The organism is Martelella sp. FLE1502 (genome assembly GCF_053484255.1).
Genome location: NZ_JBAKFQ010000009.1, coordinates 1 through 55,864, shown reverse-complemented (window position 1 = coordinate 55,864; position 55,864 = coordinate 1). Strand labels below are relative to the sequence as shown.

Sequence of the window (55,864 nt, the reverse complement as noted above, 5' to 3'; positions counted from 1 at the left end):
GTCGAAGGTGAAGAAGGGGTCGAGCGGCGAGCCGAAGACGGTCTGGCCGGACGCGCTGGCGCCGCGCGCCTGCGGCGTTTCCGGATCGGGCATCAGCGGCTGGCCAGCGGGCGCGCGGTTCAGCGGACGCACGACCGGCGCCGGGTTGGCCGCGACCGGTTTCGGCTGCTCGCTCGCAAGTGCTGGACGCGGCGCGCGGGTCGCGGAACGGACCAGAACCTCGATCTTCAGAACCTGTGGGCGCTCGACGCGGGCAATCTCGGTCATGAGATCGAGATAGTGGTTGTTGATCCAGGATTTCAGAAAGGCAGTGGGCACCGAGAAACGGACCACGCTCTTGTCTGAGGAATGCAGCTTCAGCCGGCCGAACCAGCTGGCATAGACGTCGCCGCCGACATGGGCCTTCAGCGCGGTGCAGAAGCGTTCGAAGAAGATATCGTCCCCGTTGGAATTCATGGCAGCCGTCGCCGGTTTCGCATCATTTTCACCGGCCTCGGTTTCGCCCGCATTATCCTCGGTGCGAGAGGCTACCATTCTCATTCTCATCGTTGCCGCCTTTCAAACGTCATCACCCTGGCGCGCGCTTGTTTTTTATGTCGCCCGCTGCCTGTTTTGCCCTGCTGCCGGTGTCTTCCCGGCATGCGTCGAAGTCCGGCTCTCAGCCGGAATTGGGACTTTCCGCCGCTTGCCCGCGCCCCGATCCTCGTATCGGAAAATGCAGGCTGCAAAATGTCCGGAGTTTCTATGCTGTGAAGTTCTGAGCGCCCTCCCTGCCTCGTGGGTCGTCTACAAAAGACACACAGGAACGAACCCGGACTTCTGGCGAAAACCGGATAACAACCTGCGATTGTTGGAAAAACGGCGCCAAAAAATAGTCGCCGCTCCCAGCTTCGGGAAGACAACGCATCCTTTGTCGAACGCGCCCCTCCCGAAATAACCGGGAGCTCATTCCGTCTGCTGTCGGAGGTCATTTAGGCAAGAACGACCGACAATTTCAACAAGGATTTTTTGCCGATTCGGCGCTTCCAGCATTGACTCTCATGCGTGAGTTTGGGTGCCGGCGGAGGGGCTCAGAAGAATCGCTTTTGAATCAATTAGATTCACATTTCTCTGAATTTGGATGGACGAGAATGCCGGAAAAAATAAATTTTTCGGATGTCATCATTACGTGGCGCGCAGCGGCCCAAAATTGGTAAAAATGTGGCAATCCTCGTGTAAGCCATTGAGAAGGTTCAAAATTCTTGGTCATTTTTGTGACATCTGTTCGTAATGTTCGCGTCACAATAGCCAAGTGTATGAACTCAAAACGAAAAACCCGGCGCGAGGCCGGGTTGTTCAAAAAGTCTGCAATTCTTGTTCGGCTCAGGCCGAAATTGCCTTCACGCGCTGCGCCAGACGCGAGACCTTGCGCGAGGCGGTGTTGCGGTGAAGAACACCCTTGCTGGCGGCGCGCGCCAGTTCCGGCTCGGCTACGGCCAGAGCGGCTTTCGCCTGCTCCAGATCACCGGCGAGGATCGCTTCTTCAACCTTGCGAACGTAACCGCGTACGCGGGTGCGGCGGGACTTGTTGACGGCTGTACGGCGGGCCATCTTGCGCGTCGCCTTTTTCGCCGAAGTTGTATTGGCCATATAAGTCTCTCTTCGAATTCTGACGCTAGCTCCGACACATGCGGTTGCCGTGTCCGGCTGGAAGCGCTTTTGTGACGGGAGCAATTGATGAAGCTCATTGAGCTTTCAAATACTGTGGGCGGGCATATAAAGCCAATCCGGCTGCCCGTCAATGCTTAAATCCCGCAAAATCGGGGCGAAAGCCGGCCAACGGGTTGATTCACGCGCGCCGCCGGCCATTGCCATTGCCGCAAAGGCCCTTACACTTGTTGAGGCCGGGAGCAAGCCATAGGAGCCGCCAATGCGCGTCACCGTCTTTTCTGCCAAACCCTATGACGAGGAATTTCTGAAAGCGGCCAATGAGGGCCGGCACGAGCTGATCTTCACCGAGGCCGGGCTTCACGCCCCGACCGCTAAGCTTGCCGCCGGCTCGAAGGCGATCTGCGCCTTCGTCAACGACGATCTCGGCGCATCGGCGCTTTCGGTCCTGAAGGATGTGGGCGTTGAGCTGGTGGCGCTCCGGTGCGCCGGCTTCAACCGGCTCGATCTCGCCGCGGCCGACCGGCTCGGCATCGCCGCCGCCCGGGTGCCGTCCTATTCGCCCTACGCGATCGCCGAACACACGCTGGCGCTGGTGCTGACGCTGAACCGCAAGATCCACCGCGCCTATAACCGGGTGCGCGAGGGCAATTTCGCGCTCAACGGCCTGCTCGGCTTCGACCTTCACGGCAAGACGATCGGCGTGGTCGGCACGGGCGGCATCGGCCGCAATGTCATCCGCGCCTTTTCAGGCTTCGGCTGCGAAATCCTGGCCTTCGATCCGTTTCCCAATGACGAGGCGGTGGCGCTCGGCGCGCGCTATGTCGGCAAGGACGAGCTTCTCGAAAAGTCCGAAATCCTGACGCTGCATTGCCCGCTGACGCCGGAAACCCGCCATTTCATCGATGAGGATGCGATCGCGGCGATGAAGCGCTGCCGCATGCTGGTCAACACCAGCCGCGGCGGGGTGGTGGATACGCTTGCCGTCATCGAGGGACTGAAATCGGGGCGGATCGGCGCGCTCGCCCTCGATGTCTATGAAGAGGAAGACGACCTGTTCTTCCGCGACCTGTCCTCCACGGTCATCCGCGACGATATCTTTGCCCGCCTTCTGACCTTTCCCAACGTGCTGATCACCGGCCATCAGGGCTTCTTCACCCAGGAGGCGCTTTTCAACATCGCCCACACCACGATCGGCAATATCACCGCCTTCGAGGAGAGTGGCGCGGCGCTCCACCCGATCGGCAAACGGTAAGGGGGCGATAAAACACGCGCCTGCGGCTTTTTCCGGGCTCATTTTCGCCGGCGGCGCGTTTACCCATTAACGCCGACTGACGGCGTTTGCGCAGAAAATCGGGAGAAAACCGCGAAAGGAGCGCTCACATGTCCAAAACCGTTGCAGAGATCGTCGTCGACACGCTGAAGAAGGCGGGCGCGAAGCGCATTTACGGCATACCCGGCGATACCATCAACCATTTCACGGACGCCGTCGCCCGTTCCGATCTTCGATGGGTCCACGTCCGGCATGAGGAGGCGGGCGCCTTTGCCGCCGGCGGCGAGGCTTATATGACGGGCGAACTCGCGGTCTGCGCCGGCACTTGCGGCCCCGGCTCGCTGCATTTCGTCAACGGTATCTATGAAAGCCATCGCAACGGCGCGCCGCTGGTGCTGATCGCCTCGGAGGTCGATCGCCCGCAAAAGGGCTTCGATTTCCCGCAGGACGTCGATCAGAAGAAGATCTACGAGCAGCATTCGGTGTTCTGTGAGCATATTTCGCATCCCGCCCAGGCGCGGCGGATCGTCGCGATGGCGGCGCAGGCGGCGCTCACCAAGGGCGGCGTCGCTGTGGTGATCGTCAGCGGCGACATGTTTCAGGAAAGCGATGACGATGCGGCTGACTGGCGGGTGCACCGGCCCCGGCCCATGGCGCGCCCGAATGATGAGGAACTGGCAGAGCTTGCCGAACTGGTCGATCAGGCGAAACGGGTGACGATCTATGCCGGCATCGGCGCGCGCGATGCCCGCGAGGCGGTGGTGGCGCTCTGCCGCAAGGTCAAGGCGCCGATGGTCCACACCACCCGCGCCAAGGAATGGCTGGAGCCGGGCAACCCCTTCAATGTCGGCGTCAACGGCATTCTCGGCAACCGCGCCGGGTTGAACGCGCTTGAAAAGGCCGATCTGGTGATCTCGGTCGGCTGCGACTTTGCCTATACCCAGTTCTATCCCGACCGGAAGATCGTGCAGATCGATATCGATCCCACGCATCTTGGCCGGCGCGCGCCGATCCATCTCGGCCTCGTCGGCGATGCCCGCACGACGCTGGAGGCGCTGTTGCCCAAGGTGGAGGAAAAATCCGACGAGAAGCATCTCAACCGACACCTCAAGGAATGGCAGGAGGATCTCGGCGACTATGATGAGGCGGGCGACGAGCCAGACCCGAGCCTGATCCATCCGCAGTTTGTTGCCAATCTTCTGGATGCCAAGGCCGCCGGCGATGCGATCTTCATCTCCGATGTGGGTACGCCGATGGTGTGGATGCTGCGGCATCTGAAGGCCAATGGCAGCCGCCGGTTTCTCAACAGCCTGCTGCACGGCACGATGGCCAGCGCGATGCCGCAGGCGATCGGCGCCAAGCTCGCCTATCCCGACCGGCAGGTGATTGCCATGTGCGGCGATGGCGGATTGTCGATGCTGATGGGCGATCTCCTGACGCTGGTTCAGGAAGACGTGCCGATAAAACTCCTGGTGTTCAACAATTCCTCGCTCGGCTTTGTCGAGATGGAGCAGCGGGTCGAGGGCCTTGTCGACCATTTCACCACGCTGGAAAACCCGGATTTCTCAAAGGTTGCCGAGGCCTGCGGCATTGCGGGCTTCCGCGCGGACAATGCGGAGCAGCTCGGATCGGCGATGGACGCCTGGCTTGCCGCCCCCGGCCCGGCGCTGCTCGACGTCAAGGTCAACCGCATGGAACTGGTCATGCCGCCCAAGGTTGAGGTCTCCCAGGTTGCCTCCACCGCAATGTTCGGCGTCAAGGCGGTGTTCGACGGCCGGATGAAGGAAGTGGTGTCCCTGCTCAGAAGCAATTTCCTGAAGTAGGCGGGACGGCTAACCCTTCTGGCAGGCCGGGCAATAGAAGGTGGAGCGGCCGGTCTGGACGGCGCGGGCGATGGTGCCGTCGCAATCTTCGTGCCGGCAGGGCGTGCCGGTGCGATCATAAACGGAGAAGGAATGCTGAAAATAGCCGAGCGTGCCGTCGGTCTTGCGATGGTCCCGAAGCGTGGAGCCGCCGGCCTCGATCGCTTCCGCGATCACGTCGCGGATTGCCGGAACGAGCCGTTTCAGCCCGTCGCGCGGTCTGCCCGCCGGGGTGACCAAGTGGCCGGCGGCGCGGAACGGCGAAAGCCGCGTTCTCCACAGCGCCTCGCAGACATAGATATTGCCGAGGCCGGCGATGTTGCGCTGGTCGAGCAGGGCGGCCTTCAGGCTCTGGCTCTTGCCGGCAAAGCGGGTCGCCAGGTAATCGGCGTCGAGGCTGTTGCCGGTCGGCTCCGGGCCGAGGCCCTTGAAGCTTGCATCCGCCTCAAGCCCTGCGCGCGGAACGAGCTTCATGAAGCCGAAGCGACGCGGGTCGTTATAGATCACGCGGGCCCGGCCGTCGCTCAGATGAAAGACGACATGGTCGTGGATGGCGGCGGCGTTGCGGGGCAGGTGAAAGTCGCCGGGCGTTTCGACTGCGCTTTCCTCCTCCACGCGGTAGGAACCGGACATGCCGAGATGGGCGACGATGGTCATGCCGTCATCAAGGTCGATCAGCAGGTATTTCGCCCGCCGCCCGAGTGCGACAATGCGTCTGCCCCTCACGGCTTCGGCGAAATCCGGCGGGAACGGGAAGCGGAGATCGGCGCGGCGCAGTTCCAGCTTCTCGATGATGCGGCCTTCCATGGCGGGTGCCAGCCCGCGGCGCACGGTTTCGACTTCCGGCAGTTCCGGCATGATGTTTTTAAGCCTTTGGCGTTTCGCTTTTGCGGGTTTCGGTTTATAGCCGCAACGGTGTCTGTTGTTTATCGCTGCAGCAGAGCCAATATTGGGCCCGATATAGCGATTCAGCGCGTGCTGACAAAGCCGAAACGGGCAGACGGAAGATTTTCAAGCGTGAGGTGCGTAAAATGACGGACAGCCGGACCACTGCCAATGGCGGCATGGAAACCTCTTTCGGCTTCAAGAATGTCGCCGATGGCGACAAGCAGCCTCTGGTCAACGATGTCTTCCACAAGGTCGCCAAGCGCTACGACATCATGAACGACGTGATGTCGGCGGGTCTGCACCGGGCCTGGAAGGCCGGCATGGTCGGCGCGCTGAACCCGCCCGCCGATCCCGACTATCACGTGCTCGACGTCGCCGGCGGCACGGGCGACATCGCCTTCCGCATCGTCGATGCCTCGAAGGGGCTGGCGCGCGCCACCGTGCTCGATATCAACGGCTCCATGCTGGCGGTCGGCGAGGAGCGGGCGCAAAAGAAGGGCATTGCCGAAAACCTCACTTTCGTCGAGGCCAATGCCGAGGACCTGCCGTTTGAGGACAAGAGCTTCGACGCCTACACGATCGCCTTCGGCATTCGCAACGTGCCGCATATCGACAAGGCGCTTTCGGAGGCCTACCGGGTGCTGAAACGCGGCGGCCGGCTGCTGGTGCTGGAATTTTCCGAGGTCGAGGCGCCGATCCTCGACAAGGTCTATGATCTCTGGTCGTTCCACGCCATTCCGCGCGTCGGCAAGGCGATCGCCGGCGATGGCGAGCCCTACCGCTATCTGGTCGAATCGATCCGCAAATTCCCGAACCAGAAGGATTTTGCAAAGATGATCGAGCGCGCCGGTTTCTCACGCGTCAAGTTCACCAATTATTCCGGCGGTATTGCTGCCCTTCATTCCGGCTGGAAACTTTAGGCATTCATCATGGGCGCGCTTCGATCCTACTTCAACCTTCTCGGCGTCGGCTGGGTGCTGGCCCGCGAAGGCGTGATTAACGCGCTGCCTTCGGAAGGCCTGCCGCCCTATGCCCGGCTGGTGAAGGCCATGCTGGTGCCCTTCGCCCGGCCCGGCGCGCGCAGACAAGCGCGCTCCGACAGGCTCGGCAAGGCGATCTCGCGGCTCGGTCCCTCCTATGTGAAGATGGGCCAGTTCCTGGCGACCCGGCCGGATGTCGTCGGCGCGGGCTTTGCCGAGGATCTGGCGCAGCTGCAGGACCGGATGCCGTTCTTCCCGGTCGAGGCGTCGAAGGCGACCATTCGCGGCTCGCTCGGCCGTTCCGTCGACGAACTCTTTACCGAATTCGGCGATCCGATTGCCGCCGCCTCGATCGCGCAGGTGCATCCGGCGACGGTCGCGACGCCCGAGGGCGAGAAAAAGGTCGCCGTCAAGGTGATCCGCCCCGGCATCCGCCACCGGTTCAACGAGGATCTCGGCGCGATGTATCTGGTCGCGCGCATGCAGGAGCGTTTCATCCGCTCCAGCCGGCGGCTCAGGCCCGTGGACGTCACCCGCACGCTGGAACAGACCACCAAGATCGAGATGGATCTGCGACTGGAAGCAGCCGCGATCTCGGAGATGACGGAAAATACCGCTCATGACGAGGGCTTCCGCCTGCCCGCCGTCGACTGGGAGCGCACCGGCCGCGATGTCGTCACCATGGAATGGATCGACGGCGTCAAGATGTCGGATGTTGAGGGGTTGAAGGCGGCGGGCCATGACCTGGAAAAGCTGGCGGTGACGCTGATCCAGTCCTTCCTGCGCCATACCCTCAGGGATGGCTTCTTCCATGCCGATATGCATCCCGGCAATCTGTTCGTCGACAAGGACGGCATGATCGTCGCCGTCGACATGGGCATTGTCGGAAGGCTTGGTAAGAAGGAACGGCGGGTGCTCGCCGAAATCCTCTACGGCTTCATCACCCGCGACTATATGCGCGTGGCCGAAGCCCATTTCGAGGCCGGCTATGTGCCCGCGCACCACAACAAGGCCTCGTTCGCCCAGGCGATCCGCGCCATCGGCGAGCCGATCCACGGCCAGTCGGCCGAGACGATCTCGATGGGAAAGCTCTTGACGCTGCTGTTCGAGATCACCGAAATCTTCGACATGACCACGCAGACGCAGCTCATCAATTTGCAGAAGACCATGGTCGTGGTCGAGGGCGTGTCGCGCATGCTCGATCCGCATTTCAACATGTGGAAGGCGTCCGAGCCGGTCGTGTCGAAATGGATCGAGCACAATCTCGGCCCCCGCCGGGTGCTGACCGATATGCGCGAGGGCATGCAGGCGGTGCTGAAGATCGCCGAGGCGATCCCGGAGATCGCCGACAAGACCGAGAAGTTCCACAACGAAGTCATCGCCATGAGCGAGAACGGCCTGCGCTTCGACGAACGCACCTCCGAAGCCATCGGCCGCGCCGAGGCCCGCCACACCCGCTCCGGCCGCGTGGCGCTGTGGCTGATCGCGGCGGTGCTGGTGTATCTGGCCGTGGTGGCGTCTGTGGCGGTGTTTTGATGGGTTTGTCTGGTGTCAATCGCGGGATACCGACGGCTTCCCGCTATCCGCATAGCCCCTTCCAATCTCAGTCTGGCGGGGTTTCTTCAGCCTCTCCTTCCTACGAGGCGTCATCCTCGGGCTTGACCCGAGGATCCAATCACCTCTCACTGCGAGCGGCGTGCCGGGCTCCCCGCCATATTGCGCGGCCGAGTTCGAACAAACCCGCGCTGCCGGCGTGGCTTGCGGGGTTGGATCCTCGGGTCAAGCCCGAGGATGACGCCGAGGGCGGGGAGGGGCAAAGCATTCCATCAGCGCTGCGGCAAAGCGCGGCTGAGCGTAGGAACGCGCCGCATAGCGTCCCAACAACTCCGGAGTATCAATGATGCGCATTGGCGGACGTCTTCAGGGCGCGATCGAGGTTCTTTCCGAGGTGGAGGAGCGCAAGCGTCCCATCGCGAACGCGCTGAAGGATTGGGGCACGGCGCATCGGTTCGCCGGCTCCGGCGACCGGGCGGCGATCGGCAATATCGTTTATGATGCGCTTCGGATGAAGCTGTCGCACGCCTTTCTGATGGATGATGACAGCCCTGCGGCGCTCGCCCATGCGGTGCTGTTCCGCCAATGGGGTTTTACCCCGGAAAGCCTCGCCGAAAAGCTCGATGGTGACAAGTTCGCGCCCGAACCTCTTTCCGAGCGCGCGCTCGCCGCTTTCGTCAGCCGCAACCTTGCGGATGCCCCGGACCATGTCCGCGCCGACCTGCCGGAATGGATACTCCCGGCCTTCAAGGAAAATTTCGGCGATGACTGGCTGGCCGAGGCCGAGGCGCTGAACCGCCGCCCCTCGCTCGATCTGCGCGTCAACACGCTGAAGGCCGAGCGCGAGAAGGTGAAGAAGGCGCTTTCGCGGGCGGGGGCGGACCTGACTGCGATCGCGCCCTGCGGTTTGCGCATTCCGCCCGGCAGCGGCGGCGACCGGCTGCCCAATGTCACCGCCGAGCTCGCCTTCCAGAAGGGCTGGTTCGAGGTGCAGGACGAGGGGTCGCAGATCGTGGCGCGGCTGGTCGACGCCCATGCCGGACAGCAGGTGCTGGATTATTGCGCCGGCGGCGGCGGCAAGACGCTGGCGCTTGCAGCCGACATGGACAATGCCGGCCAGGTGCACGCCTATGACGCCGATCGCACGCGGCTCGCGCCGATCATCGAGCGCCTGCGCCGCGCCGGCACCCGCAATGTGCAGGTCCATGATGATGCCGCCGCGCTGGAGGGGCTGACCTTCGATCGCGTGCTGATCGACGCGCCCTGCACGGGCACCGGCACATGGCGGCGCCGGCCCGATATCAAGTGGCGGCTTTCGGAAAAGAACCTCGAGGAGCGCATGGCCCAGCAGGACGAGGTGCTGGCCACGGCATGCCGTTTCGTCAAGCCCGGCGGGTTGCTGATCTATGTCACCTGCTCGCTGCTTCCGGCCGAAAACCAGGCCCGGATCGCGGCCTTCCTCGAAGGGCGCTCCGACTTCGAAGCCCTCGATATCGCGACGCTCTGGCAAGCGCGCTTCCCGGCATCGCCAAAGCAACCGCATTTCACCGAGGGACGGTTCGCGACGTTGACGCCGGCGGCAACCGAGACCGACGGTTTCTTTTGCGCGGTGCTGCGCAAACAGGGCTGAACGGCTCGAGAATTGACGATGCGCAAGCCAGCGTACAGCGCACGGGCGACGCGCGATTTTCCATAACTGGATTATTTGACACAAGTTTCTTTTTCCTTCATGTAGGCAGCACTAACAGTGTCATTGAAGGAGAGGGACCCCATGATGCACACGATCCGAACGCGCGCCCTTCTGGCGGGCTTTGCCGCCTCGACCATGCTCGCAGCCCCGGCTTTTGCCGATGACGTTACCCCCGAGGCCGTGGTCAAGCACTATGCCGATGTCGCGCTTGCGAAATATCAGGATTCGCTGACCACGGCGAAGGCGCTGGACGAGGCCATTCAGGCCTTTGTCGAAAACCCGAGCGAAGAGACCCAGAACGCCGCCAAGGAAGCCTGGATCGCAGCCCGCATTCCCTACCAGCTCACTGAAGTCTATCGTTTCGGCAACCCGACCGTTGATGACTGGGAAGGCAAGGTCAATGCATGGCCGCTGGACGAAGGCCTGATCGACTATGTCGACGCCTCCTACGGCATGGAAAGCGACGAGAACTCGCTCTACACCGCCAATGTCATCGCCAATCCCGAGATCAAGATCAACGGCGAGACGGTCGACGCCACCGAGATCACGCCCGATCTGCTCGCCAACACGCTGCATGAAGCCGGCGAGATCGAGGCCAATGTCGCCACCGGCTATCACGCCATCGAATTCCTGCTTTGGGGCCAGGACCTGAACGGCACGGATGCCGGCGCGGGCGATCGCTCCTACACCGATTACCTTTCCGGCGGTGATTGCACCAATGGCAATTGCGACCGCCGCGCGGCCTATCTCACGGCAGCCTCCGAGCTGCTGATTTCCGACCTTGAAGACATTGTCGCGGCCTGGGAACAGGGCGGCGAGGCCTATGCCTATGTCACCGAAGACCCGACCACCGGCATTGCCGCGATCCTGACGGGCATGGGCTCGCTTTCCTATGGCGAGCTTGCCGGCGAGCGTATGAAGCTCGGCCTGCTGCTGCATGATCCGGAGGAAGAGCATGATTGCTTCTCCGACAACACTCATGCCTCGCACCTGAACGACGCGATCGGCATCCTGCAGGCCTATACCGGCGATTACACCCGCGTCGACGGCACGGAAATGACCGGCGCTTCGGTTTCCGACCTGGTGGCCGCCAAGGACCCGGCGCTGGACGAGGAACTGACGGCGAAGCTGCTTGCGACCGTCGCCGCGATGGAGGCGATGGCCACCCGCGCTGAAACCGTCGAGGCCTATGACCAGATGATCGGCGAAGGCAATGACGAGGGCAATGCCGTGGTTCAGGCCGCCATCGACGGCCTGATCGACCAGACGCCGTCCATCGAACGCGCGATTGCCGCGCTCGATCTTGGCCAGATCGAACTGGAAGGCTCCGACAGCCTTGACGCGCCGGAAGCGGTGTTCCAGTAGGAGCGATCGTTGGGGCGTGGCAGCCATACCGCTTGGCGGTAGCCGCCGCGCCCGCGACCCATGCTGCGTCATCCTCGGGCTTGACCCGAGGATCTAACCACGTCGGACGCGAGCAGCGTTTCGGGTCGCAGAATAGGGACGCCACACGAATTTCCGTTCGCGCCAGTCGCGCGGATGGGTGCTTGGATCCTCGGGTGAAGCCCGAGGATGACGCCGAGAGAAAAGGCGAGACAGGTGCATTAAGCGAGAGCTTCGGTTAGAAGACGGCGAAAATGTCCGCCTCGCAATACATAAAGGACGGCCGGAACGACCGTGATGGCATGATGAAACGGCATATTCCTGCAATGACGACAGCGGCTCTGGCCGCTTCTTTGTGTTTTACGACGACCTTCGCCGCCGACTGGACCCCGCCCGCCGAACGCGCCGATCTTGACGCAAAGGACAAGGCCCGGGTCGAGAAGGTCACGCAGCCGACAGACGACTTTTCAAAGCCGGAAGCCTTTGAGATTATGCAGGGCGGCGCCGCCACCAGCACGGCGAGCGTCAACCGCGACAGTTTCTCGCACTCTTCCGCCAACATCACCTTCGCCGAGGAAGAAACCTTCAAGCTCGGCAATGCGCTGTTTCGCAAGTTCTGGGTGTCGTCGCCATCCTCGACCCAGGCGTCCGACGGGCTCGGGCCGCTGTTCAACGCCCGCTCCTGCCAGAGCTGTCACCTGAAGGATGGCCGCGGCCATCCGCCGGAAGGCGACAGCGACGCGACCTCGATGTTCCTGCGCCTGGCGCGGCCCGCCCGCACGCCGGAAGAGCAGGCGCGCATCGACAATTACGAGACCGTCAATTTTCCCGATGAAGTCTATGGCGGGCAGCTTCAGGATTTCGCCGTGCCCGGCCTTTCCGCCGAAGGGCGGATGACGATCGATTACCGGGAGGAAGAGGTTACGCTCGGCGATGGCACGGTGGTGTCGCTCCGCCATCCGACCTATGGCGTGGCGGACCTCGCCTATGGGCCGCTGGGCGAAGACACCACGCTCTCGCCGCGCATTGCCAACCCGATGATCGGTCTCGGTCTGGTGCAGGCGATCGAGCCCGCCGACATTCTCGACCTTGCCGATCCCGATGATGCTGATGGCGACGGGGTTTCGGGCCGCCCCAATATCGTCAGCGATACCGTGACCGGCGAGGTCAAGCTTGGCCGTTTCGGCTGGAAGGCGCAGAACGCGACGATCCACGATCAGTCCGTCGGCGCGATGAGCGGCGATATCGGCGTTTCCTCACCGGATGCGCCGAACCCCTACGGTGATTGTTCCGAGGCGGAAGCCGCATGCCTTGCCATGCCCACCGGCGTTCAGCCGCGGCTCGGCGATACCGAAGCGCCCGATCCGGTGATGGAACTGATCACCTTCTATGCCGAAAACCTCGCCGTTCCCGCGCGCCGCGATTTCGACGATCCTGAAGTTCTGCGCGGCAAGCAGGTGTTCTACGAGGCCGGCTGCACCGCCTGCCACAATCCCAAATTCGTCACCAGCCGCAACGCGGAAAATCCGGCGCACCGCTTTCAGCTGATCTGGCCCTATTCCGATTTCCTGCTGCACGATATGGGCGAGGGCCTGGCCGACGGCCAGCAGGTGGCGATGGCGAACGGCCGCGAATGGCGCACCGCCCCGCTCTGGGGCACGGGGCTTACCGAGACGGTCAACGACCACTCCTTCTTCCTGCATGACGGTCGCGCCCGCAACCGCACCGAGGCGATCCTGTGGCACGGCGGTGAAGCGCAGAGCGCGCGCGACAATTTCGCCAATGCCGCGAAAGAGGATCGCGACGCGCTGATCAAATTCCTGGAGTCGCTGTGAAACAGTTTATCGCCGCAACGCTTGTCATTCTTTCAGCCGGCAGCGCCGCCGCCATGAACCGGGACGCCGTGTCCGGCGTGCTGGAAAAGGCGGTGGATGGCTTCATCCGCCCCGGCTACCAGAATTTCGCAACCGCCACCGGGACATTGTCGGAAGCCGTCGAGGCCTTTTGCGCAGCGCCGGACGAGACCAGCTATCAGGCCGCAACGGCGGCCTTTGACGAAACGGTCGCGGCATGGTCCGCAATCGAGATCGTCCGCACCGGACCGGTGCTGGAGGATCACCGTTTCGAGCGGATTCTCTATTATCCGGACCGCAAGAGCATCGGCCTGAAACAGGTACAGGCGGCAATCATCGAAGAGGATGAAACCGCGCTCGATCCCGACTATCTGCCGCAGAAGAGCGTGGCGATGCAGGGCCTGCTCGCGCTGGAATTCGTGCTGTTCGGCACGCAATACGAAACCATGTTCGAGGCCCCCGATACTTACCGTTGCCGCTATGGCGAGGCGATCGCGACGAACATGGATCGCGTCGCCGGTGAACTGACGGCCGCCTGGGAGGCCGAGGATGGCGTCGCCGATGCCTGGAAGCATCCCGGACCGGACAATCCGCTGTTTCGCACCGATGACGAGGCGCTGACGGCGCTGCTCGGCATTCTGGTCCACGGCGCGGAAACGGTGCGAGACCAGCGCATCGAATATTTCTACCGCGGCGAGGACGGGCCGAATTTCGCCACCCGCGCGATCTACTGGCGCTCCGAGAACACATGGCCCTCGGTGCTTGCCAATCTCGACGCGCTGCAGGCGCTGATGAACGATGCCGGCATGGCGAACCTGCTGGACGAAGACGTCCGCTCGATCGTGTCCTCGATCAACTTCCTGTTTTCCTCGCTTGATGGCGTGGTGGAAAGCATGAACCCTGATATCGAGGTTGTCCTCAACGACCCGGAACAGCGCGCCAAGCTCGATTACATCATCCTGAACCTCAAGGATGTGATCCTGCGGCTGAACGACAATTACGGCGGGGCGATCGGTCTCGGCGCCGGTTTCTCCTTCTCCGACGGAGACTGACATGCCCGCCCGTTCGGCCCTGATCGACCGCCGCAGTTTCGTGAAGGCCGCGGGCAGCTTGTTCCTGGCCGCGCTTTCCGCCCCCGCCGCCTTCGCGCTCGACCGCGCCGATGCGGTTTACGCCACTGGCATCAGGACGCCGGACGGCCGGTTCGCGCTGGCGCTGATGGGCGAGGATGGCGCGTTCATATCCGAGATCGCGCTGCCGGACCGCATCCACGGCCTCACCGTTTCGCCGGCCACGGGCGCGGTGGCGGCCTTTGCCCGCAGGCCCGGCACCTTCATTCTGGTGTTGTCGCCATCGGGCGGCGAGACGATCATCAACGCCATCCCCGACCGGCACTTCTACGGCCACGGCGCGTTTTCGCCGGACGGCCGGTTTCTCTATGCCAGCGAGAACGATTTCGAAAACCGACGCGGCATGATCGGCATTTATGATGCCCGGCAGAGCTACATCCGGATTGGCGAATACCCGACCTATGGCATCGGCCCGCATGATCTCTCCATGACGCCGGATGGACGATATCTGATCGCCGCCAATGGCGGGATCGAAACCCATCCCGATTTCGGCCGCACCAAGCTCAACCTCGATCACATGGAGCCGTCGCTGGCGCTGATCGATGCGGCAAGCGGCGCGCTGGTGGAAAAGCACGCGCTCCCCGCAGCCCTCAGCCAGCTTTCGACCCGGCATCTGGCGCTGGGGGAAGAAGGCCGCATCTGGTTTGCCTGCCAGTTCGAGGGGCCGCGCAACGAGACGCCGCCGCTGGTCGGCCATATCGCGCCCGGCGAAGCCCTGTCCTTCACGCCGCTGCCGGAGGATGTCATGATCGGGCTCGGCAATTATGTCGGCGCGATCGCCGCCAACCCCCGCGACGGGCTGATCGGGCTGACCTCGCCCAGGGGGCTGGTGGTGACGCTGGAGGAGGCGACCGGCCGGCTGGTCTCGACCGGAAAGCTCGAAAACGCCGCCGGCATCGCCGATGCCGCGCATGGCTTTGCTGTTGGCACCTATGATGGCATTTTCGCAGGCGCGCATCACGAAGCCGCTTTCGATCAGCATGCGGTGCGCCTCACTGGCAATTCGGCTTGACGATCCTATCTATACCGCCATGAAAAACACCAGAGCCATCCACGCGATCTTCATCATCGGCGTTCTTGCCGCCGGTCTCCTGGCCGGCTTCCTCAATATGCCGGGCGAATGGTATGCCTCGCTTGCCAAGCCGCCCTTCAATCCGCCCGACTGGCTGTTCGGCCCGGTCTGGACGGTGCTCTACGTCTTCATCGGTTGGGCCGGCGCTCGCAGTTTTCTGCGACGGCGGGAAAATGGCCGGGCCTTCGGCCTCTGGGTCGTGCAGTTCGTGCTGAACATCGCCTGGATGCCTGTGTTCTTCGGCGCGCAAATGATGGTCCCGGCGCTGATCGTCATCATCGCCCTGCTGCTCGCCATCCTCGCCTTCATCGGCGTCACGCGCCATACCGATCGCCTTTCGGCCACCCTGTTCGCCCCCTACGCCCTCTGGGTCGCCTTCGCGACGCTGCTCAACGCCGCGCTGATCTACCTCAACTGAGCTTGTCGGAATCGCCGCGGCGTGGCAGGTTCACCCCATTGGCAAGGCGGTTTCCGGTAAGGGCAGGGCATTGGCAGATTTCGAACATGGCGATTTTCACGCGCGGATCGTGAACAGTTTCGCGAGCCAGGGCGCGATGGAGATGCTCGGCGCGGAGCTGACGCGGATCAGTCACGGCGTCGTCGAGATCGAACTGCCCTTCGATGCCAAGCTCACCCAGCAGCACGGCATCCTCCATGCCGGCGTGATCGCGACCGGGCTTGAGACCGCCTGCACCTATGCCGCCTATACCATGATCGATACCGATGCCGCGCTGCTCACCATCGAGTTCAAGGTCAATCTGATGTCGCCGGGCAGGGGCGGGCGGTTCCTGTTTCGCGGCGAGGTCACCAAGCCCGGCACCAATATCATCGTCACCGACGGACGGGGTTATGCGATCGGTGATGGCCCCGCCAAGCTGATTGCCTCCATGTCCGGCACCTGCATGGTGCTGCGCGACCGGGAAGGATTTCAGGGCTGATGCGGATTGAATTGATCGCGGGCAAGCGCGTGCTGTTCGTCATGGCCGCCGCCTTCGAATATGGCGACAGGCTGAAGAGCCAGATCGCGCCGCTGATGACCGGCGTCGGTCCGGTGGAAGCGGCGGTTCAGCTGACGAGAACGCTCGGCGCGCTGGAGGGCGGCGACGGTCTGCCCGACCTCGTGGTCTCGCTCGGCTCCGCCGGTTCCGCCACGCTGGAACAGACTGAAATCTATCAGGCCTCCTCTGTCTCCTATCGCGACATGGATGCATCGCCGCTTGGCTTCGAGAAAGGCCTAACGCCGTTTCTCGACCTGCCGGCTGAGGTGGCGTTGCCCTTCCTCATTCCCGGTCTGCCGCAGGCGCGGCTTTCCACCGGCGGCAACATCGTCTCCGGTTCGGCCTATGATGCCATCGACGCCGACATGGTGGATATGGAAACCTTCGCGCTGCTGCGCGCAGCCCAAGCCTTCGATCTGCCGCTGGTCGCGCTGCGCGGCATCTCCGATGGCAAGGCGGAACTGAAGCATGTCGATGACTGGACGCAATATCTGCACATAATCGATGAAAAACTGGCTGTCGCCATCGATCGGCTGGAAAGCGCCATTGAAACGGGCGCGATTCCCCTATAAGGCCGGTTTTTAGCTTTCACCGACAGGAAGGCCCCAGCCGTGACCCCAGAAACCTCCCATCCCGATTCCGTCCTGATCATCGATTTCGGCAGCCAGGTGACGCAGCTGATCGCGCGCCGCGTGCGCGAGACCGGCGTCTATTGCGAGATCGTTCCGTTCCAGAAGGCGGAAGAAGGGTTCGAACGGCTGCAGCCAAAGGGCGTCATCTTCTCCGGCGGTCCGGATTCTGTTACCCGCGACGGCTCGCCGCGCGCGCCGCAGGCCGTGTTCGATAGCGGCGTGCCGATCCTCGCGATCTGCTATGGCCAGCAGACCATGTGCGTGCAGCTTGGCGGCTCGGTCGAGGGCGGTCATGCGGCGGAATTCGGCCGGGCCGATGTCGAAATCCTGAAAGCCTCGCCGCTGTTCGAGGGCATCTGGGAAGTCGGTCATAAATATCCGGTGTGGATGAGCCATGGCGATCGCGTCACCCGCGCGCCGGAGGGCTTCGAGATTATCGGCGTTTCGCCGCACGCCCCGTTCGCGATCTGTGTGAACGAGGAAAAACGCTACTACACCACCATGTTCCATCCGGAAGTGGTGCATACGCCGGACGGCGGCAAGCTGCTTGCCAATTTCGTGCACAAGATCGTGGGCCTGAAGTCGGACTGGTCGATGGCGGCCTACCGCACCGAGATGGTCCAGAAGATCCGCGATCAGGTCGGCGACAGCAAGGTTATCTGCGCTCTTTCCGGCGGCGTCGATAGCTCCGTCGCGGCGCTGCTGATCCACGAGGCGGTCGGCGACCAGCTTACCTGCATCCTCGTCGACCATGGGCTGATGCGCAAGAACGAGGCCAATGAAGTGGTCGCGATGTTCCGCGAGCACTACAATCTGCATCTCATTCACGTCGATGCGGTCGACAGGTTCGTTGGTGAGCTCGAAGGCGTCGCCGATCCGGAGACCAAGCGCAAGATCATCGGGCGTCTTTTCATCGAGACCTTCGAGGACGAGGCGAAGAAGCTCGGCGGCGCCGATTTCCTGGGGCAGGGGACGCTCTATCCGGATGTCATCGAAAGCGTTTCCTTCTCCGGCGGCCCCTCGGTCACCATCAAGTCGCACCACAATGTCGGCGGCCTGCCTGAGCGGATGAATATGCAGCTGGTGGAGCCGCTGCGCGAACTGTTCAAGGACGAGGTCCGCGTGCTCGGCAAGGAACTCGGCCTGCCGGATAGCTTCATCGGCCGCCACCCGTTCCCGGGGCCGGGCCTTGCGATCCGCTGCCCCGGCGGCGTGACGAAGGAAAAGCTCGACATCCTGCGCGAGGCCGACGCGATCTATCTCGACGAAATCCGCAAAAACGGCCTCTACGACGTGATCTGGCAGGCCTTTGCCGTGCTGCTGCCGGTGCAGACCGTCGGCGTGATGGGCGATGGCCGCACCTATGAATATGTCTGCGCACTGCGCGCCGTCACTTCCGTCGATGGCATGACCGCCGATTTCTACCACTACGACATGAACTTCCTCGGCAAGGCCGCCACCCGCATCATCAACGAGGTCCGCGGCATCAACCGTGTCGTCTATGACGTAACCTCAAAGCCGCCGGGCACGATCGAGTGGGAATGATTCAGGCCCATTTGAGGGTATCGGGGGATTGCGATCTAACGCGCTTTATGCTGCCCAGATAATAAAGCGATTTGCGCTGATCCGCACGGTCTGGCGCGGCAGGACATGGATGGTAACGATCTCTTCGCATTGATCAGCGCCCTGGCCTGGCTTGCCGATCAGCCTCCGCTCGTCCCGCCCGCGGATCACCTGTTCGACATCATATCGGACGCCATTCTCTTGAGGCGGCCCGGCGGGGTCCCGGAAAACCAGAGCGTATAAGCTGCCTGAGAAGAGTTGCCCGGCGACTAGAGCCATTCCGCGTTTCACGGAAACGAGAAAAGGCTCTATCTCTTTGTTTTTACGCAATTCCGGGCGGTGAACCGGTGTCCACTTCACCTGGAATTGCTTTCGTCGGGCTCATGTGAGGGACCCGCAGCGCCTTGCGGACCGGCCGCGCGGTAACGCAGCCCGTCAACCAGAAGCGCGACCAGCCGGCGCGCGGCGGCTGGATTGCCGTCGCTTGACGGCATGCACAGGCTCGCCACCGCGCGCAAGAGATCATACGGATTTGCGTCGGGGCGTATTTCTCCGGCAGCGACGGCGGCATCGAGCAATTTTTGCAAAGCAGGCTCGAACCGGCTGTCGAAATAGGCCGGCAGGGCCTCGAACGCCGGGTCGCCCGAATGGAGCGCGGCGGCGAGCCCGCGCTTGGCAACGATGAAGTCGACAAAGCGCTGCAACCAGCGGTCGAGCGCCTCTGCGGGAGGATAGGCTTGCGTGAGAGAGGTCGCGGCGTCCGCGCAGGCGTCGACCTCACTGCGAAACACCGCCGCAATCAGGTCGGAGCGCTGCGGAAAGTTGCGGTAGATGGTCCCGACGCCGACGCCCGCCTTTTCCGCGATCTCGCGCATCGGCGCCTCGACCCCCGATGTGGCGAACACGTCCCGCGCGGTGCGCACCAGTGTCTCGATATTGCGCTGCGCATCCGCGCGCACGCTCCGTTCCGACGATCTGCCAGCCATGGATTCCTGAAATTCTCCGATACGCGCTTGTTAAACGGAACAATGTTCCGTATATAGGCGGAAGACTGTTCCGCTTAATACGCCGCCGGGCTTCAAAAAGCCAGCAGAGAAACCAGTGGACTTATTCGAGGGATATGAAATGCGCATTTTTCTGACCGGCGCGACCGGTTTCATCGGTTCGGCGCTCGCGCCTAACCTGCTCGACGACGGACACGAAGTCCTGGGACTTGCGCGGTCTGAACCGTCTGCCGAAGTCTTGCGGCAAGCCGGTTGCGATGTCCTGAAAGGCGATCTGCGTGACCTGGAGAGCCTGCGTCTTGGCGCGGAGCAGACTGATGCCGTTATCCATACGGCCTTCGATCATGATTTCTCCCGCATGGCGGAAAACTGCGAGATGGACCGCCTCGCGATCGAGGCGATGGGCAGCGCCCTTGCCGGATCGGGCAAAAGGTTCATCGTCACGTCGGGTCTGCCGCCTCTCATGGGTCAGGTTTCGACGGAGACCGATATCCTGCCGCCCGGCGCTCACGGCATGCCGCGCGTATCGGAGCAGGTCGCCATGGCTTTGACTGACAGCGGCGTTCGCGTATCGGTGATCAGGATGCCGCAGGTTCACGATCGGAACCGGCAGGGATTTGCCTCCTACCTGATGGACCATGCGCACACCCACGGCGTCTCGGCTTATGTCGGCGACGGACAGAACCGCTGGCCGGCGGTTCACCGGCTCGATGCCGCCCGGCTTTACAGCCTCGTCCTCAAAAATGGTGCGAGCGGCGAGCGCTACCATGCCGTGAGCGAAGAAGGCGTGACAGTCCGCGACGTCGCCGAAGCGATCGGCAAACGGCTGGATGTGCCGGTGAGGTCGCTTTCGGAAGAAGACTCGGCATCCCACTTCGGCTGGCTTGATCGGATTGCGCGGATGGACGTCCCGGCCTCCAGCGTCCTGACAAGACAAAAGCTGCAATGGCAACCCCTGCAGAAGGCCGGTCTCATCCAGGATATTCTGGATTCGGTCTGAACGAAGGTCTGTCACCCAAAACATCATTCCCGCGAATGGAGACCAAGACCATGCCCGAACCAACCGTAAAACCGGACAGGCCGCCGGTACCGATGGCGACGCCCATCCTTTCCTTCAGTCCCGTGACCTTCGAGGTCCCGGGCCGCCAGGCGCCGCTCGAAATGCGGGTCGTCGTCCCGGCGACGGGGGACAAGCTGCCGGTGATCCTGCTGTCTCACGGCCACGGCGCCTCGAATTTCATCGCCTCGATGCGAGGCTATGGCCCGCTGGTCGACTTTTATGCCTCCCATGGCTTCGTGGTGATCATTCCAACGCACCAGAACTCCAAGACCCTCGGTCTCGATACGAGCGGTCCCGAGGGGCCGTTGTTCTGGAAATCGCGCCCGAGGGACATGAGCTTCATCATCGATCATCTCGATGAGATCGAAACCGCCGTCCCCGGCCTTGCGGGACGTATCGACAGGAACCGTATCGCCGCGGTGGGGCATTCCCTGGGCGGGCACACCGTCGCCATGCTGGCCGGCATGCGCGTGAAAGATCCCGCAGACGGCAAAGACGTGGACCTCTCCGAGACACGAATAAAGGCGGCCGTCCTGTTCTCGCCGCCGGGTAGCGGAAGCGGTGCGTCCGCAACGATAGCCGAACGCTATCCGGCCCTGGTCAACAGCGACTTCAGCTTCATGACGACGCCTTGTCTGGTGGTGACGGGCGACAAGGACGTCAACCCGATGTTCTCGGAGCGCGCGGACTGGCGGGCTGATGCCTACCGGCTTGCACCGGGCCCCAAATCGCTCCTGACCGTGAGGGATGCCGGGCACATTTTCGGCGGCATATCGGGCTATGACGCTGCGGAAACATCGGACGAAAGCCCGGAACGCGTTGCCGCCATCCAGCGCATCACCTGGGCCTATCTCAGGACCGCGCTCTATCCGGACGATCCGGCCTGGAGCACGATAAAGAACGAGACCGAAACCGGTTCAGGGGGGCGGATCGAGAGCAAATAGATAGAAGCCTTAAAAGCCGATTTCCGGGGGTGGACGATTGCGCCGCCGGAATGATTTGTCCGCCATGAACCTGTCGTCCGGCACCAGCCTTCGGCAAAAGCGTCTTACCGGAGCGTGCAGCCCTTTTATCCCCGTAATGCTGCTGCAATCTCGGCAGGCAAGACTGCCGCTGCGCAGAACCCGGAGAAGCGATGAGACTCCTGCTGATTGAAGATGAACGGGAGTTGGCGAATGCGCTGGCGGCGGCGCTGGGCAAGCACGGCGTTGTCATCGACCATGCCGTGTATCTCGCGGATGCATTCGAGCTCACGCTTCAAAACACATACGACGCCATTCTTCTGGACAGGCGCTTGCCGGATGGCGAGGGCCTGACCTTCATTCCGAAACTGAGGCGGGCTGGGGTCGGTACGCCCGTCATCGTGCTGACGGCCAGAAACGAACCGATGGAGCGCGTCGAGGGGCTGGACCTCGGCGCGGACGATTACCTCGGAAAGCCGTTTCTCATCGAGGAACTGATGGCGCGGGTGCGCGCCCTGCTCAGGCGACCGCCAGCCCTCGAGGAACAGACTATCCGGGTGGGGCGATTGCACATCGATCCGCTGCATCTCGATGTCATGGCGGGTTCCGTCCCGCTCGATCTTCCCCGGCGTGAACTTCTGGTCCTTCAGGCGCTCGCCAGGCGGAAGGGAAAGACCGTTCTTCGCTCCACGCTCGAGGAGGCGGTCTACAATTACGAGGAGGAAATACAATCCAACGCTCTTGATGCCCATATTTCGAGGCTGCGAAAGCGTCTGGCGGACGCCGGTGCCGGGGTAACGATCCACAATATCCGGGGCGTCGGCTATCTTCTGAGGGAAGGATGATGCGCGCCGGACGCCAATCCAGTCCCTCGCTCAGATGGCGATTGAGCTGGCAGCTCAGCCTCGTGATCACGGCCGTCATTGCCGTCGTCATCGTCGGGCTTTCCATCTATGCCACGATGGTGCTTTCGCCGAATATCGCCATGGAGCAAGCGGTCAAATCCGCCGTGGCGGAGGCGATTGAGCGCGATCGTGAGGGCGATCTCGCGCTTGAAGATACGCCGGCCCTTCGTTCATTGATCGCGCGCAACGACGGGCTCTGGTTCGTGGTCGCCACAACCGACGGCGATTCCGTCTCCCATGGAACCGTCCCCGCCACCTATGCCGCCATCGCGCCGCTCGTGAGCCTGTTTCATTCGGCTGATATTCGCGGGGCAAGCGGTGTGCGTGAAATCGCTTCGATCGAGGACGTCGCGACGCCGATCGGCGACGTCAGGATCCTGTTTGGCGGTGCCGCCGGCAAAGGCTGGCCTGTTCTTGCAATCCTCGCGGAGGCCTATCCGATCTACCTCTCGCTTCTCGCAATCGCGCTGCCGGCCATCTTTCTTGCGGTTCCCCGCATCGTCGGGCGTGCGATCGCGCGCGTCAGCGACGTCGCTGACATGGCATCGCAGATCGAGCTGCAGCAGCGTGGGGACCGGCTGCCTGTAGCCGGCATTCCCAAGGAGGTTGCGCCTCTCGTCGTGGCATTCAACGGCGCGCTCGAGCGTATCGAAAACGAGTTCAGGAAACGCCAGCGTTTCCTGATCGACGCGGCGCATGAACTCAGGACGCCGATCGCCATCATGCAGACGCGCATCGAGGGCCTGTCCGAAGGGCCGGAGCGCAGGCGATTGCTGGATGATGTCGCGCGCCTGGCGGAGATGGCGGAGCAGCTTCTCGATTTCGAGCGCGGCGGCCAGACGATCGATCTTGCCGAAACGGTGGATCTCGTTGATATCGCGCGCATAGCGGTGGCGGATCTCGCACCGCTCGCCATCGCGGCGGGTTACGAGATTTCGTTTCATGGCGGCGACATGCCCGTCGAGCGCAAAGGCGACAGCGCCGCCCTGCGCCGCGCGATCGGCAATCTCATCCGCAACGCCATTGAGCACGGCGGCGGTCATGGGGCAATCACGGTTTCAGCATTGGCGGACGGCGAAATCAGCGTGAGCGATGAAGGCCCCGGCATAGCGGCGGATCATCAGGACCTGGTGTTCGAGCCTTTCTATCGCGTGGTTCCGAACAGCCGCGGCGCAGGCCTTGGATTGAGCCTGGTAAAGCAGATCGTCGAAAGACATGGCGGGCATGTCGGCATCGAAAGCAGCTCCAGCGGCACCAGGGTAACAATGCGGCTTTAGGCTTTAAGAGTGGTCCTAAGGCCCCGAAAAAAAATTGCGCTGACAGGGGAATCCGCCCGCATCCATGGCGCGGCCCGTAATGTCCCCGCAATTCTTCCGTTCCATCTTTGCGCGCGAACCATCGCCGCAAGCTGCGGCGGCATTGAAACGAGAGCAGATTTTATGAGAACCGACAATCGCACATCACGGGCAAGAGGCCGGTCGACTTCGCTGACGGCCGACATCCTCGCGCCCAACTCAATCGCAGCGTCCGCCACCCATTACTGGAGGCAGTGCTCATGACCTGGGATCCGAGCGCGGAATGGACGGGCTATGCCGCACCGACATCGTTCGATGACTATGCGAAGCGCTACGAGCGCTTCTTCAGGATGCGGCGCGAAGGCGGCATCATCGAGCTGTGCATGCACACCGACGACGGCCCCTACAGACATACCCACGCCGCCCACAACGCCTGGGCGCGCGTCTGGCAGGATGTCGGCAACGATCCCGAGAACCAGGTGCTGATCCTGACCGGCACGGGTGACAAATGGATGATGGGCGATCCGAAAGGGCTCAATCCGAAACCGGCGTCGGAGCTGGACCCGGACCACATCTACCAGCGGATGATGGACGGGTGGAAGCATATCGAAAACTTCATCTACGGCATCGACATGCCCACCATCGCGGCCGTCAATGGGCCCGGCGTCCACACGGAATTCGCGCTTTTGTCCGACGTCACCTTTTCAGCCCCGGACGCGGATTTCATGGACCCCCACTTCTGGTTGGGAAGCCCTCCGGGCGACGGGCAGGGCATGGCGCTGCAAGCCCTGATGGGGCCAAAGCGCGCGGCCTATTCTATCTACGCGTCGAAATCCATTCCGGCGCCAATGGCGCTCGAACTCGGTCTCGTCAACGAGATCTTTCCGCGGGACGCGCTTCTCGACAGGGCCTGGGACCTCGCCCGCTACATGATGAAACGGCCGCGCTACACGCGCTGGGCGACCCACAATATCCTGTCGCGACATTGGAAGAAGGCGATCTCCGAAGATTTCGGTTTCCACATGGCGCATCAGATGCTGGCAAATGTGGCGAGCAAATCGGTTGTCCCGGATCCGGCGCTGCTGGCCGATCCTCGCAACCCCTTTTGACCAGACATTGGGGTTGTCCTGCCGAGCAGCCGAAGCCGCCGGCTTTGATTGCCCGGCAGGGTACACCCTTTACCGGAGTGAGCATGACTGACGATCACGAAGATCCCATCGCCGTGCAAAGGCGCGGACAGTTCCCATTGACACGCCGCGCACTGCTCGCTGCCTCGTTAGCGACAATTGCCGCCGCCCCGGTCTCGAAAGCCTTTGGCGGCAGCGCGCAACCCGTGACGGGGCCGATCAACGCCGAATGCGCTTACGCCTATGCCTATGTCTACGTCCTGGGGTAGGCCGGCATGAGCACTCGCGTGGGCGCGCTTGCCCTTTGTCTGTTGGTTTCTACAATTCAGCGCAGCGCCGCCGCGATATTGCCGCCGTCGACGGTGGTGACATTGGCGGTTGTGCTTTCGGCGCATGCGAGATCGAAGAAGGCGCGGGCCACGTCCTCGGCGGTAACTTCGCGGTGCAGCAGGTTGCCGCCCATATATTCCTCTACCGAGAGACCGCGCGCGGCGGCCCGGCTTTCAATCATGGCGTCGTCGAGCAGGCCGGAGCGGATGCGGTCGGCATTGACGGCGTTGGAGCGGATGCCGTCCTTGCCGTGCTCCAGCGCATACTGGCGTGACAGGAACAGGGTTGCCGCCTTGGAAAGCCCGTAGGCGCCGAAATTCGCGCCGGGATTGACCGCCTGCTTGCTGGCGTTGAACAACAGCGCGCCGCCGGTGCCCTGCGCGCGCATGATGCGCACGGCCTCCTGCGCCACGCTCTGATGGGCGAAGAAGTTCAGCTCAAAGCTCTTGCGCAGCACCGCGTCGTCAAGCGTCGCGATCGGCCCCTGGAAGGCGGCGCCTGCGTTCGAGACCACGATGTCGACCCCGCCGAAGCGGGATACCGCGGCTGCAAATCCGGACTTCACCGAGGCCGGATCGGTGACATCCATCGCCACGCCGATCGCGCCATTGCCGGCCGCGCGCGCGACCTCTTCGGCCCGCGCGCCATCGAGATCGGCAACCACCACATGCGCGCCTTCCGCTGCGAACTTCCGGGCAACGGCCGCGCCGATCGCGCCGCCGCCGCCGGTGACGAGGGCCACCTGACCGGTCAGCGGTTTCGGCTTGTTGCCGGCAAGCTTGGCTTGCTCCAGTGACCAGTATTCTAGCTCGAAAAGCTCTGGACGGCTGACCGGCTCGAACCGGCCCACCATTTCAGCGTCGCGCGCCGCCTCGATCCACATTTCGCCGAGATCGGCGGCGATCTTTGCCTCCTTGGCGGTGCGGCCGTGGCCGAAAAGGCCGACGCCCGGCACCAGCGTCAGACGCGGCATGGCGTCGAGCATGGTCCGGTTGACGTCGTCGCGGTCGTTGTTTTCGTTGAAATATTTCGTGTAAGCCTCGGCATAGCGCTCCACCGCACCAGCCGTCGCGGCGGCAAAGCCCTCAAGATCGTCCGCTATCGGGGCCGGCAGAACACTCGGCCCGGTCTTGATGCGGATCGAGAGATCTGGCGTGGAGACGCCGCGCCCGGCCATATCGGAAAGCTCCTCGGCGTTCACCAATTCCATGATTGCGGGCGAGGTGCGGAAGTCGTTGACCATGCGCCCGAAGCGCTTGCCCTTCTCCCTGATGGCCACCGCGCCGCGCAGGATCGGTGCAATCATGTCCGCGTCGGCGAGCCCGTCCGGCAGGCTGACGGCGTGGAAGGCCGGCTTGCCCTCGCGCCGGACATAATCTTCGGCGCGCGAGACATAGTCGATCATCAGGTCGTAGGCCTCCTTCGCGGTCTCGGCGAAGGTGAAGATGCCGTGCTTGTCGAGGATCAGGGCGTCGGCATCCGGCTTTGCCTCGAACGCCTCGGCCGACGCCTTGGCGAGCGCGAAGCCGGGCATGATGTAGGGCACGAAGGCGAAACGGTCACCGAACGCGGCATCGGCAAGCCGGCGGCTTTCGGCCTGGTCAACGATCGCCAGCACCGCTGTGGAATGGGTGTGGTTGACGAATTTCTGCGGCAGGAAGGCGTGGAGCAGGGCTTCGACGGAAGGGTTGGGGGAGGCAGGGTCGATCAGGTTGGCGCGCTGGAGCGTGACCATGTCTTCGTCCGAAAGCCTGTCGAAGGCGCGCGCCTTCAGGAGCGGGTTGAGCTTGACCGCCGGCAGTCCTGCCGGCTCGATGATCCCCATGTCCCAGCCGCTGCCCTTGACGCAAAGCACGTCGAAACGCTCGCCGACGAGGTCGGTCGCGACCGTCTTCACCGAAGTATTGCCGCCGCCATGCAGCACCAGACGCGGCTCGCCGCCGAGAAGCCTCGTGGTGTAGGTGCAGAGCGCCAGGTCTTCGTTGACGCCGTTTGCGCCATAGCGTTCGACCGCCGCCTTCGCCTTGTCATCGCGCCACAGATTTTCCATCGATTATCCTCCCTGAAGCCACTGGCTTCGGTCTTTCTCTTAATCTTCGTTCAGTGGTCGGCGTTCAGGCTTTCCAGGCATCCATAAGCTGTTCGGCCATGGACCGCGTCACAACCAGGTGAGACACGAAGCCGCCCCGAAGCGCTGCCTTCAGCGCCTCGAATTTCTCGGCCTCCTGCACCACCATCAGCCGCTTGGGAATCTGGCGCACCGTGTCGAGATCGGCGGAGATGCAGCGGCGATTGTGCTCGCAATCCATGATCGCGCCATCGCGGTCGATCACCTGTCCGGCGATCACGCCGGCCGCGCCCTGTTCGCCAAGCGTCTCGATTTCGGCGGCGGAAAGCGCGCCGCATTTCACCAGATGGCTGTCGGGCGCAATGCCGCCGACCGAGTAAAGCACCAGATCGCATTTGCCGATCATCGCCATCTGCTGGTGAATGATCTCCTCATCGCGCAACTGGGCGCACAGCGCCTCGGTGCTCAGCACCAGCGGCGCGTAGAAATTGATGCCCTCGGCATTCAGCCGACGGGCAATTTCGGTGGTGCACTGGTCCGGGCGGTAGTTATACGGCGCGCCGAGATTGCCGCAGAGCTGGATCACGGTCACGCCCTGCAGATCGGCGAACGGCATGGCGTCGGCGATGTGATAGACGGTCCGCCCCCAGGCAACGCCAACCTTGTCGCCCTTGTTGATCAGCCCCTGGAACACCGCCGCGGCCACGACCGGCATTTCGGTCTCCGGGTCGAGCGCCTGACGGTCCTCGGGGACGATCCAGACCGCGTCCAGGCCCAACGCATCCTCCATCTCCCGCGCCAGAACGTCATCGGCGAAAAGCTCGGTCGAGGTGGAGATGGTGACGATGCCCATTTCGCGGGCGCGACGCAGATACATGGCGACCGAGGCGCGCGATATGTCGAGCTGTTTCGCCACCTCATCCTGGCGCAGGCCATGGGTGTAGTAGAGCCAGGCGGCTTTGTGGAGAATGCGGTCGCTCGGTCGGATCAGCATCAGTGTCTCATCGTGGTCTGGACATTATCCATGTCGGGTGAAAAAAGTGAATTTGCCCGCTTCGCTCCCGCGCCGCAAGAAGGGCCTCCTACCCCGCCCTGACCGTTTCGCCTAGGCGTCTGCAGGCATCCACCAGTGTTTCCCGTTCGCGGATCAGCGCGCCGCCGATCAGATAGATGACGTCCCGACCATAGGCCGTCTTCATTTCCGGCACGCGTTCGAATGTCATGCCGCCGCCGGGGGCGGGCAGGATCGGCTTCAGCGTCGAAAATTCCGCAGCGCAGCCATCGACAATCGACAGGCATTCCTCCCGCGAAAAGCCGAAGCGGCCGCCGAAATTGGGGTAGACCGCAGCATCCACGCCCATCAGCCGCTGCAGCGTTCCGTAATAGAAGCGGTGGGAAAAACCGCAGTCGCCGCCCACGACATTGGCGCCGGAAAAGGCCGGGTGCGAGATCACCGGCAGGCCGAAATCAGGGTCGGCCGCCAGTTGCAGCGCGACATCGTAGCCGGCAAGCGCCGGAGCCAGCATCACGCCGCCCGCGCCCTTTTCCTTCGCCTCGTAGGCCCGTTCGATTGTCTGGCCGCGTTGCGCGGTGATGTTGGGAATGAACCGGGTGTTGCAACCGGTTTTCGCATTGGCCTCGCCGATCGCCTCGACGCAGGCGGAAAGCCGTTCGGAGAAGGGTGAGGTCTTCTGGTCGACAAGGCCGTGATCGTCCTTGACGAAGTTCATACCACCGCGCGCGAAATCGCCCGCAAGCCGCGCCAGTTCCGCCGTCGAAAGCCCGACGGGCTTGATCGCCGACATCAGCAGCGGTCCGCCGGAAACGCCGGCGAGATCGTAAAGCCCCGCACGGCCGAAACGCGGGCCGGGTGTGATCGCCTCAAGCCCCGCGCAGGGTTTCATCCAGACAAGCCGGGTCTTCGAAAGGATCGAGGAATTGCCGAACAGCACGTTCAGAAGCTGCAGGAAATCGCCACCGGCATCGTCGAAACTGTAGGAAATCTCGGCAACATAGCCACCATCGGCCGCCTCGAGCCCCTCCAGCCGGCCGAGAATTTCATCCTCGACATAGCCGGCGGGCACGATATCGCGCGGAATCTCGACGGTCTGCTCGACCGTGATGTTGAGCGCGCGCTGTTTCGCCGTCTCGTAATCGGCGTCGGAGAGCAGGTAGCCTGCGGAAAAGCGCTCCGCCATCAAAGCGCCTCCGCCTTTTCAGCCGAATGCACCGCATCGAGGCGGACGGCCTCAAGCGCATCGTCGGTGATGTCGAGCTCGTGGTCGAGCACATCCTCGATTGCGCGCACCAGGGCGATGGCATCAAGCCCGTATTTCTTCATCAGATAAGGCTTGGAAGCGCCATGGGCAAAAGTGTCGTTGAGGCCGAGGCGGCGAAGCTTCACGCCAAGCCCTTCCTCGGCAATGATTTCCGCCGCAATCGTGCCAAGCCCACCGGTGATGATGTGGTTTTCGAGCGTCACCACACCCTTCTTGCCGCGCGCGGCCTCGATGAAGGTGTCGCGGTCGAACGGTTTAAGCGTCGAGGCATGGAGGTGATGGACGCCGACGCCTTTTTCCGAAAGCGCCGCCGTGGCCCGCAGCGCCTCCTCGGTGCACACGCCGGATGTCAGCACGAGCACATCGTCGCCCTTGCTGAGCGTACGCAGCTTGTTGAATGCGAACGGGGTCGAAAACAACCGCGGCACCTGGCCGCGCAGCACCCGCACATAAACCGGGCCGTCAATGCTGTCGGCAACCTCAAGCACGGTTTCCACCTCGGTCGCGTCGCCGGTTTCCAGCACCGTCATATTGGGGATCGCGCGCATCACGGCGATATCCTCGATCGCCTGATGGGTGATGCCGCCGGGCGTGGTGATGCCGGGCAGAAAGCCCATCATCCGCACCTTGCGATTGGAATAGGCGATCGAATTGATGAGCTGGTCATAGGGGCGGCGATAGAGGAACACCGCGAAGGTGTGGATGAAGGGCCGGTAGCCCTGCATGGCCAACCCGCCGGCGAAGGAAAGCATGTTCTGCTCGGCCATGCCCATGGACAGGAACTGGTCTGGATGTCGGTCGCGAAAGCCGTCGACCTCGCAGGACGAGGTGAGGTCGGCCGAAAGGCACATCACCTCGGGCCGCGCGGTGGCGAAGGTTTCGAACGCCGTGGCGTAGGGTCTGTTGACGATGTCCACCATGATCAGGCCTCTTCGATTTCATTGAGGTCGACGCCGAGCTCGACCGCCAGCGCATCGCGCATCTCGATGCGCTCGTCTGCGCCCTTGAAACGCACGTAATGCAGGCGCGGGAAGCGTTTCTTCAGGAAGTTCATACCCTGATAGGGTGATGTATTGGCGAGGATCACCAGCGGCTTGCCGGGCTCGGCGCTGACGGCGGCCTTGCGCATCGCCTCAAGATCATGGCCGTCGATCGAACGGCAGGTCGCGCCGAAGGCGGCGATCCGTTCCGGAAGGTCGTAGAGTTCCTGCACCGAGGACATCGCCCCGTCGCATTGCTGGCGGTTGACGTCGACGATGACGCGGATGTTGTCGATTGCGTGGTGGCGCATGGCGGAGATGCATTCCCAGGTCTGGCCTTCCTGGAATTCGCCGTCCGACATGTAGACCCAGACCTTGCCCTTCTCGCCCGCGCGCTTGCGGGCAAAGGCGACGCCGGAGGCCATGGAAAGCCCCTGTGCCAACGAGCCGGTGGTGACTTCCATGCCGGGGCTGTGCTCGGCCCCGATCATCTCCACCGAGCCGCCATCCTTGTTGAAGTGGTCGAGCGCGTTCTCGTCCATCCGGCCGACCTCGATCAGCGCCGAATAGATCACCAGCGCATAATGAGCGGGCGAGACGAAGAAGCGGTCATATTCGGGCGCGAACGGGCCGTGATAGCCCGCGCCCGTGAAGGCATCCGGGTTGTGGGCCGACGGCACGCCGGCGAAGGGCTTGGGAACCGGCGGCAGTGTCGGCGCGCCGAGATGCAGCGCCTCGTTATAGAGAAAGGCGAGGCTTTCGGCCGCCGAACAGGCCTGGCTCAGATAGCCGCCATTGTTGCGCATCGTGTGCAGGAACACCCGCTTGCGGATGCCGTGCGCGATATCCTCGGTGGATTTTTCGTTGGTCAGGGACATGGGATCAGTTCTCTTTTTCGAACAGGCGTGCAAGGCCTGCCGCCGATGCTTCCGCGACGCCGCGCTCTGTGATCAGGCCGGTGACAAGGCGGGCGGGGGTGACGTCGAAGGCGGGGTTTCGGGCGGGCGTGCCTTTCGGCGATACGCGCACCGAGATGATTTCGCCTGCCGCGCTTTCGCCCTGGACGAAGCTCACCTCGTCGCTGTTGCGCTCCTCGATCGGGATTTCGGCAACGCCGTCATTCACCGTCCAGTCGATCGTGGGCGAGGGCAAGGCGACATAGAACGGCACGCCGTTATCCTTCGCCGCCAGCGCCTTCAGATAGGTGCCGATCTTGTTGCAGACATCGCCCGAGGCTGTAGTGCGGTCGGTGCCGACAATCACCATGTCGATCTCGCCATGCTGCATCAGATGGCCGCCCGCATTGTCCACGATCAGGTCATGCGGCACGCCATGGCCCTCCATTTCCCAGGCGGTGAGATAGGCGCCCTGATTGCGCGGGCGGGTTTCATCGACGAAGACATGGACCGGAATGCCGGCCTCCATCGCCAGATAGATCGGCGCGGTCGCCGTGCCGTAATCGACGGTGGCAAGCCAGCCGGCATTGCAGTGGGTGAGGATGTTGACCGGCTCGCCCGGCTTCTTCTTCGCTGCGATCTCCTTGATGATTTCTAGCCCGTGGCGGCCGATCGCGCGGTTCAGCTCCACATCCTCATCGGCGATCTCGGCGGCACGGCGATAGGCTGCCTCCGCGCGCTCGTCGGTCGCGACGTTCGAGAGCGTGTGCCGCATCTTGTCGAGCGCCCATTTGAGATTGATGGCTGTCGGCCGCGTTGCGTGCAGCTTCTCGGAGGTCGCATTGAGATTTGCATCAGAGGGGTCATCCGCCATGGCGATGGCGATGCCATAGGCGGCCGTCACGCCGATCAGCGGCGCGCCACGCACCCACATGTCGGCAATCGCCGTGGCGATCTCGTCAACCGTAGACAGGGTGACGACACGGAAATCATGCGGCAGCCAGCGCTGATCGATGATTTCAACAGAGCGGCCATCCTCGTGCGGCCAGATCGTGCGGTAGTGTTTATCGCCAACCTTCATGGGGCGCTCTCCTCTTCCAGCCGGATGGCCAGTCTTTCCAGTGCGTCAAGGCTGCTGATATGGCGGCGGTTGACGGCGATGTGACGGCCGAATTCGAGGGCTGCGGTCTCGCACCGCGCCTTCTGCGCGCGATCCGCAATGGTCTCGAAATCGGCATTATGGGCGAGGCCCAGAATACGGCGATGGATTTCCAGCCCGGCAAAGCCCAGCATGTCCTCGAACAGCGCATGCAGGAACCGCTCTAGCGCCTGTTCCGCGCCAAGCGTGTCGCCCTGGACCTCATAGAGCGCGCGCTGGAACAGGATGCCGGTGCGCTCCTCGCGCCACAGCCGCGAAAACTCGTCGCGGAAGACGGTCCATGTCTCCGAAATCGTATTCAGCAGGTGGCGGCGCATATCCTCACGCGCGCCGTTTTGTTCGTGACCGCGTTGCGAGAAGAAGCTCATCCAGTAATTGGCGAGCAGCATGCCGACATCGAAGGCCATCGGGCCGTAATAGGCGAATTCGGGATCGATCACCCGGGTCTCGTCCTCGGTGACCATGATCGAGCCGGTATGGAGGTCGCCATGCAGCATGGTCTCGGCGCGGGTGACGAATGCGTGCTTCATTTCCTGCGCCGTCACCTTCAGGTCGCGATCGGCGCGCAGCCTTGCCACGATGCCGTCGAGCTCCGGCGTCGTGTGGCTGTTCATCTCGGCATCGTAATAGGGGTCGGTGAAGACCAGCGCCTCGGTGATGTCGCACAGCGCATCATTGCCGGCAAAAAGCGCCATGTCCTTCTTGCGCGCCGCCGCTTCCATGGAAAGGTCGGAGCCCCGGAAAAGCGTGCGCGCCATGAACAGGCCGAGATCTTCGGCAAGCCGGGGCAGTACCTGCCCTTCGATCAGCGCCTTACGGAGAATGATGTGCGGGCTCAGGAATTCCTGAACGATGATCGCCTGGCGCTCATCGAAATAAAAAACTTCCGGCACGCTGCCCGGCGCGCGTTCGGCCTGGCGGATGAGGGCGTTATACTCGAAGAAGGATCGGGTCAGCGGCAGCGGCCAGCCTTCGCCCACAAGCCGCACATAGGGCAGCGCCTGCTTGACGATCATGCTTTTCCCGCCGCCCTCGACGATGAAGACGAGGTTCAGATTGCCGTCGCCGACCTCCCGGACCTGCCAGCCCGAGGGTGGTCCAAGCTTGTCCGTCAGGATTTCGAGCGAGCCCAGCCGTGACGGCAGGGTTTCGGGCCCAAGTGCCGCAAAGGCCTCTTCCAGCGCCATAGACATCCTCCCAAATGCGCCCCGGCGGTTTGCGCTCGCGGGGCTTTTTCAGCACGGTAGCGCCGCGATCTGTCATTTGTCAACACTAATGACATTTGCTATTTTTATTTTCTGGCAAATGTCATTGCTGTTGACATTTGATGATCTCCGCTTCTAGGATGATGGCGGGAGGAAATGAATTTCATGACCGCAGTGTTCCGCATAGACGGGCTGCGCAAGGCGTTCGGGCCGATCCAGGTGCTGGATGGCGTCGACCTGCACTTGCGTTCCGGAGAAGTGACCGTGCTGATGGGAGCGAACGGCGCCGGCAAATCCACGCTGGTGCGCACCGTCACGGGTCTCTATCGCCCCGACAGCGGCACGATCACGCTGGCCGGCAAGCCGTTTACCCCCGCTACCCCCGCCGAAGCCATCCGCGCCGGCGTCGTCACCGTGCATCAGAACATCAATGACGGCGTTGCCGCCGATCTCGATGTCGCGACCAATCTCGTGCTCGACCGGCTGACAGGGCGCGGCGCTTCGGTGTTCTTCAATCCCTACAGGATCCGCAAACAGGCCCGCGTCGTCGCCGAGGCCATGGGGCTTTCGCTCGATCTTTCGGCCCAGGTTTCCGACCTGTCGCTCGCCGACCGCCAGATGGTGGCAATCGCCCGCGCCATGGCCCATAAGCCGCGCGTTCTCATTCTTGATGAGCCGACCTCGTCGCTCTCGAGCGCTGAAGCCGATCGCCTCTTTGCCCTGCTTGACAGATTGCGCGCCGATGGCGTTGCGATCCTCTATATCTCGCACCGCATGTCGGATATCAGGCGCTTGGCCGATACCATCGTCACGCTGCGCGATGGCCGGATTTCCGGTGTGTTCGAGGGGCCCGAGCTTGACTACAAGGGCGCCGTCGACGCCATGCTCGGCCGCACCATCAGCCATGGCCATGTGGACGTGCAAGATGGCGGGACCGAGGTTTTTTCCGCAACGGATCTCCAGATTGCCCCCGGCAAGAAGCCGTTCTCGATGACGCTGCGCGAGGGCGAAATCGTGGCTGTGACCGGTCTTGTCGGCGTCGGCAAGACCGTGCTGGCGGAAACGTTGTTCGGCGCGCGCCGGCCTCATAGTGGGCAGATGATGCTGGAGGGCAGAGCCTATGCGCCGAAAAATCCGGGCGCTGCGATTGGAAGCGGCGTGTTTCTGGTCGCCAAGGATCGCGCTGTGAGCGGGATCGTGCCCGATTTCAACATCTACGAAAACATCAGCCTGCCGTTCCTGAAGCGCCTGTCATCCTTCGGGATCATGAGCCGGTCGCGCGAAAAGGCGCAGGCGCGCGATCAGATTTCGGGCCTCAACGTTGTCTGCCGCACGGAGCGGGACGCCATGCAGACGCTGTCCGGCGGCAACCAGCAGAAGGTCATGGTCGGGCGCTGGCTGAGCCATGACGCGCGGTTGCTGATCCTCGACGAGCCGTTTCAGGGCGTCGACATCGCCGCCCGGCGCGATATCGCGTCGACCCTCAGGCAATCGGCCGGCGGCCGGGCAACGCTGGTCTTCCTGACCGAACTCGACGAGGCGTTCGAGATTGCCGACCGCATTCTGGTCATGTCCGAACACACGATTGTCGGCGAGCACAGAAACCTCGAAGTCGACCTTGATACACTTCTCGCCCAGATCGCCGGGCGTCTGGAAATGGTGAGCCAATGACCAACGAAGAGAACGCACTCGCCCATAATTCCGCCGTTGCGAAGCCGGAACACAAAGGCCGCCGCTCTGGCAATGTCCGCGCGTTGGCAATCCGTTATGGCTTTCTGGCGCTGCTGCTTGCGCTGGTGCTGATCTTCTCGATCGCCGCTCCGGGCTTTGCCTCGCCGCAGAGCGCGGTCTTCATCCTGCAATCGGTATCGATCACCGGCATTCTGGCGCTTGGCGTTACGGCAACGCTTGTAGTCGGCGGCTTCGATCTTTCGATCGGCTCAGTCGCGACCACGGCGTTGATGGCGTCTTCCTATGTCATGGTGGTGATGGGCGGCAACGCGTTCGAGGCCGTTGCCGTCTGCCTCGTGATCGGCGGATTGATCGGCCTTGTGAACGGTATTCTGATCGTTTATGGCCGCGTTCCCGATCTGCTCGCCACGCTCGGCATGATGTTCCTGCTGCTTGGCCTGCAGCGCATTCCGACCGAAGGGCGTTCGATTGCGACCGGCATGACGCTGCCGGATGGCTCGCAGGCTGAAGGCGCCTTTAGCGCCGCCTTTCTGGCGCTCGGCCGCCACCGCTTCGATTTCATCCTGCCCAATCTCGTGCCGGTCTCGGTCGTGGTGCTGATCGTTCTGGCGATCGCGATCTGGCTGTTTCTGGAGTTCACCCGGTATGGCCGGATGATGTATGCCGTCGGCTCCAATGAGCGCGCGGCAGCCCTCGCCGGCGCGCCGGTCAACGGCTACAAGATCCTCGCCTATGTGATTTCGGCAGAGTTCGCCTCGATCGGCGGCATTCTCCTGGCAGCCCGGCTCGGTCGCGGCGATATCGCCTCCGGCAACAATCTTCTGCTCGATGCCGTGGCCGCTGCGCTGATCGGCTTTGCCGTGCTGGGTGCAGCCAAGCCCAATGCCTTTGGCACGGCCATCGGCGCGCTCTTCGTTGGCATTCTGCTGCAGGGGCTCACGATGATGAACGCGCCCTATTACACCCAGGATTTCGTGAAGGGCGCGGTGCTGGTGATCGCGCTGGTCTTCACCTTCGCGCTCTCGACGCGGCACAAACATTGACCGGGCACTGAACATGAACGGGCGGTGTTCACCGCCCGTCGACAGGACCGATACTGGCGCCGGTATCGGGCACTGCGGGAGGAGGCGCAAGCGATCTCAAATCTGGATCTCAGACGTGGAGGAATGAGAAAATGAAAATCACACGCAGACTGTTCAACACCATGGCGGCGGGCGCAATGCTTTCCGCCGCCGCCATGCCGGCAATGGCCGCCGACATGCCGGCACCCTTCGACAAGCCGGAAGATGTCACCATCGCGCTGGTGCGCTACCTTTCCACCGGCGACTTCTTCCAGTCCTATCTGGCTGGCGTCGAAGCCCAGTCGAAGGCGCTCGGCCTCAATCTTCGCGTGCTTGACAGCCGCCAGGATGCAGCCCTTCAGGCCGACATGGTCGACCAGGCAATCGCGCTCGGCGTTGATGGCATCATCATCCAGCATGGTCTGACGGAAAGCATGCGCGAGGCCGCACAGCGCGCCGTCGATGCCGGCATTGATGTCGTTGCCTTCGACGTGAATGTCGAAAACGACGCGATCCCGCAGATCGAACAGTCGGACCATGATCTCGCCCGTCTGGCGCTGGAACAGGCGATCAAGGACAATGGCGACAGCTTTACCGCCGGCTATGTCTATGTTGCGGGCATCGCACCGCTCGACCGCCGCGACGAGGTCTGGCAGGAATTCAAGGAAAAATATCCGGGCATCGACGAAGTCGCCACTTTCGGCACGCTCGACAACCCGATCGCCAACTCCGTTGCCAACCAGGCCCGCTCGGTACTGTCGGCCAATCCGAACATCACCGTGATGTTCGCCCCCTATGACGAATTCGCCAAGGGCGTGAAGATCGCCGTGGACGAGGCCGGCATGTCGGATGCGGTCAAGATCTATTCGGCTGACGTCTCGACCTCCGATATCGCCGCCATGCGCGAGCCCGGCAGCGCATGGGTTGCGACGGCCGCCACCAATCCGGCTGTCGTCGGCGAGGTTTCGGTGCGCGCGCTGGCAATGATGCTCGCCGGCGAAGACCCCGGCCACAACGTCATCGTGCCGCCGACGCTGATCACCCAGCAGGCGCTTCTTGATGACGACATCAAGAACATGCAGGAGCTCAGCGAGAAACTGCCGGCCTTCGCCCACGCCGATGTCGCCACGCCCGACTGGATGCCGCTGCCCGACCGGCAGTAGGCCAACATTCTCCCCGGATCATCAGGCTGCCAAAGTCTGGTGATCCCCGCGATGCGGGTCCCGGCCATTGGCCGGGGCTTTTTTGTGTTGAACAAGACTTATCCGGCTTCCACCGTCACGCCGGCCTGCTCTTCGATCTCCGCAACGCGCTGCCCCACACGCTGCTGACGGTGGCGGCGGTGCGGCTGACAGACGGCCACACAACGGTGCAGGACCTGAAGGGCGCTAATCGACCACGGCGAATAGATCGCCGGTGCTCAGATTCTTGACCGTGGTGACATTCGCGCCGTCCCAGTAATAGGAAAAATGCTGGCCCTGGCTCGGAATGCCCGCGACATCCGGCCAGAACAAGGCGACCGCCGCGCCTTCAGGATACCGGACGCTGCCATAGAGTATGCCGTTCGCGTTTTCCGCATGGAGTTCCGCGCCCAGCGCCTGCGGCTTGCGATAGTCGTCCGGATCGTAGAGTTTGGCGAACCGCGCCCGGTCCCTGACATCGTGGAGATCGGCATCGAGCGTGCCGACGAGTTCGCGAAAATCGGAGGTCCAGCCCGCCGCCTGATCTGTGGCCGCCATGAAGATCGCATGGTGATGTATGGTCTCGAACAGCGCGACCTCGATCCGGTCGCCGGCATAATAGACGCCGAACGAACCGTCGCTGAACCGGCTCGGTCGGTCCGTCGAGGTATGAACGAAGGGCGCCATCGCCCAGGAGGCGCCTTCTCCGGCAACCCGGCGCTCGGGCGGCACCAGATCGAGCATGCCGACGCTTGTGCTTACGCGCGGGTTGGTCTTGGCCTCGGCTGACAGGATCGCGTCCCAGTCGGCCGGATCGGCGATATCCTCGAAGAGATCGATCGGCGGAAAGCGGGAACGGATGATCCGGTGGGTCTTCGCCCAAGTGACGCGCACGATATCGGGCATGGTCAAGCTCAGCCGCCCCGGACACTGTCGAGATAGCGCCGGACCCGCATGATATCGGTCAGTTCTCCGCCAAGCATGACGTCAAGCGCCGATGCGCCGCCGAAAGCCGCGTTGTCGCGTCGCACCCAGCCATAGACCCGGTCCGCATCCGTGAAGATGATCCGGAGCGCCTTGTGAATGCCCATCAGGTTGGAAAGCCGGGCTTTGAGATCGCGCGGAATGCGCCCGATATCGCCGCCCTTCCAGCGCGCCCATGTGCGCGGCGACAATCCGCCCAGCAGAATGCAGGCCTGGCTGTCACTCACCCGCCAACGTGCAAACAGATTGACCGCCGCCCGCGCCATGGCCTGCCCTTCCGCCTCGGTAATCTCGGGGGCTGTGTTCTGATAAGCGGTTTTTTCGATCACTTGCAGTTGGGGCATCGTTTATCCCGTTATTGCCTTTTGGCTGAATATAGTAATCTTTGTGCCATATGACAACCCGTCACGTTTGCTGGCAAACCACGTTGCAGACACTTTGAGCTTGCCTCCCCTCTGTCCGTCACCCCGGACGTGATCCGGGGTCCAGGGCGAGGGGACGCCTTACGTTCAAGGGGCTTTACTCGTGACCATTGTCGAAATTGCCCTGGATGCCGGCTCAAGGCCGGCATGACGGAGGAGCCGGAAAAGGGACTTTGTCAATAAACTGCCGTCCGGGCATTTGCGGGTTAGCCTCCTTTTATCCCCCGGAACACTTGACCTCGCGCGCGCACCTTCCAATCTTCGGAGGAGACGCAAGGAAAAGATCATGGCCCCCAGGAAACCGATATTGCCGGGCACAAGCAGCAGGCCGCTCGATCCCGATCTGGACGCCCTTCAATACGAGATCATGCAGGAGACGGCGCAGGCGCTGGGGCGGATCGGCGGGCGGCTGGAGGAGGCGCTAGCGGCGCTCAGACGCCACGACGAGACGCCGGGCTCCAATCAGGACCGCGATGAACTGGTGCAGGCAGCGGCCGACCGCGCTTTCGCGCTGTTCATCCAGCGCGATTATCTGGGGCTGCGCACCGATCACCATCTGAAGTCGACCTATGACATACCGCGCGAGGTGATGCTCAGGATCGGGGTGATGAAGAAGCGGGAGAAGGGCGGCGAGGCTTGAGCATTGCGGAGGCTTCGAGCCGGCGATCAGATACGCGTTGCGCAAACAAAAACGCCCCGGTTTTTTGCCGGGGCGTTTGAGGACAGGGGGGTGTCTTACGTAGCTGAGTGATGGAGGCGTTCAATCTCGTCTTTCAGGTGAAGTTTCCTGCGTTTGATCGATGCGATTTCCTGGTCGGGGCTGGACGGCGAAGCCATTACGTCGTGAAGCTTCTTCTCAAGTTCGGAATGCTTTTCCTCGAGAGCGGCAAGATGCGTCTGAACTGTCATTGCACACGTCCTTCCTTTGGTTTCGCGCCGCCGGATGCGGCGCCTCGTCATCAAAGTGCAATATCAGCATGCCATGATCGAAGACGTTTGTCGAAGGCGGAAATGTGATTTTGTGAGGGCATTTTGCCCCAGGCAGGCCTGAACTCTCCGGCGCCTTGCTTTTCACCGAAAACGATTGATGCTAGAGCGTGTTTCGCCCGAAACGACGCATGGTCGGCGCGTGCCACATTCGTCGAATTTGTTGAAACAATGGAATGCCGATGAGCCCGATCAAGAATCCGCCTGTCGCCATCGTCATGGGGTCCCAGTCCGACTGGGAAACGATGAAGAACGCCGCCGACATTCTCGATATTCTCGACATCGATTACGACGCGCGGATCGTCTCCGCCCACCGCACGCCGGATCGCATGTATGAGTTCGCCCGCAGCGCCCGCGCCGAGGGCTTTCAGATCATCATTGCCGGTGCCGGCGGCGCGGCGCATCTGCCGGGCATGATGGCGGCGCTGACGCCGCTGCCGGTCTTTGGCGTGCCGGTCCAGTCGCGCGCGCTCTCCGGCCAGGACAGCCTGTTGTCGATCGTGCAGATGCCGGCGGGCATTCCGGTCGGAACGCTCGCCATCGGCAAGGCCGGCGCGGTCAACGCGGCGCTTCTGGCGGCGGCCGTTCTGGCGCTTGCCGATCCCGAGCTTGCGGGCCGGCTGGATGAATATCGCGTGCGCCAGGCGGCAAGCGTTGCCGAATACCCCATCGACAAGGACGAATGAGTTTCATGAAGACCATCGGTATCATCGGCGGCGGCCAGCTTGGCCGCATGCTGGCCATGGCGGCCGCCCGGCTTTCGATCCGCACCGTCATTCTGGAGCCGCAGGAAGATTGCCCGGCCGCCCAGGTCGCAAACCGCCATATCGTGGCGGCTTATGATGACGAGGCGGCGCTTTTTGAACTCGCCGGCGCCTGTGACGTGATCACCTATGAATTCGAGAATGTGCCGGAGAAAAGCGCCGCGCTTCTCTCCGCCGAACGGCCGGTCTATCCGCCGGCCCGCGCGCTGTCCGTCTCGCAGGACCGCCTCACCGAAAAGACCTTCCTCAACGACAGCGGTATTGCCACCGCCGGTTTCCGCGCGGTTGATACCGCTGAGGACCTTGCGGACGCGCTCAAGGCGTTTGGCGGGCGCGGCGTGTTGAAGACCCGCCGCTTCGGCTATGACGGCAAGGGCCAGTGGGTGTTTGACGGCAGCGACAATGATCCGGAGGCCGCATTTGCAGCGCTCAATGGCGCGCCTGCGATCTTCGAGGAGTGGATCGATTTCGATCGCGAAATCTCGGTGATCGCCGCGCGCGGCATGGACGGCACGTTCGTCTGTTTCGATCCCGCCGAGAATGTGCATCGCGACGGCATTCTCAGGACCTCCACCGTTCCGGCCAGCGTTTCGCCGGACATTGCGGCGGCCGCCGTGAAGGCGACGGAGCGGCTGCTGATTGGGCTCGATTATGTGGGCCTGCTGGGGTTGGAACTGTTTGTCGCCCGCGACGGCAGGCTGATCGCCAATGAATTCGCCCCGCGCGTCCACAATTCCGGCCACTGGACCGAGGCGGCCTGCGTCCTCTCGCAGTTCGAGCAGCATATCCGCGCCGTTTGCGGCCTACCGTTGATCGACCCCGTTCGCCACAGCGATTGCGTGATGCACAATATCATCGGCGATGATATGGACCGGATCGGGGCGTGGATGACGACCGAAGGCGCGCTCGTGCATCTCTATGGCAAGGCGGAAAGCCGGGCAGGGCGGAAAATGGGCCATGTCACCGTGCTGGAAAAGCGTCGCGACGGTTGACTTGGCGGCGATCATTCGCTAGGTAGCGGCCACTGTCGGGCGCGCTTTTCAAGGCGCGCCTTTGAATATCAATACTGACCGCCTTTACTGATCAGTCGAGAGCGGCACAAACAGCGGATCGAAAACATGAAGATCAAGAATTCGCTCAAGGCGCTCAAGTCCCGTCACCGGGAAAACCGTCTGGTGCGCCGCAAGGGCCGAGTATACATCATCAACAAGCAGAACCCGCGCTTCAAGGCCCGCCAGGGCTGAGATATTCAGCGCATTATCTGTTTGAATTTTTGCCATGACGGGATACCATTCCCGTCATGCGCTTTTCTGTGTCCGCCATTCTGATCCTCGCCGCCATGGCCGTCGCCGGCCCGCTGCCGGCGCTTGCGCAGGGCAATGCCGCGGATGAACAGATTTCCGAAATGCTCGACTCGGTTGTCGAGGCCGATCCGCTGGACAGGCTTTATGATCGGCTGAAACGCACAAGCGATGCCCGGCAGGCGGCGGATCTCGCCCGTCAGATCGACGAATATCTCGATCGCTCCCCGAGCGCCACGGTTTCCCTGCTGATCGAATGGTCGGATGATTCGGAAAATAACGGCCGCACCGCCGCCGCGCTCGATTTCTTGTCGGAGGCGATCGCGCTGAGGCCGGACGAGGCAGCCCCCTACCGCAAGCGCGCGGTGCTCCATTACACCCATGGCGATCTCGAACGCGCCATGGACGATATCCGCACATCGCTGTCCTTGGAGCCGCGCGATTTCGGCGCGCTCGGTCTGATGGCGACGATCCTCGACAGGACCGGACGACAGGAGGCCGCGGTCGCGGTCTGGCGGCGCTATCTCGAATTCTATCCCGCCGACCGCGATGTCGCGGCCTTTGTCGAAAGCACGCTGAACGAGCGGGCGGGCAAGCGGATTTAGCCGATTTCAGAAATGCATGACGTGGCGCAGCACGCGGTAGAGCAGATGCAGTGCAAGCAGCGCGGCGCCGGCGGCCAGGACGAGGTGGGAGAGCGGGCTCAGCAGGCTGCCCTCGATGGTGCCCGCGACGTCGGGATATTGATAAAGCAAGATGCGGATGGTGAGGCCCGCAAGCCCGACCACCACCAGCACAAGGCCGGCAAGTTTCATGATCCGATCTCCTGTCGTGAAGGAATAGAGATCGGTCTTTGGATGGCGGTATCGCCGCAATTGTCGTCACAAAAGACCGAAACAGCGAGGCGGCATGCGCGCCGCCTCTTTCAATTCTTTATAAAGTGCTTTTGTGGCGATTTAAGGCCGGTCTGTTATTCCTGCGACAGTGAGACCGAGATTGTATCAACCGGCGGCGCTTCAGAGATCAGTCCGTTTTCCGCCATGAACGCGCCGAAACGCTCGTACCGTTCGGCATCGGAGGCGGCGGGGCGCTTGGCGAAGCGGACGACGGATTCGGCGAAGGCCTGACGGTTTAGCTCGTCGTCGAGATCGGGATAGGCCTTTGCAAAGCTCTCCCATGCTTCCTCAGGATGGTTGACGATGAAGACTGTCGCCTTTTCCACAGCCTCGAGGAAGCGCGGCAGGCGGTCATCGTCAAGCATGTCGCTGCGGGTCACGTAGATCAGCTCGTCATAGACCGGCACGCCATGCTCTTCCGGAAAGAAGGCCTTGCCCTCGTGGCCGGCGATCCGCATCTGCGGCAGTTCGATATTGCGGAATGAGCCGATGGTCGCGTCGACCTGTCCGGACAGCAGCGACTGGGTCAGCGCGAAATTGACGTTGATGAGGGTTATGTCGTCCTTGGTGAGGCCCGCGTTCTCCAGCATCGTGGCCACCACCGCATCCTCGATGCCGGCCACCGAAAAACCGATCTTCTTGCCCTTCAGGTCGGCGACGGATTTGATCGGTCCGTCTTTCAGCACCGTCAGCGTGTTGAGCGGGGTTGAGACCAGCGTGCCGAAACGGACGATATCGATGCCGGCCTCGTGGTCGAGATAGAGATTGGGCTGGTAGTGAATGCCGATATCGACCTTTCCGGTCGCCACCATGCGCGGCACCATCGACGGGTCGGACGGCGGCACCAGTTCCACATCGAGCCCCTCATCGGCGAAATAGCCGTTCTCCTGGGCTACCACCAGCGGTCCGTGATCGGGGTTCACATACCATTCGAGGATCACGTCGAGTTTGTCGGCGGCGCTCGCCAGCCCGGGGGCCAGGGCAAGAGCGGCGGCGAATGCGAGTTTCTTTAGCATGTCATTCTCCTGTTTATCTGAGCCGGTCGCTCAATCCTCGTGCGACCAGCGGGTGAAGAAGGGAGCGGCGAGATCCACCGCCTTTCGAAACAGCACGGCCTCGAGTGCCAGGATCAGCATGGCGGCGAACACGGTGTCACTCTGCATGCGGGCATTGGCCTGGACCATGAGAAAGCCGAGTCCGCCGGCTGAGCCCACCCATTCGCCCACCACCGCGCCGAGCGGCGCGAGGGGCGCGGCGATCCTGAGGCCGGAAAACAGATGCGGCATCGCCAGCGGCAGACGGATATGGCGCAGCATCTCGAAATGATCCGCGCCATCGAGCAGGCCTGCGGCCACGATCTCCGGATCGGTGCGTCTCAGCCCGTCGGCAAAACTGGAGGCGACGGGGAAGAACACGATGATCGTCGTCATCACCACCTTGGAGGCGATGCCGAAGCCGAACCACAGAACCAGCATCGGCGCGATCACGAAGACGGGAAAGGATTGCAGCACCACCAGAACGGGCCAGATGAAACGGCCGATGCGGGGAAAGGCGGCAATGAAAATCGCCGCCGCCGCGCCGAAGACCGCGCCCATGGCAAAGCCCGCCAGGATTTCCCTGAGCGTCACCAGCGCCTCTTCAAGCAGCATGGCGTGGGCGGTCTGGAACTTCGCCAGCACGGCAAGCGGCGGCGGCAGGATATAGCGCGGCAGGTCGCCGAGATCGATGATCGCCTGCCAAAGCAAAAGCAGTGCAAAGGTGATCGTCAGGAAGGTGAGAACAGCCGAAAGGGTACGCTTCAATCCCGCTCTCCCCGGCAGTACCGGGCAGCGGAGGCGTCAATAGAGGCTGATTTTCTGGGCGTGTCGCTCAAGACCAAACTCCGTTCCTACGCCGGCATAACCCGGATCAGGTTCAAGGGTTCGGCCTTCGGCCATCTCAGTGTCACGGACACACCCCTCGGATGCCCCCTCTATGCCGCGCGCCGGCGCGCCGGTCAAGGGCCCGCCGGCGAAGTCGGGAACGCCGCTAATATAAACGCTAAGGTCCGAAAGGATTTGACAACGGATGCCGTTTTGACTTTCAACTTTTGGTATAAGGCCGTTTGCGGTTTGCAGCGACGGTTCATAAACGGGGTCATAAGAGGGGAAGGCGGCAACCGCCGCCCAAGCGGAGGAAAACCCATGCTCATCGCCATCGTCATTGTGGCAGCGCTGTTCGGCATGCTCTTCGGTTTCGACCAGGGCGTGATTTCCGGCGCCCTGCCGTTCATCAAGCAGGATTTCACGGTTTCGCCCTTCATGGAGGGCGTCATCACCTCGGCCGTGCCGCTCGGCGCGGTGGCGGGCACCGTGCTGGCCATGGTCACCACCGATCGCTACGGGCGTAAGCCGATGCTGATACTGGGCGCGCTGATATTCCTGGTCGGCTCGCTGATTTCCGCGCTCGCCTTCAACCAGTATGTGCTGACGCTCGCCCGCCTGTTGATCGGCGTCGGCATCGGCGCCTCGGCGATGACCGCGCCGATGTTTCTGGCGGAAGTCGCGCCGGCGCGCATTCGCGGCACCATCGTCTCGGCTTTCCAGTTGATGATCACTATCGGCATCATGGTGTCCTACATGTCGGATGCGGCCTTTGGCGGTTCGGGCGACTGGCGCTGGATGATCGGCGTCGGCGTGTTCCCGTCGATCGTGGCGCTGATCGGCATCCTGCTGTCGCCGGAAACGCCGCGCTGGCTGACGCTCAACGCCAATGCCGACAAGGCGCGCGATATCATCGCGAAGCTGCAGCCGGAATCCTCGCCCGCCGAGGTTGACGAGATCATCGCCGAGATCAAGGAAAGCGCAAAGGACGAGGAGGCGACGCCTGCTTGGAGCACGTTCCTGAAGCGCGGCATCCTGCCGGTGACGAGCTTCGCCATGATCGTGTTCGTGCTGCAGCAGCTTTCCGGCATCAACGCGATCATCTATTACGCCCCGGAAATCTTCAAGAATGCCGGCTTTTCCGGCACAACGACCGATCTTCTGGCCACCGTCGGCATCGGCGTCGTCAATGTCGCGCTGACCGTCGTCGCGATGTATCTGGTGGAAAGCATGGGCCGTCGCAAGCTGTTGATCCTCGGCTTCATCGGAACCGCGGCGTCGATGGCGCTGGTGACCGTGGCGACGATGATGGATGTCGCGGCAACCCCCTATCTTGCCATGATCGGCATTTTCGCCTTCATCGCCTTCTTCGCCGTCAGTCTCGGCCCGTTGCCCTGGCTCTATATGGCGGAGCTGTTTCCGCTGCGGCTCAGGTCGCGCGGCATGGCGCTCGCCTCGGTCGCCAACTGGTTCTTCAACTTCCTGGTGGCGCTGGTGTTTCCGGATCTGCTGGCGGGCATCGGCATCGTCGGAACCTTCGGGATATTCACCTTTTTCTGCGTCGTCGGCATCGTCTACGCGATCGCCGCAGCACCCGAGACCAAGGGCATCACGCTGGAGGAAATCGAGGCGCGCACCGTCGGCGCGTGAGGGCGGCAGCGCCACCCCTCCAAAGGAAGCGATCCTCGCCCTGGCCTTCGCTGAGGGCGAGGCGAAACGGAGGTGACGCACCCGGCATGGCCAGACTGGCGCTTACCGCCAGTCGGAATAGGAATGTTTTCCGCCCCGGTAATCCGTGACCTCGTATTCGCTCTCTCCGGTTTGCTCCAGATAGGAAGGGCCGATCGGCGCCTTGCCTTGGCCGCCCGGAATATCGAGCACATAGGTCGGCAGGCAGAGCCCCGAGATACTGCCCTGCAGCGCCCGCATCAGCGCCTGGCCGCGCGCGATCGGCACGGCGAAATGGGCAACGCCCTTGGCCTTGTCGAGATGGTGCAGGTAATACGGCTTGACCCGGTTGGCGAGCAGCGTCCTGAACAGGGTCGCCAGCGTTTCGGCGTCGTCATTGATGCTCTTCAGCAGGACGGTCTGGGCGAACAGCGGAATGCCGCCATCAGCAAGGCGGGCGAGAACGGTCTTCACCGCCTCGGTCAGCTCGCGCGGATGATTGACGTGGATGACGATATTGACCGTCTTGCGGGCCTGCTTCAGCGCCGCGACAAGGTCGTCGGTGATGCGCTCCGGCGTGACCAGAGGGGCGCGGGTGTGGATGCGGATCACGGCGACATGGTCGATTTCGCCAAGCGCCTTCATCAGTTCGGAAAGCCGGCGGTCGGACAGAACCAGCGGATCGCCGCCCGACAGGATCACCTCCCAGATGTCGTCATGCGTGCGGATATAGTCGAGCGCCGCGGCAAGCTCGTCCCGGTCAAGCGCGGCCTCCGGCTCACCCACGGTTTCACGGCGGAAGCAGAAGCGGCAATAGACCTGGCAGGCATGGGTCGGCTTCAAGAGCACCCGGTCGGGGTAGCGGTGGGTGACGCCCTTTGCCCGCTCGAACGCCCCGTCGCCGATCGGGTCCTCCATCTCGTCGTCATAGGCTTCAAGCTCGCGGCGATCCGGCACGAACTGGCGCGCCAGCGGATCGTCGGCGGCCACCGTGTCGATCGCCGACAGGATATGGGCCGGAATGCGGATGCGGAAATCCTCGGCAACCCGCGCGATATCGCCCGCCGCTTCCGCTGGCACGAGCCCGCGCGCCACCAGCGCATCGGTGTCGGTTATCGCGGTTTTCGCTTTGCTCTCGGACATGGTCGCCCCGTCGCCGGTTTCGTTCGGGGCGTTCTAGACGGTTTGCAGCGCCAAGCAAAGCCGGTCCGGTCCGCCGCGCTCTTTTCCGAAACCTGACTGTCGTTTCGAAAGCGTTAGGCATTTCACGGCTTTGGCATTGCGTTTCCGCAATCCGCTTTCAGCCGTGCGCTTGTCATTCTCCCGGATTTGCCCCACCATCCGGAGATGACAAAATGGCGCCCGAATCCCCGGCTGATCAAGCGGCCGGCCTATCTCTCCATCGCCGAACAGATCGCGGCTGCCGTGCGCAACGGCCTACTCATCGACGGCATGCGGTTGCCGCCGCAGCGCGAGATGGCGGCCGATCTCAAGGTCTCGGTGCAGACCGTCAGCCGCGCCTATGAGGAGCTGACGCGGCGCGGCATGGTGGTCGGCGAGGTCGGGCGCGGGTCCTACATCAAGGCCGAGCCGGTGGCGCCCGAGCGGCCCTACCTCACTGAGGGCGGCAGCGGCGTCATTGACCTTTCGATCCTGAAGCCGGTGTGCGAGAGCCGCAGCCTTGCCAAGTTCCGTGCAGCCTTTGCCGATCTCGGCGCGACCATGCCGCCGGAACTGGCGTTTTCGATGATGCCTAACGCGCTGTTCCAGCGCTACCGCATGGCCGGCGTCAACTGGCTGGCCGCCTGCGGGCTGAAGGCCCCCGCCCACGGCATCACGGTCACCAACGGCTCCAGCGATGCGATGACGGCGGCGTTCATGAGCGTGGTGCCGGCCGGCGGCGCGCTCGCGGTCGAGGCGCTGACCCACCCGATGGTGCGCCCGCTCGCCGGCTATCTGGGCATCGATCTCGAGGGCGTGGAGGTGGATGGCGAGGGCATTGTGCCGGCCGCGCTCGAGGCGGTTGCCGGCCGCAAGCGGCTGAGGGCGATCTTCCTTCAGCCATCGGCCGCCGGGCCGCAGGCGCTGGTGATGAGCGCGCCGCGCCGCCGCGCGATCGCGGCGATTGCCCGCAGGCTCGACCTTGCCATCATCGAAAACGATGTGCTGGGGCCGCTCGTCGAAAACCGCCCGCCGCCGGTCGCCGCCTTCGCGCCAGAGCGCACGGTCTACATGACCGACCTGTCGAAGAACACGATTCCCGGCTTGCGCTGCGGCTTCGTGGCCGCGCCGGATCGCTTTGCAGCCGCCGTTTCCAACCGTTATCTCGCGGCCAACTGGGTTGCGACGCCGGTGATGGCGGAGATCGCCAGCCGCTGGATACTCGATGGAACCGCGATCGAGCTCGTCAACTGGCAGCGCCAGGCGCTGATGCGTCGGCGCGCGATCGCGGAAAAAGCGCTCACCGGCATCGCCTGCCGGATGACGCCCGGCGCGCTGCATGTCTGGATACCGCTGCCGGAGGGCCTCACCGAGGCGGCGATGGTTGAGCGCGCGAAAAGCCGGGGCGTGGCTGTCGCGGCCGGGTCGAGCTTCCATGTGGGCCGCGCCGCCGCGCCGCCGGCGATCCGGGTGGCGCTCGCCGCCTCGAGCGAGCTTGAACTCGCCTCGTCGCTGGCGCTGGTCGCGGCGATCCTCAAGGGCGAACGGCAACTGCCCAAACCGGTGATGGTGTAAGGCGATGGCCGGAGCCCCCCTGAAGCCCCTGTTTACCCATGGAAGTCGGGACAACGCGGCCGACCGACCCCTTGCCGAAGAGATGGCCGTGGCGATGAGCTATGGCGGCTCGACCCATGCGGTGATGATGGCAACGCCGGATGATCTCGTCGATTTCGCCTATGGTTTCAGTCTGACGGAAGGCATCGTCAGCGATCCTCGGGAGATCGAGACGGTTGATATCGTTGCCTTCGACAAGGGCATCGATGTGCAGATCACGCTGCGGGCGGATCGCTCCGAGGCGCTGGCCGCCCGCCGCCGCTCCATGGCGGGTCCCGTCGGCTGCGGGCTTTGCGGGCTGGAGAGCATAGAGGCCGCGGTGCGGGCCGTGCCGAATGTCGCCGCCCCGGACTTCCGCCTGCGGGCGGGCGAGGTGAATGCCGCCGTGGAGGCGCTGTCGCGCGCGCAACCGCTGTTTGCCGCCACCCGCGCGGTGCATGGCGCGGGCTTCTATCGTCCGGGCGAGGGCATGCTGACGGTGCGGGAAGATGTCGGCCGCCACAACGCGCTCGACAAGCTGATCGGCGCCCTGGCGCGCGAGGACATTGATGCAGGCGCGGGCGCGATTGTCGTCAGCAGCCGGCTTTCGGTGGAAATGGTGCAGAAGGCGGCGATCGCCGGCAGTCCGGTGCTGATCGCGATCTCCGCGCCGACGGCGCTCGCCGTCGAGACGGCGGAAGCCGCGGGCCTGACGCTGATCGCCACGGCGCGCGGCGATGGCTTCAGCGTCTACAGCCGTGCCGAGCGGGTTATCGCAGCGGGGCCGGATGCAGACTGAATTAGCAGAGGTCATGGAGGCGGTATCGGAAAGCCCGCTTATCAGGCCGCTTCTTGAGAACTGGCGCCTGATCGATCTTCCGGATTGCTGGCTGGTCGCTGGCGCCCTGGCGCAGACGGTCTGGAACCGCCGGTTCGGGATGGACCCGGCGCACGGCATCGCCGATATCGATATCGTCTATTTCGACCCCACCGACCTGTCGGAGCGGGCGGAAGCCCGCCATGCCGCCCGTATCCGCGCGGCGTTTTCCGCTCTGCCGGCCTGGATCGACGTCAAGAACCAGGCCCGGGTGCACCTCTGGTACGGCGACCGCTTCGGCTTCGACATCGAAGCATATGAAAGCGTCTCGGAGGCGATCACGACCTTTCCGACCACGGCCACCGCCCTGGGCATCAGACCGACGGGCGACGGCTTCGCATGCGATGCGCCCTTCGGTCTCGCCGATCTCCTCAACGCCGTCGTGCGCCCGAACAAGACGCAGGTATCCCGCGAAGCCTATGAGAACAAGGTCGAGCGCTGGAAGACGCTGTAGCCGGACCTGACGGTGATCGGCTGGGACGGGTGAGGGCGTAACAAAAAAAGCGCCCGAAGGCGCTTTTCACGGAGGAGGTCTGCTGCGGGCTTACCCCGCCCGGCGGCGGTCGCTGACGGGTTGGTAGGCGAGCTTGGCGTGGTAGCTGCAATAGGGGGAATTCTCCTTCGCATCGCAGCCGCAGAAATAGAAATCGTCCTGGGTCGGGTCGCCGACCGGCCATTTGCAGGTCATTTCGGTGAGCTCGGTGAGCGCCACCTTCTTCATGATCGGCACGACATTGTCGGGGGTCGAGCGCGGGCGCGCGGTCGGAGCGATATCGGCCTCGACCTCCTGCTTGAGCGCGGTGGCGCCGGCGGTGCGCGGCGCGGATGGCGTGCTCTGCGGCGGAGCGGCCGGGCGGCGGCCGGCAACGCGCGAGGCGAAGTTCGGCGCGCGCGGCGGTGCGGTGTTGCGCGCGGTTGCCCGGGGCGCGGCCTGTGCCGGCGCGCCGCCGCTCTTGGCGCGGCCGGGCAGCGAAAGGCGATGCACCTTGCCGATCACGGCATTGCGGCTGACGCCGCCGAGTTGGGTCGCGATCTGGCTGGCGCTCAGGCCCTCCGACCAGAGTTGTTTGAGTTTTTCGACGCGTTCGTCTGTCCAGCTCATATGTCGTCTCCGGCTATTGCGGGCGGAATCCGGCGTCGTGCTCCGAAACATGTCCGAAACAGGAAAAACTCGCCAATCCGGGTAATCAGATCCGCCGCTTGCAGTACTCTGTTGGCTCGTAAGGTAGGCCTATGGTCGGGGCGTGGCAAGGTTATGGGGAATCGCGCGAATCGTTTTTCTCGGTTTTCCCCAACTTGGTGATTTTTGTGCTGGCGGGGGCGAAAACGGCGGCGGATTCGCCCAAACGCCTTGCCGCCACCGCGTTTGTTGACATTGGAGGCGGACATGACAATATAAGGCCTGCCGCCGCCTCAAGGCGGCATTTTTAATTTCTGCGGGCGTTGAAAATCGCCCATGTCATCTTGTCGGAGTTTTACCGCCATGTCCGGTGCATCGCCTCTTTATAATACGTTCGCCAGAATACCGCTCACTTTCGAGCGCGGCGAAGGCGTTTGGCTGATCACGGACAAGGGCGAGCGATATCTCGACTTTGCCGCCGGCGTTGCGGTCAATTCGCTTGGTCATGCGCACCCGCATCTGGTCGCGGCGCTGAAGGACCAGGCCGAAAAGCTGTGGCATGTCTCGAACCTCTATCAGGTTGCCGGCCAGGAAAAGCTGGCCGAGCGCCTGACGGCGGCGACATTCGCCGACAAGGCGTTCTTCTCCAATTCCGGCGCGGAGGCGCTGGAGACGGCGATCAAGACCGCGCGGCGCTATCATTATGCCAAGGGCCATCCGGAGAAGATCGACATCATCACCTTCGAGGGCGCGTTCCATGGGCGGACGCTGGCAACGATCGCGGCCGGCGGCCAGGCGAAATACATGGAAGGCTTCGGGCCGAAGGCGCCGGGCTTCGTCCAGATTCCGGCCGGCGATATCGATCTGCTGAAGGAAACGATTTCCGAGACCACCGCCGCGCTTATGATCGAGCCGATCCAGGGCGAGGGCGGGGTGCGCACCGTCGACAAGGCCTTCCTTCAGGCCATGCGCGCGCTCTGCGAGGAACACGGCCTGCTGTTGATCTTCGACGAAGTGCAGACCGGCGTTGGGCGCACCGGTACGCTGTTTGCCTATGAGCAGACCGGCGTCGCGCCCGATATCATGGCGATCGCCAAGGGCATTGGCGGCGGGTTTCCCGTTGCTGCCTGCCTTGCCACGGAAGAGGCCGCATCCGGCATGGTGCCGGGCGTGCATGGCACCACATTCGGCGGCAATCCGCTGGCCATGGCCGTCGGCAATGCCGTGCTCGACGTGGTGCTGGAAGAGGGCTTCCTGGAGCATGTCAGGGAGGTGGGGCTGGTGTTCAAGCAGGGACTGGCCGAACTAAAGGACCGCTATCCGGGCGTGATCGGCGAAATCCGCGGCGAAGGCCTGATGCTGGGCATCAAGGCGGTCGTGCCCGCCGGCGAGCTGGCAGCGGCCATGCGCGAGGAGAAGCTGCTCTCCGTTCCCGCCGGCGACAATGTCATCCGGCTTCTGCCGCCCTTGACGGTAACGGCCGAGGAAGCGCGCGAAGGCCTTGCCCGACTGGGCCGCGCCGCCGAGAAGCTTTCCGCCGCCTGAGCGCGCGCAAAACGAAGTTCTATCTGTGAAAGAGTAGTTCCATGTCCAATCCGAGGCATTTTCTCGATCTCTCCGCCGTTTCGAAATCCGCGTTGCGCGGCATTCTCGATGACGCGGCGAGCCGAAAGACCGCCCAGAAGGCAGGCACCGCGGACAAGCCTCTGGCCGGCAAGGTGCTGGCGATGATCTTCGAAAAGCCGTCGACGCGCACCCGCGTTTCCTTCGATGTCGGCATGCGTCAGCTCGGCGGCGATACGCTGGTGCTGTCCGGCAAGGACATGCAGCTCGGCCGCGCCGAGACGATCGGCGATACGGCCAAGGTGCTGTCGCGCTATGTCGACGCGATCATGATCCGCACCACCGATCACGACCGGCTGTTGGAGCTTGCCGAAACCGCCACCGTGCCGGTGATCAACGGGCTGACGGATGCGACCCATCCCTGCCAGATCATGGCCGATCTGCAGACCTTCGAGGAGCATAATGGTCCCGTGGCCGGCAAGACCATCGCCTGGACCGGCGACGGGAACAATGTGCTGCACTCCTTCCTTGAGGGCGCCGGGCGGTTTTCCTACCGGATGAACATCGCCGTGCCGAAAGGCTCGGAACCGGAGATGCGGTTTGTGGACTGGGCGCGCGCGGAAGGGGCGGAGGTCAACTTCTTCGATACCGCCGCCGAAGCTGTCGCGGGCGCCGATTGCGTGGTCACCGATACCTGGGTTTCGATGAACCAGGAGCACAAGGCGCGCGGCCACAATGTGTTCCAGCCTTATCAGGTCAATGCGGACCTGATGAAAAAGGCGAATGGCAACGCCATATTCATGCACTGCCTGCCCGCCCATCGCGGCGAGGAGGTGACTGACGAGGTGATGGACGGTCCGCAATCGGTCGTCTTTGACGAGGCCGAGAACCGGCTTCATGCCCAGAAATCCGTTCTGGCCTGGTGCCTCGGCGTCTTCGACTGAAGCGCCGCCTTGCCAGGCAAGGAGATGAACAATGCAAAATCTTGAAACGCAACTCGGCGAACTCGGTTTCGCCGGTGATGACATGGTTGTGCCCTTCCAGGTGGATGCGCTCGATGTGCGCGGCCGCACGGTCCAGCTCGGCCCGCTGCTGGACACCATGCTGGCGCGTCACGCCTATCCCGAGCCCGTCGCCCGGCTGCTGGCCGAAGCGGTGGTGCTGACGGCGCTGATCGGCACCTCGCTGAAATTCGAGGGCAAGTTCACCGTGCAGACAAAGGGCGACGGCCCGGTCGACCTTCTGGTCGCCGATTTCTCGACGCCGGATGCGCTGCGCGGCTATGCCCGCTTCGATCAGGACGCGCTCGATGCCGCGATCGCGGCGGGAAAGACCGAGCCGGAAGCGCTGCTTGGCCGCGGCGTGCTGGCCTTCACCATCGATCAGGGCGGCTTCATGCAACCCTATCAGGGGATCGTGGAGCTCGACGGGCGTTCGCTCGAGGAAATCGCCATGGCCTATTTCCGCCAGTCGGAGCAGATTCCGACGGCGGTGCGTCTCGGCGTCGCGAAGCTGTTCTCGCGCGACGAGGACGGCCAGCCGCGCGAAAGCTGGCGGGCCGGCGGGCTGGTGGCCCAGTTTCTGCCGCAGGAGCCGGAGCGCATGCGCCAGCCGGACCTTCACGGCGGCGACGGCGATGACGGCGTGCTGTCGCACGATCCGGACGATGCCTGGTCGGAAGCCCGCGCCATGGTGGAAACCATCGATCTCGACGAGATGACCGACCCCGAAGTCGGCGCCGAACGGCTGCTCTACCGGCTGTTTCACGAACGCGGCGTCACGGTCTATCCCGCGCACGGCGTCTATGACCGCTGCTCGTGCTCGCGCGAGAAAATCCGCGACGTGCTCGGCGCCTTCACGGCCGAGGAAATTGCGGAAAGCACCGAGGACGGCAAGATCACCGTGACCTGCGAATTCTGCTCGACGGCGTATGAATATGCGCCGGAGGAGTTCGGCCAGGATTGACCCATCGAACCGCTCAGTTCAATTAACCATTGAATTGAGCGGCCCCGCATCGTATGCGTAAATGTGTTCCGCACAGGTCAATATAAAAACCCGGCGTGTCGCCGGACTGCCGGAGCATTCAGGGCTGACGGCGCGGTTTGCGATCGCGCCGGCGAGTGAGGCGAATTTGGGATTTGGAAAAGCCAGGGGCGGCTTCTGTCGACCGAAGGATGAGACGGATCGCTGCGTATTCCGCGGCATCGGCCGGCATGCTGCCGGCGAGGACCCGGCCAAGCGCGCGCAGATACTGGAAGGCGCGCGCCAGGTGTTCATGAATGTCGGCTTCGATGCCGCCAGCATGAACGACATCACCCGCGCCGCCGGCGTTTCCAAGGGCACGATCTACGTCTATTTCGAAAACAAGGGTGAGCTGTTCCAGACCATCATCCTGGAGGCCAAGCAGCGCATCTTCGAGGATCTGCGCCAGACTCTTGCCGAGGATGATGCGGTTGAAAACGTGCTGACGCGATTTGGCGCGCAGCTTGCCACCGGCCTGACCTGCGAGGAAACCATCAGGGCGATGCGGATCGCCATCGGCGTTGCCGAGCGCTTTCCGGAACTGGTGCGCACCTTCTTCGGCGATCACCCCGACAACCTGATCGAAACCCTCACCGCCTTTGTGGCAGCGCGCTGCGAGACGGGCGAACTGGTCGCCGACGAACCGCGCGTCGCCGCCCAGCAGCTTCTGGACCTGTGTACCGGTCATATGTGGAAAATGCGGCTGTTCGGGCTGATGGAAGGGCCGCCGCCGCCCGCCGATATCCAGCTTATGGCCGAACGCGGCGTCCGCACTTTCATGAACAGCTATGGCGCAGAGGCCGCGCGGCGGTCGTAATTCTGCCGGATCGCCTCGGAGGCGGATGCCGCCTGAAGGCCCTTAGAGCATCGGGCGATTAGTCTGCAACGCATGCTGTTGATTTGAAGTAGTTCCAG

55 protein-coding genes and 1 riboswitch (1 of these 56 cut by a window edge) are annotated in these 55,864 nt (G+C 63.1%); of the genes, 35 read left to right on the top strand and 20 right to left on the bottom strand.

Annotated features, from left to right (window positions below; genetic code table 11):
* Together dnaA and rpsT are read right to left on the bottom strand one after the other, a co-directional pair.
* A protein-coding gene (gene dnaA, locus V6767_RS09880; RefSeq protein WP_448473427.1) for a chromosomal replication initiator protein DnaA crosses the window boundary here: on the bottom strand, positions 1 to 456 show its beginning. Its footprint begins 1,005 nt before the window's first position; 456 of the gene's 1,461 nt are visible here — the first part of the coding sequence; it begins with the start codon at positions 454 to 456; its stop codon lies beyond the left edge, outside the window.
* Positions 457 to 1,362: 906 nt separating this feature from the next.
* Positions 1,363 to 1,629, bottom strand: coding sequence for a 30S ribosomal protein S20 (rpsT, locus tag V6767_RS09875; protein WP_448427799.1), 267 nt, complete (start codon positions 1,627 to 1,629; stop codon positions 1,363 to 1,365).
* Between the two features lie 280 nt (positions 1,630 to 1,909).
* On the opposite strand from rpsT, the gene V6767_RS09870 reads away from it, so the two are divergent.
* Together V6767_RS09870 and V6767_RS09865 are read left to right on the top strand one after the other, a co-directional pair.
* Positions 1,910 to 2,902 carry a 2-hydroxyacid dehydrogenase gene (locus V6767_RS09870; protein WP_448473322.1) on the top strand — a complete coding sequence of 331 codons (993 nt, stop codon included), beginning with the start codon at positions 1,910 to 1,912 and terminating at the stop codon, positions 2,900 to 2,902.
* Positions 2,903 to 3,030: 128 nt separating this feature from the next.
* Positions 3,031 to 4,743, top strand: a complete 1,713-nt coding sequence (locus tag V6767_RS09865; protein WP_448473321.1) for a thiamine pyrophosphate-dependent enzyme — start codon at positions 3,031 to 3,033, stop codon at positions 4,741 to 4,743.
* Positions 4,744 to 4,752: 9 nt separating this feature from the next.
* On the opposite strand, the gene mutM is transcribed toward V6767_RS09865, so the two are convergent.
* Complete coding sequence (gene mutM / locus V6767_RS09860; protein ID WP_448473320.1) at positions 4,753 to 5,640, bottom strand: bifunctional DNA-formamidopyrimidine glycosylase/DNA-(apurinic or apyrimidinic site) lyase; 888 nt, start codon at positions 5,638 to 5,640, stop codon at positions 4,753 to 4,755.
* A gap of 173 nt (positions 5,641 to 5,813) precedes the next feature.
* On the opposite strand from mutM, the gene ubiE reads away from it, so the two are divergent.
* The 11 genes from ubiE to guaA all read left to right on the top strand — a co-directional run bounded on the left by ubiE (position 5,814) and on the right by guaA (position 18,507).
* A complete protein-coding gene (ubiE, locus tag V6767_RS09855; protein WP_448473319.1) occupies positions 5,814 to 6,590 on the top strand; it encodes a bifunctional demethylmenaquinone methyltransferase/2-methoxy-6-polyprenyl-1,4-benzoquinol methylase UbiE in 777 nt (258 codons plus the stop codon).
* A gap of 9 nt (positions 6,591 to 6,599) precedes the next feature.
* Positions 6,600 to 8,186: a 2-polyprenylphenol 6-hydroxylase gene (gene ubiB, locus V6767_RS09850; RefSeq protein ID WP_448473318.1), complete on the top strand. Its 1,587-nt coding sequence runs from the start codon at positions 6,600 to 6,602 to the stop codon at positions 8,184 to 8,186.
* Between the two features lie 364 nt (positions 8,187 to 8,550).
* On the top strand, positions 8,551 to 9,834 hold the full coding sequence (locus V6767_RS09845) for an RsmB/NOP family class I SAM-dependent RNA methyltransferase (protein ID WP_448473426.1): 1,284 nt from the start codon (positions 8,551 to 8,553) through the stop codon (positions 9,832 to 9,834).
* A gap of 141 nt (positions 9,835 to 9,975) precedes the next feature.
* On the top strand, positions 9,976 to 11,259 hold the full coding sequence (locus tag V6767_RS09840) for an imelysin family protein (protein WP_448473317.1): 1,284 nt from the start codon (positions 9,976 to 9,978) through the stop codon (positions 11,257 to 11,259).
* Positions 11,260 to 11,603: 344 nt separating this feature from the next.
* Complete coding sequence (locus V6767_RS09835) at positions 11,604 to 13,112, top strand: di-heme oxidoreductase family protein (RefSeq protein WP_448473316.1); 1,509 nt, start codon at positions 11,604 to 11,606, stop codon at positions 13,110 to 13,112.
* Positions 13,113 to 13,165: 53 nt separating this feature from the next.
* The gene (locus V6767_RS09830; protein WP_448473425.1) at positions 13,166 to 14,182 is read left to right on the top strand and encodes an imelysin family protein; all 1,017 of its coding nucleotides are present in this window, start codon (positions 13,166 to 13,168) and stop codon (positions 14,180 to 14,182) included.
* A gap of 1 nt (position 14,183) precedes the next feature.
* A complete protein-coding gene (locus V6767_RS09825; RefSeq protein ID WP_448473315.1) occupies positions 14,184 to 15,272 on the top strand; it encodes a DUF1513 domain-containing protein in 1,089 nt (362 codons plus the stop codon).
* A 19-nt stretch (positions 15,273 to 15,291) separates the two neighbouring features.
* Positions 15,292 to 15,750 carry a TspO/MBR family protein gene (locus V6767_RS09820; protein WP_448473314.1) on the top strand — a complete coding sequence of 153 codons (459 nt, stop codon included), beginning with the start codon at positions 15,292 to 15,294 and terminating at the stop codon, positions 15,748 to 15,750.
* A 136-nt stretch (positions 15,751 to 15,886) separates the two neighbouring features.
* A complete protein-coding gene (locus V6767_RS09815) occupies positions 15,887 to 16,270 on the top strand; it encodes a PaaI family thioesterase (RefSeq protein ID WP_448428766.1) in 384 nt (127 codons plus the stop codon).
* On the top strand, positions 16,270 to 16,902 hold the full coding sequence (locus V6767_RS09810) for a 5'-methylthioadenosine/S-adenosylhomocysteine nucleosidase (protein ID WP_448473313.1): 633 nt from the start codon (positions 16,270 to 16,272) through the stop codon (positions 16,900 to 16,902). Before V6767_RS09815 ends, V6767_RS09810 begins: the two co-directional genes overlap by 1 nt.
* A 39-nt stretch (positions 16,903 to 16,941) precedes the next feature.
* Positions 16,942 to 18,507 carry a glutamine-hydrolyzing GMP synthase gene (gene guaA, locus V6767_RS09805; RefSeq protein WP_448473312.1) on the top strand — a complete coding sequence of 522 codons (1,566 nt, stop codon included), beginning with the start codon at positions 16,942 to 16,944 and terminating at the stop codon, positions 18,505 to 18,507.
* Positions 18,508 to 18,552: 45 nt separating this feature from the next.
* Here guaA and V6767_RS09800 read toward each other — a convergent pair whose 3' ends face one another.
* Complete coding sequence (locus V6767_RS09800) at positions 18,553 to 18,885, bottom strand: hypothetical protein (protein ID WP_448473311.1); 333 nt, start codon at positions 18,883 to 18,885, stop codon at positions 18,553 to 18,555.
* Complete coding sequence (locus V6767_RS09795; protein WP_448473310.1) at positions 18,882 to 19,511, bottom strand: TetR/AcrR family transcriptional regulator; 630 nt, start codon at positions 19,509 to 19,511, stop codon at positions 18,882 to 18,884. Before V6767_RS09795 ends, V6767_RS09800 begins: the two co-directional genes overlap by 4 nt.
* Before the next feature lie 139 nt (positions 19,512 to 19,650).
* Between V6767_RS09795 and V6767_RS09790 the strand changes: the two genes are divergently transcribed.
* From V6767_RS09790 to V6767_RS09765, 6 genes are all read left to right on the top strand, one after another.
* Positions 19,651 to 20,529: an SDR family oxidoreductase gene (locus V6767_RS09790; protein ID WP_448473309.1), complete on the top strand. Its 879-nt coding sequence runs from the start codon at positions 19,651 to 19,653 to the stop codon at positions 20,527 to 20,529.
* Positions 20,530 to 20,579: 50 nt separating this feature from the next.
* Positions 20,580 to 21,533 carry an alpha/beta hydrolase family protein gene (locus V6767_RS09785; protein ID WP_448473308.1) on the top strand — a complete coding sequence of 318 codons (954 nt, stop codon included), beginning with the start codon at positions 20,580 to 20,582 and terminating at the stop codon, positions 21,531 to 21,533.
* 191 nt (positions 21,534 to 21,724) lie between these two features.
* Positions 21,725 to 22,396, top strand: coding sequence for a response regulator transcription factor (locus tag V6767_RS09780; RefSeq protein ID WP_448473307.1), 672 nt, complete (start codon positions 21,725 to 21,727; stop codon positions 22,394 to 22,396).
* On the top strand, positions 22,396 to 23,733 hold the full coding sequence (locus V6767_RS09775) for a sensor histidine kinase (protein ID WP_448473306.1): 1,338 nt from the start codon (positions 22,396 to 22,398) through the stop codon (positions 23,731 to 23,733). Before V6767_RS09780 ends, V6767_RS09775 begins: the two co-directional genes overlap by 1 nt.
* Positions 23,734 to 24,011: 278 nt before the next feature.
* Complete coding sequence (locus V6767_RS09770; RefSeq protein WP_448473305.1) at positions 24,012 to 24,860, top strand: enoyl-CoA hydratase/isomerase family protein; 849 nt, start codon at positions 24,012 to 24,014, stop codon at positions 24,858 to 24,860.
* A gap of 83 nt (positions 24,861 to 24,943) precedes the next feature.
* Positions 24,944 to 25,147, top strand: coding sequence for a hypothetical protein (locus V6767_RS09765; RefSeq protein WP_448473304.1), 204 nt, complete (start codon positions 24,944 to 24,946; stop codon positions 25,145 to 25,147).
* A gap of 56 nt (positions 25,148 to 25,203) precedes the next feature.
* Here the strand turns inward: V6767_RS09765 and V6767_RS09760 are convergent, their stop codons facing one another.
* The 7 genes from V6767_RS09760 to mtnK all read right to left on the bottom strand — a co-directional run bounded on the left by V6767_RS09760 (position 25,204) and on the right by mtnK (position 33,777).
* A complete protein-coding gene (locus V6767_RS09760) occupies positions 25,204 to 27,258 on the bottom strand; it encodes a bifunctional aldolase/short-chain dehydrogenase (protein WP_448473303.1) in 2,055 nt (684 codons plus the stop codon).
* A gap of 64 nt (positions 27,259 to 27,322) precedes the next feature.
* On the bottom strand, positions 27,323 to 28,270 hold the full coding sequence (locus tag V6767_RS09755) for a sugar-binding transcriptional regulator (RefSeq protein WP_448473302.1): 948 nt from the start codon (positions 28,268 to 28,270) through the stop codon (positions 27,323 to 27,325).
* Between the two features lie 88 nt (positions 28,271 to 28,358).
* Entirely contained in the window at positions 28,359 to 29,474 is a 1,116-nt protein-coding gene (locus tag V6767_RS09750) for a RuBisCO large subunit C-terminal-like domain-containing protein (protein ID WP_448473301.1), read from the bottom strand.
* A complete protein-coding gene (locus V6767_RS09745) occupies positions 29,474 to 30,475 on the bottom strand; it encodes a transketolase family protein (protein WP_448473300.1) in 1,002 nt (333 codons plus the stop codon). The genes V6767_RS09750 and V6767_RS09745 overlap by 1 nt, the downstream gene beginning before the upstream one ends.
* Positions 30,476 to 30,477: 2 nt before the next feature.
* A complete protein-coding gene (locus tag V6767_RS09740; protein ID WP_448473299.1) occupies positions 30,478 to 31,413 on the bottom strand; it encodes a transketolase in 936 nt (311 codons plus the stop codon).
* 4 nt (positions 31,414 to 31,417) lie between these two features.
* A complete protein-coding gene (gene mtnA / locus V6767_RS09735) occupies positions 31,418 to 32,512 on the bottom strand; it encodes an S-methyl-5-thioribose-1-phosphate isomerase (protein ID WP_448473298.1) in 1,095 nt (364 codons plus the stop codon).
* Entirely contained in the window at positions 32,509 to 33,777 is a 1,269-nt protein-coding gene (gene mtnK / locus V6767_RS09730) for an S-methyl-5-thioribose kinase (protein WP_448473297.1), read from the bottom strand. Before mtnK ends, mtnA begins: the two co-directional genes overlap by 4 nt.
* Before the next feature lie 174 nt (positions 33,778 to 33,951).
* Here mtnK and V6767_RS09725 point away from each other — a divergent pair, with 174 nt between their 5' ends.
* The 3 genes from V6767_RS09725 to V6767_RS09715 all read left to right on the top strand — a co-directional run bounded on the left by V6767_RS09725 (position 33,952) and on the right by V6767_RS09715 (position 37,711).
* On the top strand, positions 33,952 to 35,466 hold the full coding sequence (locus V6767_RS09725; RefSeq protein WP_448473296.1) for a sugar ABC transporter ATP-binding protein: 1,515 nt from the start codon (positions 33,952 to 33,954) through the stop codon (positions 35,464 to 35,466).
* Positions 35,463 to 36,530, top strand: a complete 1,068-nt coding sequence (locus V6767_RS09720) for an ABC transporter permease (RefSeq protein WP_448473295.1) — start codon at positions 35,463 to 35,465, stop codon at positions 36,528 to 36,530. Before V6767_RS09725 ends, V6767_RS09720 begins: the two co-directional genes overlap by 4 nt.
* A gap of 131 nt (positions 36,531 to 36,661) precedes the next feature.
* On the top strand, positions 36,662 to 37,711 hold the full coding sequence (locus tag V6767_RS09715; RefSeq protein WP_448473294.1) for a substrate-binding domain-containing protein: 1,050 nt from the start codon (positions 36,662 to 36,664) through the stop codon (positions 37,709 to 37,711).
* Between the two features lie 225 nt (positions 37,712 to 37,936).
* Here the strand turns inward: V6767_RS09715 and V6767_RS09710 are convergent, their stop codons facing one another.
* On the bottom strand, positions 37,937 to 38,635 hold the full coding sequence (locus V6767_RS09710) for an RES family NAD+ phosphorylase (protein ID WP_448473424.1): 699 nt from the start codon (positions 38,633 to 38,635) through the stop codon (positions 37,937 to 37,939).
* Between the two features lie 8 nt (positions 38,636 to 38,643).
* Positions 38,644 to 39,057 (bottom strand): MbcA/ParS/Xre antitoxin family protein, encoded by a 414-nt coding sequence (locus tag V6767_RS09705; RefSeq protein ID WP_448473293.1) that lies wholly within the window; start codon positions 39,055 to 39,057, stop codon positions 38,644 to 38,646.
* A gap of 364 nt (positions 39,058 to 39,421) precedes the next feature.
* Between V6767_RS09705 and V6767_RS09700 the strand changes: the two genes are divergently transcribed.
* Positions 39,422 to 39,775: a DUF6665 family protein gene (locus tag V6767_RS09700; RefSeq protein ID WP_448473292.1), complete on the top strand. Its 354-nt coding sequence runs from the start codon at positions 39,422 to 39,424 to the stop codon at positions 39,773 to 39,775.
* 95 nt (positions 39,776 to 39,870) lie between these two features.
* Here V6767_RS09700 and V6767_RS09695 read toward each other — a convergent pair whose 3' ends face one another.
* Positions 39,871 to 40,044 carry a YdcH family protein gene (locus V6767_RS09695; protein WP_448473291.1) on the bottom strand — a complete coding sequence of 58 codons (174 nt, stop codon included), beginning with the start codon at positions 40,042 to 40,044 and terminating at the stop codon, positions 39,871 to 39,873.
* A gap of 254 nt (positions 40,045 to 40,298) precedes the next feature.
* Between V6767_RS09695 and purE the strand changes: the two genes are divergently transcribed.
* The 4 genes from purE to V6767_RS09675 all read left to right on the top strand — a co-directional run bounded on the left by purE (position 40,299) and on the right by V6767_RS09675 (position 42,792).
* Positions 40,299 to 40,808: a 5-(carboxyamino)imidazole ribonucleotide mutase gene (purE, locus tag V6767_RS09690; RefSeq protein ID WP_018064353.1), complete on the top strand. Its 510-nt coding sequence runs from the start codon at positions 40,299 to 40,301 to the stop codon at positions 40,806 to 40,808.
* Positions 40,805 to 41,878, top strand: coding sequence for a 5-(carboxyamino)imidazole ribonucleotide synthase (locus V6767_RS09685; protein WP_448473290.1), 1,074 nt, complete (start codon positions 40,805 to 40,807; stop codon positions 41,876 to 41,878). Before purE ends, V6767_RS09685 begins: the two co-directional genes overlap by 4 nt.
* A 126-nt stretch (positions 41,879 to 42,004) precedes the next feature.
* The gene (gene ykgO, locus V6767_RS09680) at positions 42,005 to 42,130 is read left to right on the top strand and encodes a type B 50S ribosomal protein L36 (RefSeq protein WP_018064355.1); all 126 of its coding nucleotides are present in this window, start codon (positions 42,005 to 42,007) and stop codon (positions 42,128 to 42,130) included.
* A gap of 56 nt (positions 42,131 to 42,186) precedes the next feature.
* The gene (locus tag V6767_RS09675) at positions 42,187 to 42,792 is read left to right on the top strand and encodes a hypothetical protein (RefSeq protein WP_448473289.1); all 606 of its coding nucleotides are present in this window, start codon (positions 42,187 to 42,189) and stop codon (positions 42,790 to 42,792) included.
* A gap of 6 nt (positions 42,793 to 42,798) precedes the next feature.
* Here V6767_RS09675 and V6767_RS09670 read toward each other — a convergent pair whose 3' ends face one another.
* The 3 genes from V6767_RS09670 to V6767_RS09660 all read right to left on the bottom strand — a co-directional run bounded on the left by V6767_RS09670 (position 42,799) and on the right by V6767_RS09660 (position 44,885).
* Positions 42,799 to 43,002, bottom strand: a complete 204-nt coding sequence (locus V6767_RS09670) for a hypothetical protein (RefSeq protein ID WP_448473288.1) — start codon at positions 43,000 to 43,002, stop codon at positions 42,799 to 42,801.
* Positions 43,003 to 43,157: 155 nt separating this feature from the next.
* Positions 43,158 to 44,099 (bottom strand): ABC transporter substrate-binding protein, encoded by a 942-nt coding sequence (locus V6767_RS09665; protein ID WP_448473287.1) that lies wholly within the window; start codon positions 44,097 to 44,099, stop codon positions 43,158 to 43,160.
* 30 nt (positions 44,100 to 44,129) lie between these two features.
* A complete protein-coding gene (locus V6767_RS09660) occupies positions 44,130 to 44,885 on the bottom strand; it encodes an ABC transporter permease (protein ID WP_448473286.1) in 756 nt (251 codons plus the stop codon).
* Between the two features lie 66 nt (positions 44,886 to 44,951).
* Positions 44,952 to 45,053, bottom strand: a riboswitch (TPP riboswitch).
* A gap of 213 nt (positions 45,054 to 45,266) precedes the next feature.
* Between V6767_RS09660 and V6767_RS09655 the strand changes: the two genes are divergently transcribed.
* Positions 45,267 to 46,595 (top strand): sugar porter family MFS transporter, encoded by a 1,329-nt coding sequence (locus tag V6767_RS09655; protein WP_448473285.1) that lies wholly within the window; start codon positions 45,267 to 45,269, stop codon positions 46,593 to 46,595.
* Between the two features lie 102 nt (positions 46,596 to 46,697).
* Here V6767_RS09655 and V6767_RS09650 read toward each other — a convergent pair whose 3' ends face one another.
* A complete protein-coding gene (locus V6767_RS09650; protein ID WP_448473284.1) occupies positions 46,698 to 47,756 on the bottom strand; it encodes a lysine-2,3-aminomutase-like protein in 1,059 nt (352 codons plus the stop codon).
* 204 nt (positions 47,757 to 47,960) lie between these two features.
* On the opposite strand from V6767_RS09650, the gene ehuR reads away from it, so the two are divergent.
* Genes ehuR through V6767_RS09635 form a run of 3 tightly spaced genes read left to right on the top strand, consistent with a single transcriptional unit; the run spans position 47,961 to position 50,698 of the window.
* Positions 47,961 to 49,349: a MocR-like ectoine utilization transcription factor EhuR gene (gene ehuR, locus V6767_RS09645; RefSeq protein WP_448473283.1), complete on the top strand. Its 1,389-nt coding sequence runs from the start codon at positions 47,961 to 47,963 to the stop codon at positions 49,347 to 49,349.
* 4 nt (positions 49,350 to 49,353) lie between these two features.
* Positions 49,354 to 50,166, top strand: coding sequence for a formate dehydrogenase accessory sulfurtransferase FdhD (gene fdhD, locus V6767_RS09640; RefSeq protein WP_448473282.1), 813 nt, complete (start codon positions 49,354 to 49,356; stop codon positions 50,164 to 50,166).
* Positions 50,156 to 50,698, top strand: a complete 543-nt coding sequence (locus V6767_RS09635) for a nucleotidyltransferase family protein (RefSeq protein WP_448473281.1) — start codon at positions 50,156 to 50,158, stop codon at positions 50,696 to 50,698. Before fdhD ends, V6767_RS09635 begins: the two co-directional genes overlap by 11 nt.
* 90 nt (positions 50,699 to 50,788) lie before the next feature.
* Here the strand turns inward: V6767_RS09635 and V6767_RS09630 are convergent, their stop codons facing one another.
* Positions 50,789 to 51,346 (bottom strand): GcrA family cell cycle regulator, encoded by a 558-nt coding sequence (locus V6767_RS09630; RefSeq protein WP_448473280.1) that lies wholly within the window; start codon positions 51,344 to 51,346, stop codon positions 50,789 to 50,791.
* Positions 51,347 to 51,727: 381 nt separating this feature from the next.
* Here V6767_RS09630 and V6767_RS09625 point away from each other — a divergent pair, with 381 nt between their 5' ends.
* From V6767_RS09625 to V6767_RS09610, 4 genes are all read left to right on the top strand, one after another.
* Positions 51,728 to 52,909, top strand: a complete 1,182-nt coding sequence (locus V6767_RS09625; protein ID WP_448473279.1) for an acetylornithine transaminase — start codon at positions 51,728 to 51,730, stop codon at positions 52,907 to 52,909.
* Between the two features lie 41 nt (positions 52,910 to 52,950).
* On the top strand, positions 52,951 to 53,871 hold the full coding sequence (argF, locus tag V6767_RS09620) for an ornithine carbamoyltransferase (protein ID WP_448473278.1): 921 nt from the start codon (positions 52,951 to 52,953) through the stop codon (positions 53,869 to 53,871).
* A 31-nt stretch (positions 53,872 to 53,902) separates the two neighbouring features.
* Entirely contained in the window at positions 53,903 to 54,892 is a 990-nt protein-coding gene (locus V6767_RS09615) for an Hsp33 family molecular chaperone (RefSeq protein WP_448473277.1), read from the top strand.
* A 166-nt stretch (positions 54,893 to 55,058) separates the two neighbouring features.
* Positions 55,059 to 55,766 (top strand): TetR/AcrR family transcriptional regulator, encoded by a 708-nt coding sequence (locus V6767_RS09610; RefSeq protein WP_448473276.1) that lies wholly within the window; start codon positions 55,059 to 55,061, stop codon positions 55,764 to 55,766.
* The last annotated feature ends 98 nt before the right edge of the window (positions 55,767 to 55,864 follow it).

Coding starts and splice junctions, on each gene's coding strand:
- V6767_RS09865 (WP_448473321.1), top strand. CDS start 3,031: ATGTCCAAAACCGTTGCAGAGATCGTCGTCGACACGCTGAAGAAGGCG.
- V6767_RS09780 (WP_448473307.1), top strand. CDS start 21,725: ATGAGACTCCTGCTGATTGAAGATGAACGGGAGTTGGCGAATGCGCTG.
- V6767_RS09650 (WP_448473284.1), bottom strand. CDS start 47,756: ATGTCCGAGAGCAAAGCGAAAACCGCGATAACCGACACCGATGCGCTG.
- V6767_RS09760 (WP_448473303.1), bottom strand. CDS start 27,258: ATGGAAAATCTGTGGCGCGATGACAAGGCGAAGGCGGCGGTCGAACGC.
- V6767_RS09710 (WP_448473424.1), bottom strand. CDS start 38,635: ATGCCCGATATCGTGCGCGTCACTTGGGCGAAGACCCACCGGATCATC.
- V6767_RS09700 (WP_448473292.1), top strand. CDS start 39,422: ATGGCCCCCAGGAAACCGATATTGCCGGGCACAAGCAGCAGGCCGCTC.
- purE (WP_018064353.1), top strand. CDS start 40,299: ATGCCGATGAGCCCGATCAAGAATCCGCCTGTCGCCATCGTCATGGGG.
- V6767_RS09745 (WP_448473300.1), bottom strand. CDS start 30,475: ATGGTGGACATCGTCAACAGACCCTACGCCACGGCGTTCGAAACCTTC.
- V6767_RS09675 (WP_448473289.1), top strand. CDS start 42,187: ATGCGCTTTTCTGTGTCCGCCATTCTGATCCTCGCCGCCATGGCCGTC.
- V6767_RS09785 (WP_448473308.1), top strand. CDS start 20,580: ATGCCCGAACCAACCGTAAAACCGGACAGGCCGCCGGTACCGATGGCG.
- V6767_RS09820 (WP_448473314.1), top strand. CDS start 15,292: ATGAAAAACACCAGAGCCATCCACGCGATCTTCATCATCGGCGTTCTT.
- V6767_RS09775 (WP_448473306.1), top strand. CDS start 22,396: ATGCGCGCCGGACGCCAATCCAGTCCCTCGCTCAGATGGCGATTGAGC.
- ubiE (WP_448473319.1), top strand. CDS start 5,814: ATGACGGACAGCCGGACCACTGCCAATGGCGGCATGGAAACCTCTTTC.
- V6767_RS09870 (WP_448473322.1), top strand. CDS start 1,910: ATGCGCGTCACCGTCTTTTCTGCCAAACCCTATGACGAGGAATTTCTG.
- V6767_RS09670 (WP_448473288.1), bottom strand. CDS start 43,002: ATGAAACTTGCCGGCCTTGTGCTGGTGGTGGTCGGGCTTGCGGGCCTC.
- V6767_RS09755 (WP_448473302.1), bottom strand. CDS start 28,270: ATGCTGATCCGACCGAGCGACCGCATTCTCCACAAAGCCGCCTGGCTC.
- V6767_RS09715 (WP_448473294.1), top strand. CDS start 36,662: ATGAAAATCACACGCAGACTGTTCAACACCATGGCGGCGGGCGCAATG.
- V6767_RS09635 (WP_448473281.1), top strand. CDS start 50,156: ATGCAGACTGAATTAGCAGAGGTCATGGAGGCGGTATCGGAAAGCCCG.
- V6767_RS09790 (WP_448473309.1), top strand. CDS start 19,651: ATGCGCATTTTTCTGACCGGCGCGACCGGTTTCATCGGTTCGGCGCTC.
- mtnA (WP_448473298.1), bottom strand. CDS start 32,512: ATGAAGGTTGGCGATAAACACTACCGCACGATCTGGCCGCACGAGGAT.
- V6767_RS09665 (WP_448473287.1), bottom strand. CDS start 44,099: ATGCTAAAGAAACTCGCATTCGCCGCCGCTCTTGCCCTGGCCCCCGGG.
- V6767_RS09705 (WP_448473293.1), bottom strand. CDS start 39,057: ATGCCCCAACTGCAAGTGATCGAAAAAACCGCTTATCAGAACACAGCC.
- V6767_RS09625 (WP_448473279.1), top strand. CDS start 51,728: ATGTCCGGTGCATCGCCTCTTTATAATACGTTCGCCAGAATACCGCTC.
- V6767_RS09765 (WP_448473304.1), top strand. CDS start 24,944: ATGACTGACGATCACGAAGATCCCATCGCCGTGCAAAGGCGCGGACAG.
- V6767_RS09840 (WP_448473317.1), top strand. CDS start 9,976: ATGATGCACACGATCCGAACGCGCGCCCTTCTGGCGGGCTTTGCCGCC.
- ehuR (WP_448473283.1), top strand. CDS start 47,961: ATGACAAAATGGCGCCCGAATCCCCGGCTGATCAAGCGGCCGGCCTAT.
- argF (WP_448473278.1), top strand. CDS start 52,951: ATGTCCAATCCGAGGCATTTTCTCGATCTCTCCGCCGTTTCGAAATCC.
- V6767_RS09830 (WP_448473425.1), top strand. CDS start 13,166: ATGAACCGGGACGCCGTGTCCGGCGTGCTGGAAAAGGCGGTGGATGGC.
- V6767_RS09825 (WP_448473315.1), top strand. CDS start 14,184: ATGCCCGCCCGTTCGGCCCTGATCGACCGCCGCAGTTTCGTGAAGGCC.
- V6767_RS09720 (WP_448473295.1), top strand. CDS start 35,463: ATGACCAACGAAGAGAACGCACTCGCCCATAATTCCGCCGTTGCGAAG.
- V6767_RS09630 (WP_448473280.1), bottom strand. CDS start 51,346: ATGAGCTGGACAGACGAACGCGTCGAAAAACTCAAACAACTCTGGTCG.
- V6767_RS09845 (WP_448473426.1), top strand. CDS start 8,551: ATGCGCATTGGCGGACGTCTTCAGGGCGCGATCGAGGTTCTTTCCGAG.
- ykgO (WP_018064355.1), top strand. CDS start 42,005: ATGAAGATCAAGAATTCGCTCAAGGCGCTCAAGTCCCGTCACCGGGAA.
- mutM (WP_448473320.1), bottom strand. CDS start 5,640: ATGCCGGAACTGCCGGAAGTCGAAACCGTGCGCCGCGGGCTGGCACCC.
- fdhD (WP_448473282.1), top strand. CDS start 49,354: ATGGCCGGAGCCCCCCTGAAGCCCCTGTTTACCCATGGAAGTCGGGAC.
- V6767_RS09655 (WP_448473285.1), top strand. CDS start 45,267: ATGCTCATCGCCATCGTCATTGTGGCAGCGCTGTTCGGCATGCTCTTC.
- ubiB (WP_448473318.1), top strand. CDS start 6,600: ATGGGCGCGCTTCGATCCTACTTCAACCTTCTCGGCGTCGGCTGGGTG.
- V6767_RS09835 (WP_448473316.1), top strand. CDS start 11,604: ATGACGACAGCGGCTCTGGCCGCTTCTTTGTGTTTTACGACGACCTTC.
- V6767_RS09615 (WP_448473277.1), top strand. CDS start 53,903: ATGCAAAATCTTGAAACGCAACTCGGCGAACTCGGTTTCGCCGGTGAT.
- V6767_RS09815 (WP_448428766.1), top strand. CDS start 15,887: ATGGAGATGCTCGGCGCGGAGCTGACGCGGATCAGTCACGGCGTCGTC.
- V6767_RS09770 (WP_448473305.1), top strand. CDS start 24,012: ATGACCTGGGATCCGAGCGCGGAATGGACGGGCTATGCCGCACCGACA.
- V6767_RS09695 (WP_448473291.1), bottom strand. CDS start 40,044: ATGACAGTTCAGACGCATCTTGCCGCTCTCGAGGAAAAGCATTCCGAA.
- V6767_RS09740 (WP_448473299.1), bottom strand. CDS start 31,413: ATGTCCCTGACCAACGAAAAATCCACCGAGGATATCGCGCACGGCATC.
- mtnK (WP_448473297.1), bottom strand. CDS start 33,777: ATGGCGCTGGAAGAGGCCTTTGCGGCACTTGGGCCCGAAACCCTGCCG.
- V6767_RS09725 (WP_448473296.1), top strand. CDS start 33,952: ATGAATTTCATGACCGCAGTGTTCCGCATAGACGGGCTGCGCAAGGCG.
- V6767_RS09795 (WP_448473310.1), bottom strand. CDS start 19,511: ATGGCTGGCAGATCGTCGGAACGGAGCGTGCGCGCGGATGCGCAGCGC.
- V6767_RS09685 (WP_448473290.1), top strand. CDS start 40,805: ATGAGTTTCATGAAGACCATCGGTATCATCGGCGGCGGCCAGCTTGGC.
- V6767_RS09750 (WP_448473301.1), bottom strand. CDS start 29,474: ATGGCGGAGCGCTTTTCCGCAGGCTACCTGCTCTCCGACGCCGATTAC.
- rpsT (WP_448427799.1), bottom strand. CDS start 1,629: ATGGCCAATACAACTTCGGCGAAAAAGGCGACGCGCAAGATGGCCCGC.
- V6767_RS09810 (WP_448473313.1), top strand. CDS start 16,270: ATGCGGATTGAATTGATCGCGGGCAAGCGCGTGCTGTTCGTCATGGCC.